This window comes from Alcaligenes nematophilus (assembly GCF_026344155.1).
Taxonomy (GTDB): Bacteria; Pseudomonadota; Gammaproteobacteria; order Burkholderiales; family Burkholderiaceae_B; genus Alcaligenes; species Alcaligenes phenolicus.
Genome location: NZ_JAPKMZ010000006.1, coordinates 1 through 56180, shown reverse-complemented (window position 1 = coordinate 56180; position 56180 = coordinate 1). Strand labels below are relative to the sequence as shown.

The 56180-nt window shown below is 56.7% G+C and carries 54 protein-coding genes (1 of these 54 running past the window's edge); 26 read left to right on the top strand and 28 right to left on the bottom strand.

Annotated elements, in window-relative coordinates:
• Positions 1 to 1094, top strand: the 3' portion of a protein-coding gene (gene rmuC, locus OSH04_RS15830) for a DNA recombination protein RmuC (RefSeq protein WP_266108820.1). The gene continues 274 nt to the left of window position 1, outside the view; 1094 of the gene's 1368 nt are visible here — the last part of the coding sequence; its start codon lies off the left edge, out of view; it ends in the stop codon at positions 1092 to 1094.
• A gap of 6 nt (positions 1095 to 1100) precedes the next feature.
• Here the strand turns inward: rmuC and OSH04_RS15825 are convergent, their stop codons facing one another.
• From OSH04_RS15825 to OSH04_RS15815, 3 genes are all read right to left on the bottom strand, one after another.
• A complete protein-coding gene (locus OSH04_RS15825; RefSeq protein WP_021447101.1) occupies positions 1101 to 1472 on the bottom strand; it encodes a helix-turn-helix domain-containing protein in 372 nt (123 codons plus the stop codon).
• 2 nt (positions 1473 to 1474) lie between these two features.
• Positions 1475 to 1777: a type II toxin-antitoxin system HigB family toxin gene (locus OSH04_RS15820; RefSeq protein ID WP_009460162.1), complete on the bottom strand. Its 303-nt coding sequence runs from the start codon at positions 1775 to 1777 to the stop codon at positions 1475 to 1477.
• A gap of 61 nt (positions 1778 to 1838) precedes the next feature.
• On the bottom strand, positions 1839 to 4409 hold the full coding sequence (locus OSH04_RS15815) for an EAL domain-containing protein (RefSeq protein WP_266108817.1): 2571 nt from the start codon (positions 4407 to 4409) through the stop codon (positions 1839 to 1841).
• 177 nt (positions 4410 to 4586) lie between these two features.
• On the opposite strand from OSH04_RS15815, the gene OSH04_RS15810 reads away from it, so the two are divergent.
• The 5 genes from OSH04_RS15810 to OSH04_RS15790 all read left to right on the top strand — a co-directional run bounded on the left by OSH04_RS15810 (position 4587) and on the right by OSH04_RS15790 (position 10847).
• Entirely contained in the window at positions 4587 to 4865 is a 279-nt protein-coding gene (locus OSH04_RS15810) for an acylphosphatase (RefSeq protein ID WP_009460160.1), read from the top strand.
• 164 nt (positions 4866 to 5029) lie between these two features.
• Positions 5030 to 5923 (top strand): MurR/RpiR family transcriptional regulator, encoded by an 894-nt coding sequence (locus OSH04_RS15805; protein ID WP_035268571.1) that lies wholly within the window; start codon positions 5030 to 5032, stop codon positions 5921 to 5923.
• Positions 5924 to 5992: 69 nt separating this feature from the next.
• A complete protein-coding gene (locus OSH04_RS15800) occupies positions 5993 to 6991 on the top strand; it encodes a TAXI family TRAP transporter solute-binding subunit (protein ID WP_009460158.1) in 999 nt (332 codons plus the stop codon).
• A gap of 202 nt (positions 6992 to 7193) precedes the next feature.
• Positions 7194 to 9824, top strand: a complete 2631-nt coding sequence (locus OSH04_RS15795) for a TRAP transporter permease (RefSeq protein ID WP_407066164.1) — start codon at positions 7194 to 7196, stop codon at positions 9822 to 9824.
• Between the two features lie 96 nt (positions 9825 to 9920).
• Entirely contained in the window at positions 9921 to 10847 is a 927-nt protein-coding gene (locus OSH04_RS15790) for a pseudouridine synthase (RefSeq protein WP_251196987.1), read from the top strand.
• 185 nt (positions 10848 to 11032) lie between these two features.
• Here OSH04_RS15790 and OSH04_RS15785 read toward each other — a convergent pair whose 3' ends face one another.
• The 6 genes from OSH04_RS15785 to OSH04_RS15760 all read right to left on the bottom strand — a co-directional run bounded on the left by OSH04_RS15785 (position 11033) and on the right by OSH04_RS15760 (position 16625).
• Entirely contained in the window at positions 11033 to 12022 is a 990-nt protein-coding gene (locus OSH04_RS15785; RefSeq protein ID WP_009460155.1) for an asparaginase, read from the bottom strand.
• 63 nt (positions 12023 to 12085) lie between these two features.
• Entirely contained in the window at positions 12086 to 12769 is a 684-nt protein-coding gene (locus tag OSH04_RS15780) for an ABC transporter permease (protein ID WP_021447100.1), read from the bottom strand.
• Entirely contained in the window at positions 12766 to 13479 is a 714-nt protein-coding gene (locus OSH04_RS15775; protein ID WP_009460152.1) for an ABC transporter permease, read from the bottom strand. Before OSH04_RS15775 ends, OSH04_RS15780 begins: the two co-directional genes overlap by 4 nt.
• Positions 13480 to 13497: 18 nt before the next feature.
• On the bottom strand, positions 13498 to 14307 hold the full coding sequence (locus OSH04_RS15770) for a transporter substrate-binding domain-containing protein (protein ID WP_009460151.1): 810 nt from the start codon (positions 14305 to 14307) through the stop codon (positions 13498 to 13500).
• A gap of 89 nt (positions 14308 to 14396) precedes the next feature.
• Complete coding sequence (locus OSH04_RS15765; RefSeq protein ID WP_009460150.1) at positions 14397 to 15176, bottom strand: ABC transporter ATP-binding protein; 780 nt, start codon at positions 15174 to 15176, stop codon at positions 14397 to 14399.
• A 159-nt stretch (positions 15177 to 15335) separates the two neighbouring features.
• On the bottom strand, positions 15336 to 16625 hold the full coding sequence (locus OSH04_RS15760) for a Glu/Leu/Phe/Val family dehydrogenase (protein ID WP_035268560.1): 1290 nt from the start codon (positions 16623 to 16625) through the stop codon (positions 15336 to 15338).
• A 194-nt stretch (positions 16626 to 16819) separates the two neighbouring features.
• On the opposite strand from OSH04_RS15760, the gene OSH04_RS15755 reads away from it, so the two are divergent.
• Both OSH04_RS15755 and OSH04_RS15750 read left to right on the top strand, forming a co-directional pair.
• Positions 16820 to 17524 carry a YggS family pyridoxal phosphate-dependent enzyme gene (locus OSH04_RS15755; RefSeq protein WP_170978573.1) on the top strand — a complete coding sequence of 235 codons (705 nt, stop codon included), beginning with the start codon at positions 16820 to 16822 and terminating at the stop codon, positions 17522 to 17524.
• Between the two features lie 134 nt (positions 17525 to 17658).
• Positions 17659 to 18627 (top strand): Bug family tripartite tricarboxylate transporter substrate binding protein, encoded by a 969-nt coding sequence (locus OSH04_RS15750; RefSeq protein WP_009460137.1) that lies wholly within the window; start codon positions 17659 to 17661, stop codon positions 18625 to 18627.
• Positions 18628 to 18656: 29 nt separating this feature from the next.
• On the opposite strand, the gene OSH04_RS15745 is transcribed toward OSH04_RS15750, so the two are convergent.
• Complete coding sequence (locus OSH04_RS15745; protein ID WP_009460136.1) at positions 18657 to 19343, bottom strand: Crp/Fnr family transcriptional regulator; 687 nt, start codon at positions 19341 to 19343, stop codon at positions 18657 to 18659.
• Between the two features lie 187 nt (positions 19344 to 19530).
• Between OSH04_RS15745 and OSH04_RS15740 the strand changes: the two genes are divergently transcribed.
• The 8 genes from OSH04_RS15740 (at position 19531) to OSH04_RS15705 (ending at position 29233) form a co-directional block, all read left to right on the top strand.
• Positions 19531 to 21486, top strand: a complete 1956-nt coding sequence (locus OSH04_RS15740; protein ID WP_035268890.1) for an AMP-dependent synthetase/ligase — start codon at positions 19531 to 19533, stop codon at positions 21484 to 21486.
• Positions 21487 to 21500: 14 nt separating this feature from the next.
• A complete protein-coding gene (locus tag OSH04_RS15735; RefSeq protein ID WP_009460135.1) occupies positions 21501 to 22286 on the top strand; it encodes an ABC transporter ATP-binding protein in 786 nt (261 codons plus the stop codon).
• 11 nt (positions 22287 to 22297) lie between these two features.
• A complete protein-coding gene (locus OSH04_RS15730; protein ID WP_009460134.1) occupies positions 22298 to 23227 on the top strand; it encodes a branched-chain amino acid ABC transporter permease in 930 nt (309 codons plus the stop codon).
• A 12-nt stretch (positions 23228 to 23239) separates the two neighbouring features.
• Positions 23240 to 24304, top strand: a complete 1065-nt coding sequence (locus OSH04_RS15725) for a branched-chain amino acid ABC transporter permease (protein ID WP_009460133.1) — start codon at positions 23240 to 23242, stop codon at positions 24302 to 24304.
• Between the two features lie 136 nt (positions 24305 to 24440).
• Entirely contained in the window at positions 24441 to 25709 is a 1269-nt protein-coding gene (locus OSH04_RS15720; RefSeq protein WP_009460132.1) for an ABC transporter substrate-binding protein, read from the top strand.
• 50 nt (positions 25710 to 25759) lie between these two features.
• Positions 25760 to 26593: an ABC transporter ATP-binding protein gene (locus tag OSH04_RS15715; protein ID WP_035268554.1), complete on the top strand. Its 834-nt coding sequence runs from the start codon at positions 25760 to 25762 to the stop codon at positions 26591 to 26593.
• Positions 26594 to 26846: 253 nt separating this feature from the next.
• Entirely contained in the window at positions 26847 to 28127 is a 1281-nt protein-coding gene (locus tag OSH04_RS15710) for a phenylacetate--CoA ligase family protein (protein WP_060186532.1), read from the top strand.
• Between the two features lie 89 nt (positions 28128 to 28216).
• Positions 28217 to 29233 carry an amino acid ABC transporter substrate-binding protein gene (locus tag OSH04_RS15705; protein WP_021447094.1) on the top strand — a complete coding sequence of 339 codons (1017 nt, stop codon included), beginning with the start codon at positions 28217 to 28219 and terminating at the stop codon, positions 29231 to 29233.
• Between the two features lie 265 nt (positions 29234 to 29498).
• Here the strand turns inward: OSH04_RS15705 and OSH04_RS15700 are convergent, their stop codons facing one another.
• From OSH04_RS15700 to dprA, 3 genes are all read right to left on the bottom strand, one after another.
• On the bottom strand, positions 29499 to 29966 hold the full coding sequence (locus tag OSH04_RS15700) for a hypothetical protein (protein ID WP_035268888.1): 468 nt from the start codon (positions 29964 to 29966) through the stop codon (positions 29499 to 29501).
• Entirely contained in the window at positions 29966 to 30886 is a 921-nt protein-coding gene (locus OSH04_RS15695) for a hydroxymethylglutaryl-CoA lyase (protein WP_009460129.1), read from the bottom strand. Before OSH04_RS15695 ends, OSH04_RS15700 begins: the two co-directional genes overlap by 1 nt.
• Positions 30887 to 30992: 106 nt before the next feature.
• Entirely contained in the window at positions 30993 to 32147 is a 1155-nt protein-coding gene (gene dprA / locus OSH04_RS15690) for a DNA-processing protein DprA (RefSeq protein ID WP_266108815.1), read from the bottom strand.
• A gap of 168 nt (positions 32148 to 32315) precedes the next feature.
• On the opposite strand from dprA, the gene def reads away from it, so the two are divergent.
• A complete protein-coding gene (gene def, locus OSH04_RS15685; protein WP_009460127.1) occupies positions 32316 to 32834 on the top strand; it encodes a peptide deformylase in 519 nt (172 codons plus the stop codon).
• 5 nt (positions 32835 to 32839) lie between these two features.
• Positions 32840 to 33781 (top strand): methionyl-tRNA formyltransferase, encoded by a 942-nt coding sequence (gene fmt, locus OSH04_RS15680; protein ID WP_266108814.1) that lies wholly within the window; start codon positions 32840 to 32842, stop codon positions 33779 to 33781.
• Between the two features lie 16 nt (positions 33782 to 33797).
• Here fmt and OSH04_RS15675 read toward each other — a convergent pair whose 3' ends face one another.
• The 8 genes from OSH04_RS15675 to OSH04_RS15640 form a co-directional block, all read right to left on the bottom strand.
• Positions 33798 to 34733, bottom strand: coding sequence for a DMT family transporter (locus OSH04_RS15675; protein ID WP_060186528.1), 936 nt, complete (start codon positions 34731 to 34733; stop codon positions 33798 to 33800).
• A gap of 70 nt (positions 34734 to 34803) precedes the next feature.
• Positions 34804 to 36159: an amidase gene (locus OSH04_RS15670; RefSeq protein WP_042484585.1), complete on the bottom strand. Its 1356-nt coding sequence runs from the start codon at positions 36157 to 36159 to the stop codon at positions 34804 to 34806.
• A 42-nt stretch (positions 36160 to 36201) separates the two neighbouring features.
• Entirely contained in the window at positions 36202 to 36885 is a 684-nt protein-coding gene (locus OSH04_RS15665; RefSeq protein ID WP_009460123.1) for a DUF2848 domain-containing protein, read from the bottom strand.
• A 33-nt stretch (positions 36886 to 36918) separates the two neighbouring features.
• Positions 36919 to 38202, bottom strand: a complete 1284-nt coding sequence (locus OSH04_RS15660) for a TRAP transporter large permease (protein ID WP_035268536.1) — start codon at positions 38200 to 38202, stop codon at positions 36919 to 36921.
• Entirely contained in the window at positions 38199 to 38819 is a 621-nt protein-coding gene (locus OSH04_RS15655; RefSeq protein WP_009460121.1) for a TRAP transporter small permease subunit, read from the bottom strand. The genes OSH04_RS15660 and OSH04_RS15655 overlap by 4 nt, the downstream gene beginning before the upstream one ends.
• A 91-nt stretch (positions 38820 to 38910) precedes the next feature.
• The gene (locus OSH04_RS15650; protein WP_009460120.1) at positions 38911 to 39957 is read right to left on the bottom strand and encodes a TRAP transporter substrate-binding protein; all 1047 of its coding nucleotides are present in this window, start codon (positions 39955 to 39957) and stop codon (positions 38911 to 38913) included.
• 115 nt (positions 39958 to 40072) lie between these two features.
• A complete protein-coding gene (locus OSH04_RS15645) occupies positions 40073 to 40876 on the bottom strand; it encodes a putative hydro-lyase (protein ID WP_266108813.1) in 804 nt (267 codons plus the stop codon).
• Positions 40877 to 40974: 98 nt separating this feature from the next.
• The gene (locus OSH04_RS15640; protein WP_009460118.1) at positions 40975 to 41874 is read right to left on the bottom strand and encodes a LysR family transcriptional regulator; all 900 of its coding nucleotides are present in this window, start codon (positions 41872 to 41874) and stop codon (positions 40975 to 40977) included.
• A gap of 124 nt (positions 41875 to 41998) precedes the next feature.
• Here OSH04_RS15640 and waaC point away from each other — a divergent pair, with 124 nt between their 5' ends.
• Both waaC and OSH04_RS15630 read left to right on the top strand, forming a co-directional pair.
• A complete protein-coding gene (waaC, locus tag OSH04_RS15635; RefSeq protein WP_266108812.1) occupies positions 41999 to 43000 on the top strand; it encodes a lipopolysaccharide heptosyltransferase I in 1002 nt (333 codons plus the stop codon).
• 185 nt (positions 43001 to 43185) lie between these two features.
• Positions 43186 to 44511: a 3-deoxy-D-manno-octulosonic acid transferase gene (locus OSH04_RS15630; RefSeq protein ID WP_266108811.1), complete on the top strand. Its 1326-nt coding sequence runs from the start codon at positions 43186 to 43188 to the stop codon at positions 44509 to 44511.
• A gap of 155 nt (positions 44512 to 44666) precedes the next feature.
• Here the strand turns inward: OSH04_RS15630 and OSH04_RS15625 are convergent, their stop codons facing one another.
• The 4 genes from OSH04_RS15625 to OSH04_RS15610 form a co-directional block, all read right to left on the bottom strand.
• Positions 44667 to 44876 (bottom strand): cold-shock protein, encoded by a 210-nt coding sequence (locus tag OSH04_RS15625; RefSeq protein ID WP_026483779.1) that lies wholly within the window; start codon positions 44874 to 44876, stop codon positions 44667 to 44669.
• Positions 44877 to 45130: 254 nt separating this feature from the next.
• On the bottom strand, positions 45131 to 45961 hold the full coding sequence (gene galU, locus OSH04_RS15620; RefSeq protein WP_236780496.1) for a UTP--glucose-1-phosphate uridylyltransferase GalU: 831 nt from the start codon (positions 45959 to 45961) through the stop codon (positions 45131 to 45133).
• Positions 45962 to 46304: 343 nt separating this feature from the next.
• A complete protein-coding gene (locus tag OSH04_RS15615) occupies positions 46305 to 47141 on the bottom strand; it encodes a type III pantothenate kinase (RefSeq protein ID WP_266108810.1) in 837 nt (278 codons plus the stop codon).
• Between the two features lie 38 nt (positions 47142 to 47179).
• Positions 47180 to 48049, bottom strand: coding sequence for a biotin--[acetyl-CoA-carboxylase] ligase (locus tag OSH04_RS15610; protein ID WP_266108809.1), 870 nt, complete (start codon positions 48047 to 48049; stop codon positions 47180 to 47182).
• Between the two features lie 57 nt (positions 48050 to 48106).
• Between OSH04_RS15610 and OSH04_RS15605 the strand changes: the two genes are divergently transcribed.
• The 5 genes from OSH04_RS15605 to lipB all read left to right on the top strand — a co-directional run bounded on the left by OSH04_RS15605 (position 48107) and on the right by lipB (position 51959).
• Positions 48107 to 48757: an alpha/beta hydrolase gene (locus tag OSH04_RS15605; RefSeq protein ID WP_021447090.1), complete on the top strand. Its 651-nt coding sequence runs from the start codon at positions 48107 to 48109 to the stop codon at positions 48755 to 48757.
• A gap of 125 nt (positions 48758 to 48882) precedes the next feature.
• On the top strand, positions 48883 to 50112 hold the full coding sequence (locus OSH04_RS15600; RefSeq protein WP_035268521.1) for a D-alanyl-D-alanine carboxypeptidase family protein: 1230 nt from the start codon (positions 48883 to 48885) through the stop codon (positions 50110 to 50112).
• Between the two features lie 24 nt (positions 50113 to 50136).
• Entirely contained in the window at positions 50137 to 51009 is an 873-nt protein-coding gene (locus OSH04_RS15595) for a D-amino acid aminotransferase (RefSeq protein WP_035268519.1), read from the top strand.
• On the top strand, positions 51006 to 51278 hold the full coding sequence (locus tag OSH04_RS15590) for a DUF493 family protein (RefSeq protein WP_009460108.1): 273 nt from the start codon (positions 51006 to 51008) through the stop codon (positions 51276 to 51278). The genes OSH04_RS15595 and OSH04_RS15590 overlap by 4 nt, the downstream gene beginning before the upstream one ends.
• Positions 51279 to 51296: 18 nt before the next feature.
• Positions 51297 to 51959, top strand: coding sequence for a lipoyl(octanoyl) transferase LipB (lipB, locus tag OSH04_RS15585; protein ID WP_266108808.1), 663 nt, complete (start codon positions 51297 to 51299; stop codon positions 51957 to 51959).
• 72 nt (positions 51960 to 52031) lie between these two features.
• On the opposite strand, the gene OSH04_RS15580 is transcribed toward lipB, so the two are convergent.
• Complete coding sequence (locus tag OSH04_RS15580) at positions 52032 to 52823, bottom strand: enoyl-CoA hydratase (RefSeq protein WP_251196980.1); 792 nt, start codon at positions 52821 to 52823, stop codon at positions 52032 to 52034.
• Between the two features lie 199 nt (positions 52824 to 53022).
• On the opposite strand from OSH04_RS15580, the gene lipA reads away from it, so the two are divergent.
• Positions 53023 to 54027, top strand: coding sequence for a lipoyl synthase (gene lipA / locus OSH04_RS15575; RefSeq protein WP_021447088.1), 1005 nt, complete (start codon positions 53023 to 53025; stop codon positions 54025 to 54027).
• Between the two features lie 208 nt (positions 54028 to 54235).
• Here the strand turns inward: lipA and OSH04_RS15570 are convergent, their stop codons facing one another.
• The gene (locus OSH04_RS15570; protein ID WP_021447087.1) at positions 54236 to 54589 is read right to left on the bottom strand and encodes a hypothetical protein; all 354 of its coding nucleotides are present in this window, start codon (positions 54587 to 54589) and stop codon (positions 54236 to 54238) included.
• A 30-nt stretch (positions 54590 to 54619) separates the two neighbouring features.
• Positions 54620 to 55414, bottom strand: a complete 795-nt coding sequence (locus tag OSH04_RS15565) for a uracil-DNA glycosylase (RefSeq protein WP_226349789.1) — start codon at positions 55412 to 55414, stop codon at positions 54620 to 54622.
• Positions 55415 to 56180 lie beyond the last annotated feature (766 nt).

Below are 56180 nucleotides of genomic sequence, written 5' to 3'. Positions count from 1 at the left end.
TGGAGCATAGCCGCGAGCAGATGCGTTTGCAGTTCGAGTCTTTGGCCCAGCAGATTCTGGAGGCTAAAGGACAGACCCTGCGTCAGGATAGTCAGCGCACTTTGGATGAAATGCTGCGACCATTCCGGGAGCAATTGGCAGGCTTCCAGCTGCGTGTGAATCAAGTGCACGATGAATCCGTCAAAGGCCAGACTGCCTTGAGTCTGGAGCTGCAGCGCATGCAGGAAATGGGTCTGCGCATGAGTGCCGAGGCTCACTCCCTGGCGGTGGCGCTGAAGGGCGACAAAAAGACCACTGGCAACTGGGGTGAAACTCAGCTGGAAAAAACGCTGGAAGTGGCCGGTTTGGTACGAGGTGTCCACTTCGACACACAATGGCAGGCCCGCGACGAGCAAGGCCGCTTGCGATACCCCGACTTCGTGGTGCACCTGCCGCAGGACAAGCATCTGGTGCTCGATTGCAAAGTGTCCCTGGTGGATTACGACCGTGCTATCCGCGCTGAGACTGACGAGGAGCGTCAACAAAGCCTGCAAGCGCATGTGCAAGCGCTACGCAATCATATTGATGATCTGGCCTCCAAGGATTACAGCGCCTTGGCAGGCTTGAACAGCCCCGGCTTCGTGTTCATGTACGTGCCCATTGAAGCGGCCTATATGCAGGCTTTGCAGCATCATCATGGCCTGTTTGACTACGGCCTGGGCAAGAACGTCCTGATGGTCTCGCACACAACCTTGCTGCCTATTTTGCGTACCGTAGCCAATATCTGGATGATGGTGCGCAGCAACGAGCAAGCCCATGAATTAAGTCAGCGCGCAGGTGATATCTACAACCAGGTATCCATCCTGGCCGAGCGCCTGAAAAAGCTGGGCGAAACCCTGGGGCAGGCGGGCAAACACTACAACAGCACGGTGACTGCACTGGCCGGCCAGCAAGGCTTGTACGGCAAAGTCAGCCGCTTTGCCGAGCTATCGGCCAGGGCTAAACGCACTCAACCTGGCATTGAGCCCTTGCATACGGATATAGAGCACGAACGTCTGGATTGGGTCTTGCCGGAGGATGAGGTGCCTGGCCAAAACAAGGAAGCTGATGCCTGATGGTGTTTAGATCAGTGTTTGGGGGCGAATCAAGCTTTCGGCTGGGATACCAAGGGTGGTGTGCAAGCGCCAGATCATTGGCAGTGTCAGGCCACGTTTGCGATTCAGGACCTCGTAGACGCGATTGCGCTTACCGATCATCGGCTCCAAGTCTTTGGCCGTCAAACCACCTTGTTCCATACGGAATTTGATGGCCTCTACAGGGTCTGGCAAATCAATCGGATAGTGTTTGGCTTCATAGGCCAATACCAGTGTGGTTAGCACATCCAGACGATCGCCATCAGGCGTGCCCAGATCTGGGTCAGACTCCATAAGCCGAGAGATTTCTTTCAGAGCCGACTTGTAATCGGCCTCGGTGTGTACGGGGCGGATTTCCATGTTTACTCCATTTCAATAGTTTCGGCGTCGACCTTGTCGTACTCCTCGTGAGTGCCGACAAATTTTATGTAGACGATGCCTAGTTTGAATGCCACTGCAACAATCAGGCGGTAGTTGTTGCCTTTGATGTTGAAGACGACACGCCGATTCTTCAAGATACTGGCACTACGATAGTGAGCCTTGATATCGGTGGGTTGAGTCCATTGCGCCTTAGTCGCTTCATCGACCCATGCTTTGATGGGCTGCTCTGCATCGGGGTGTTTCTCCCAGAATTGGCGAAGGGTGCTGACGGCTATAACTCGCATGACCTGATATTAGTCCCATTTTGGGACTAATGCAAGATTGTTGGAAGGGTGATGCAGGAGCTTACTGCGGCTCCACCGGTCCGCAGTCTTGCTGAATCACTTCCAGCCACTGCTCCACCAATTGCGGTGCGCTGAACAGATAGCCTTGCAGTGCATGGCAGCCGCGACGCAGCAGAAATTCTTTTTGCTGCTCGTTTTCCACGCCCTCGGCCACGACATGCAGGCCTAGCTGTCTTGCCATCGCCAGAACGGTGCGCACAATGGCGTTGGCTTCCTGTTCCATGGGTACGCCCAGAATCAGGCTGCGGTCCATTTTCAGCTCGTACAGAGGCAGGCGGCGGATGGCGGCTAGGTTAGAGTAGCCTGTGCCAAAGTCGTCCATGGAAAAGCGGATGCCCAGGTCTTTCAGCTCTCGCATCATGCTGTTGGCAGAGGCAAAGTCCTCCATCAGCACGCCTTCGGTAATTTCAAAGATCAGGCGGTGGGCGGGAGCACCGCTGCTCTCCAGAATCTGGCGGGTGCGGCGAGCAAAGTCGGGTCGACGGAACTGAATCGGGCTGACGTTGATGGAAATGGGGAAGCTGCATTCCTGGGTCTGTAGCAGCAGATCACAGACGGATGCCATGATCCAGTCGCCCAAGGGGGTGATCAAGTCCGTGCTTTCGGCCAGCGGAATAAACAGGTTGGGTGTCAGCATGCCGCGTGTCGGGTGCAGCCAGCGCAGCAGCACTTCGGCCCCGCAGATGCGGTTTTGCTTGTCGTACTGAGATTGGACAAACAGGCGCAACTGATCCGAACCAATGGCAAATCGCAGGTCGTGCTGTAGGCTCAGGTGTTCTTCAAGCGCCTCTTGCATGCCAGGTTCGTACAAAGTGATCTGGTTGCGGCCATTCTCCTTGGAGCGATACATGGCGGTGTCGGCCTGACGCATCAGGTCCTCAGAGGTCAGGGTGCTGTCGGTAATCAGCGCCAGGCCAATACTGCTGCTGCTCAGATAGGAGTGGCCTTCGATGCTGTAGGGCTCCTCCAGGCGGGTGCGTACCAGTTCGGCAAACTCCAGGGCCTCCTTGTAGCAGTCACGCACAGTGCCGGGATGCAGGATTTTCAGGATGACGAATTCGTCTCCGCCCAGGCGGGCCACGATATCCTGGGGATCAATCATCAAGGACAGACGGCGCGCGACTTTGCGCAGCAAGGCATCGCCAATTGCGTGTCCTCGTGCATCGTTAATGTGCTTGAAGCGGTCCAGATCCAGGAAGTACAGCGCACCTGGCCGTTTGTACGGTTCTATGGTCTGCAGGTGACGTTCCAGACGCTGCAGCAGCAGGCGGCGGTTGGGCAGCTCGGTGAGCGGGTCATAGAAAGCCAGCCGGTAGTTCTCTGACTGCGTGGCTTTCAGGGCCGAGATATTCGTGGAGATACAGTACAGACTGGTCTGCCGGGTCTCGGGGTCTTTGACCGGCATTTTGATGGAAAAGAATGTCGCGCGGATATCGCCTTTCCGGTCGCGTACCACTTCTTCCACGGCCAGGCGTTCACCGCTGTACAGCACCTGCTCGTCGTTATGGCGAAACTCGTTAATAGTCTGCTTGTTAGCGTACAAATCCTGGTCGGTTTTGCCCACAATGCTGACGGTCGTGTAGTTCAGGTCTTCGCACAGCTTGCGGTTGGCGTACTGATAACGAAACTGATCGTCCTTGATGTAGACGTAAGCATCAATCGCATCCAGTACCGTATGCAGATGGTGTTCGGTACGGACCAGCTTCTTGCGTTGACGACGCAGGCCAATGCGCATCAGGGTGACAGTCAACAGGGCAATGGTCAGCAAGACACCCAGTGTCAGCAAGGCGGGGATAATCCAGGGCTTGGTCGGTTTCTCGATCAGGCGCAGGCCCCATTGGTTCAGTGTTTCTGTGTAAAACGGGTCGTTGTTGTCTTGCCATTGCTTGATGTGGGTATCAATGGCGGCCAGCAGGTCCAGGTGGCGGTCTTTGGCCGTGACAAAGTAGGTATTGGTTGGCTCCAGCCGGATGGGGGCGGTTTTCAGGCCGTGCTCGCCCGCATGGCGCACTCCAAATAAATGGCCGACTACGGCGGCGTCGGCCTGTTTGCTTTGGACCAGTTTCAGGGCGTTGTATTGGGAGTCAGTAATGACCAGCTTGGAACCCAGCTCCAGTTTTTGCAAAATATTGTAGAGCTGGGTTAGTTGCAGAGTTCCGCTCATGACAGCAATGCGCTTGCCATTCAAGTCGTTCAGTGCACCGATATGGGTGGTTTTACCTGTGAAGATCTGGGACCAGTCCTCCAGCACGGCGCGACTGTGAAAGCTGTACAGGGCGGCGCGCTCAGGGGAATAAGCCAAGCCGGGCACAATGTCCAGCAAGTCATTTTGCAGGGCATTCAAGCATTGCTGCCAGTCGCATTGCACGGCTTCCAGAGCCCAGCCTTCACGCTTGGCAATCTCCAGCAGGAGTTCGCCCATGATGCCGCCGGGCCTGGCTTGGCTGTCCAGCAGCAGTTTGGGTGGGTTTTCGTAAATACCCACGCGCACAATATGCTGCTGGGAATGCGGTGCAGCATGGGCGGCGGGGGCGACGAACCCCAGAGCGGCCAGCATGCCTAGCACGTACATTGCCCTGCGCAGCGATAGAGTAAAAAGGCGGGGCAAATTCATAGGGTAGAGGCTGCACAAAGCAGGTAAGCGGGGGCGGGTGCGGTCATGCAACAATGATGCGACTAATTTAACTGAATATTGAGATGCGGGGCGGATGCTGCCACATTTCGGGCACAAATAGCAGGGAGCAGGCTAATGGCGGATTGTGAAACGGTAGAAGTGTGTGTTAAAGGCCGGGTGCAGGGGGTGGGGTTTCGGGCAAGTGCGCTACGCCATGCTCATCTATACGGCGTCAAAGGTTGGGTCAGTAACGCGGCCAACGGCTCGGTCGAATTGGTGTTGCAGGGCAGTACGGATGCGATTGATCAGATGGTTAGCTGGCTGCATATCGGCCCTGAACAGGCCCAGGTCGAGCAGGTAGATATCCAGCGTTCTTACACAGACAAACGCTACGATTTTTTTGATATACGCTAGCTCGGCAGCGTTGACGGCAGAAGCTGGTGGGGCGCATTTCACCGACAAACAAGTGGTTACGTGCCAGATAGTTTGCGGGCAAACCCTAGGAAAACACTTGTTTTTTTTTAGTCGGTTCAGATTACCATTCGTTTTATTTCCAGCAGAACGTCGATGGAAGCCGAATGGAACCTTTGCTGCGACTGCAACGCATTTTGCCAGAATTGACGCCTGAGTTGCTTCGGGCTGCCCAGTGGGTGGAGCGCCATCCTGTTGAGGTCAGCCTTTGGTCCATGCGCAGGCAAGCTCAGGCCTTGTCAGTGGCTCCCGCCACGATGCTGCGTTTGGCACGGGCTGCCGGTTATGACAGCTATGACCGTTTCCGGGCGCCGTTTCAACAAGCCTTGCATCGCAATGACGACACCATGGCTTCGCGGGCTCAATCCTTGCAAGGTAGTCGCGCTGCCGAACAGCAGACCCAGGCCTTGGGCCAGCAGCAGGAGGCAGCGGTGGAGTCTGTCCTTCGGCTTAATCCGGCAGGCAGGCTGGATGCGTGTGCGAAAGCCATTCTGGCGGCACCCAAGGTTGGCTTTCTAGGAGCGGGCGCCAGCTTTGCCTGCGCCTTCCAGATGCATTATGCCTATCAACTGATGTGTGGCAACGGGGTGTTGCTTAACCGTGCCGCAGATGTATTGGTGGAGCTGGAGACTGGCCTGGAAAGTGGTGGCGTGCTGCTTGTGATCAGCCAGGCTCCGTATGTGAAGGCCGTCGTGAACAGCGTTCGCTCTGCGGTGGAGCGTGGCACGACCGTGGTGGCCCTGACCGATAGCGTCTTGTCACCCATTGCACAAGGTGCCAAGCATGTATTGCTGTTTGATCCTCATACGGGCAAGCAGCCCATGGCCAGCTTTTTTCATTCCTTGGTAGGGCCTGTGACCGTAGCCGAACATCTGCTGGCTCGTATCGCTGCACAGGGCGGCAAGACAGTAGTAGAGCGTCTTGCGCAGCTGGAGTCCTCATTTCGCCGTCAGGAGATTTATTGGCAGGATGGTGATGTTGCTGTCACCAATCCGCCTTGAGCACCACGATAGAAAGTAAACCGGACATTCCGGCAATTCAAATGGGGTCCACCCCAGGGGAGACAAAAGATGAAGCACACTGCAAAGAAAACAGGTAAGAAACTGGTGTTGGCATCAAGCACAGCCGCCGCTTTATGTGCCATGTTATTGAGCCCTTTGCCGGCCAGTGCCCAGCAAAAATTTGTCAGCATTGGAACGGGTGGGGTGACAGGGGTGTATTACGCGGCCGGCGGAGCTATTTGCCGGTTGGTGAATAAAGACCGTGGGACCGATGGCGTGCGATGCTCTGTCGAGTCTACCGGCGGTTCGGTGTTTAACGTCAATACCATCAAGGCGGGCGAACTGGATCTGGGGGTGGTGCAGTCCGACGTGGGCTACAACGCCTATAACGGCGAAGGGCAGTTCAAGGACGGTGGTGCCTACACCAAGCTGCGCTCGGTGTTTTCCATCCATCCCGAACCCTTTACGGTGTTGTCGCGCAAAGAAGCCAATATCAGTACCTTTGACGACTTCAAGGGCAAACGGTTTAACGTAGGCAATCCGGGTTCGGGCACACGAGCATCGATGGATCAGTTGTTGCAGGCAATGGGCCTGGATAACAGCTTTTTCTCGCTGGCCTCCGAACTGCGCCCGGACGAACATGGTCCAGCCCTGTGTGATGGCAAGATTGATGGGTTCATCTATGGAGTCGGGCACCCTTCGGCCAATATTCAGGACCCGACCACATCTTGTGGCGCCAAGCTGGTTCCTCTGACGGGGCCTGCTGTAGAAAAACTGGTCGAAACCTATCCTTACTATGCCAAGGCCGTCATTCCGGGTGGTCTGTACCCCAACAACCCAGACGATGTCCAAACTTACGGTGTTTTAGCGACTTTTGTGACGTCGGAGGATGTCCCTGAAGAGTCCGTTTATAACGTCGTCAAAGCCGTGTTCGACAACTTTGATGATTTCAAGCGTTTGCATCCTGCATTGGCAAACCTGAAAAAAGAAGACATGGTCAAGAACGGCCTGTCTGCTCCTTTGCACAAAGGGGCTGAAAAGTACTTCAAGGAAAAAGGGCTGCTGTAAGGCGGCCTGATATTGACCAGGCTGGCTACGCTGGCCTGGTCGCAAGTGCCACCGCACCGGCTGTGGTCTTGCTTCTGGTTTGGAGTTCCTGGGCTGCCTGGCCCAGGTGATCGGTGCTTGGTCGTTTTACCCGGCTGCATCGGCGCTTCAAACCAGGCTTTCCTGGAGACATATGCAAATGACACAACAAGAACAGAAGAAAATGGGGCCGGACGTCGCCCTGACACAGGATGAAACGGCAGAACTGGAAAAGCTGGTTGCAGACGTAGACAGGGGCGGGCGCACTGTTGCGGGCGCAGCGGGCATGGTTTTGTTTCTGGCGGCCATAGGCTGGTCCTTGTTTCAACTTTGGTACGCTTCCCCGCTGCCCTTTGCCCTGAATCTGGGCATTTTCAATGACACTGAGGCGCGTGCCCTGCATTTGGGCATTGCCATGTTTCTGGCCTATCTGGCTTTCCCTGCACGCAAAACGTCGGCTCGGGATCGTATTCCAATTCATGACTGGGTCCTGGCTCTGATCGCTGCTTTTTGCGGCTCATATTTGTTCTTTTTCTATAAAGAACTGGCCATGCGCCCCGGCATCCCGACCACAATGGATGTGGTCGTGGCCAGTGTTGGTCTGGTGTTGTTGCTGGAGGCTACACGTCGCTCTTTGGGCGCGCCAATGGCCGTGTTGGCTCTGATCTTTATCGCTTATATTTTTCTCGGCCCCTGGTTGCCGGATGCGCTGTCTCATCGTGGTGCTTCATTGCAGCGCCTGGTCTCGCATATGTGGCTGACTACCGAAGGGGTTTATGGGGTCGCACTGGGCGTTTCGGTTTCTTATATCTTTATTTTTGTATTGCTGGGCTCCTTGCTGGATCGTTGCGGGGCGGGCAATTACATGATGCAGGTCTCGTTTGCCTTGCTGGGGCATTTGCGTGGGGGGCCTGCCAAGGTTGCCGTGGTGTCCTCGGCGGTGAATGGCATTGTGTCTGCGTCCTCCGTTGCCAATGTGGTGACGGGCGGTATTTTCACGATTCCCCTGATGAAGAAAGCCGGTTACGGCGGTATTCGGGCCGGGGCCATTGAAACGGCGTCTTCCGTCAATGGCCAGATCATGCCGCCTGTCATGGGAGCGGCGGCCTTCCTGATGATTGAGTATGTTGGCATTCCCTATACCGACATCATTCGGCATGCGCTGCTGCCCGCGGTCATTTCGTATATCGCGTTGTTTTATATCGTGCATCTGGAAGCGCTCAAGCTGGGAATACAACCGATGATGGCATCGGGCAAACCCAGAACGTTCATGCAGAAGCTGGCCGGCTGGGGCATGGGTACGGCGGGCACCTTGATTGTGATGGGACTGGTGTACTGGATAGGCGTAGGGGTTCAGGCGGTAGCCGGTGCCGCCGCTATCTGGATTTTGTTGTTCCTGCTGCTGGTTCTGTATGTGTTTTTGCTGAAAGTGGCTGCAGACCACGAGGACCTGCCCACCGATATCAATGTCAACACACCGGTGCGCCCCGAACCGTGGCCAACGGTGCGAGCCGGTTTGTATTTTCTGATCCCTATCGGCATTCTGGTCTGGTGTCTGACGGTAGAAGTGATGTCTGCGGGCCTGTCGGCCTTCTGGGCCGTTGTGGCCATGTTGTTCCAGATGGCAACCCAGCGTCCCATCATTGCCTGGTTCCGCAAGCAGGCGACAGCTCAGCCATTGCGCCAAGGAGTCAGTGAAGTCTGGGTGGGGTTGCAGGAAGGTGCCCGCAATATGGTGGGCATCGGTATTGCTTGCGGGACGGCCGGCTTGATTGTGGGTGCTATCACCTTGACGGGTCTGGGCCTGCGCATGACAGCCTTTGTGGAGCTGGTCTCCATGGGCAATGTGCTGGTCATGCTGTTTTTTACCGCTGCGGTGTGTCTGGTTTTGGGCCTGGGTATGCCTACCACTGCCAACTACATTCTGATGGCTACCTTGATGGCGCCGGTGGTGGTGGAGCTGGGGGCGCAAAGCGGCATGATCATTCCGCTGATTGCCGTCCATATGTTCGTGTTTTATTACGGGATCATGGCGGACATCACCCCGCCTGTGGGCTTGGCCACTTTTGCAGCCGCTGCCATTTCAGGGGAGGACCCGATCAAGACAGGGGTGCAGGGCGTGACCTATGCCATGCGTACAGCCGTGCTGCCCTTCATGTTCATCTTCAATCCCATGCTCTTGTTGATTGGCATACATAGTGTCTGGGAGTTGATTATGGTCGTGGTGGGTGCGACCGTGGCTTCCCTGACATTTGCAGCGGCAACCATGGGATGGCTGCGCATCAAAACAAGCTGGCTGGAGACAGTCTTGCTCTTGTTGGTGACGTTCATGCTGTTCCGACCCGATTGGTTCATGGACCATATCAGCGAAAAGTATCAGAGTCGTCCCGCGTCAGAGTTGATGCAGATTGTTCAGAACACGCCAGACGGAGGCAATCTGGTGGTGCAACTAGCAGGGATGAATCTGGAGGGTAAAGACTTGCAGAAAACAGTGGCTGTATCATTGCCCGGCTTGCCGCAAGGAGATGAGGCGACCGGCTTGGCAGCGGCCAGCAAGCGCTTGTCTCAGGCAGGGCTGACGGTGATGGCTTTTGGAGATACGGCGCAAGTGGCATCGGTCGCTTTTGGCAGTTCAGCGCTTAGAGCCGGGTGGGAGCAGGGCTGGGATATTCTGGAGGTGAAAGTGCCTCATCCAGATCGACCGTCCGAGTTTTGGATCTATATTCCCGCGTTCCTGATTTTGCTCTGGCTGTGGCTAAGGCAAGGCCGGCGGATGCGTCTTGATGCCATCCCACAAGCTGCAGTCCAGAGCTGAGCGAGCCAGCCGCCCTGAGGGTGGCTGGTAGTACACTGATGGCTCTGGATGTCTGGCCCGCTGCAATAGCGGGCCATTTTCTATTTGGTTTTTGTAATGACACCAACAACAAGTGCGCCGCCTGTCCCTTCGCGCGGTGGGGTCAGCCCCAGCAAAGTATGGTGCCCGCGCGGGCACTGGAACTTGCTGGAGGAGTTCTTGCTGGAACGCTTCCCCCATGTCAGCCCCGAGATTCTGTTGGACAGGCTGGCACGAGGCGACATTCTGGATCAGGACGGGGTGCCGCAACATTTTGGTTCGCCTTATCAGCCCGATCGTTGGTTATGGTACTTCCGCATGGTGGAAAACGAAGCGGTCGTCCCTTTCGATATGCCCGTTCTATACGCGGATGAGCGTCTGATTGCTGTGGACAAGCCGCACTTTCTGGCTACAACGCCGGGCGGTCGCTACTTGTACGAAACCGCGCTGACTCGTCTGCGGCGGGACTTCGGAGAGGATGGCATCAGCCCCATTCACAGGCTGGACAGGGAAACGGCGGGTATCTTGCTGTTTTGTCGTGATCCTGCGGCTCGCGGGGCCTACCAGTCCCTGTTTCAGCAGGGCGGGATCGAGAAAGAATATGAAGCGGTCGCGCCGTTTCAGGAAAAGCTGGCAAATGGGCTGCTGTACAGCAGCTGCATGAAAGAAGTGCCCGGCAAGTTTGTCATGTGTGAGGTTGAGGGCGAGGCCAATAGCAGCACCGAAATTATTTGCGAACGCCACTGGCAGGATGAGCAGGGTCAGGAGCTGGCCTTGTACCGCCTGCGTCCCAAAAGTGGCCGCAAGCACCAGTTACGCGTGCATTTGAGCAGCCTGGGGGCACCTATTATCAATGATGTGTTCTACCCCGAACTGTTGCCGGAGCGTGACGCGGACGATTTCAGCCAGCCCTTGCAGTTGCTGGCTCGGCACATTGCCTTTGTGGACCCCATAACGGGTGAGCAAAGACGCCTCAGCAGTCAGCGGCAGCTGGAATTGGCTTGAGCCTATTGGCATTGCGCTTGAGTACGCTATTGCCGAACAGCCACAGCCACAGCCACAGCCACAGCCACAGCCACAGCCACAGCCACAGCCACAGCCACAGCCACAGCCACAGCCACAGCCAGTCTTGCTGCTGGTGCCCTTTATCTAGCCAGCTAGTCCAAGGGACGACGGCGAAAGCCCGAACCTTAATAGTCGCGGAAAGCCGCCTCTATCTCATCGTGCTCCAGTTGAGCAGCCAGACACAGCATTAATAAAATTCGGGCCTTTTGAGCAGGCAAGTAATGCGCGGCAATGGTGTTGTGATCCTGGTCATACGCACTGTCTGTCACAGGTCCTGCATGGATGCGAGAAGCCCGCACACACACCACGCCTAGTCGGTGTGCCCGGCTGACACCTTCCAAGGCTCCGGGGGTCAGGCTGCCGTTGCCAGTCGCCGCCACCACAATGCCTTGCACACCGCTTTGTGCGGCGTGGCGGTACAGTTCGGCCAAAGTATCGGGGTGATCGTAAAAAATCTGCACTTTAGGAAGGCTGTGCAAAGAGCGCACATCGAACAGGCTGCTGTGCGTATGGGGCAGCAGCGTACGCATCATGAAACGCGGCTGCCCGCCTGCAACCAGACCCAAGGGGCCGGCATCGGGTGAACCGAAGGCGCTGGTCTGAGTGGTGTGTTGCTTGCTCAGGAAACGGGCGCTGTGTATCTGGTCGTTCAGCAGTACCAGTACACCTTGATCCTGTGCCAGCGAAGAGCAGGCTACTTGCACGGCCTGATACAGATTCAGTGGACCGTCGGCACTCAAGGCCGAAGCCGGGCGCATCGCCGCCACCATAACCACGGGTTTGTCGGTTTTCAGGGTCAGGTGCAGGAAAAAAGCGCTTTCTTCCAGCGTATCGGTGCCGTGGGTAATGACCGCGCCGTTGATGTCCGGTCGTGCGAGCAGAGCATTGAGCTTGTGGGACAGCTCCAGCAGCATCAGCGAGCCCATGGCCCGGCTGTCCACGTTGAAAATCTGATGGCATTCCAGATCGGCCAGCTCGGTGATACCGGGCACGGCTTGCAATAGCGTTTCTACGCCCTGGGTGATGTCGTAGTCCGTCAGACCAAGATTGGATTGGGTTGTGGCGGCAATGGTGCCGCCGGTGCCTACCAGGGCCAGTTTGGGGCGAGTCGGCATGTGAGGGTGCTCCGCGTCCAGTTGTTGCGCTAGGGGGTGCGGAGAGCCTGGGGTGGCGCCGGTTTAACGGCGCACTTTCAACCAGCGCTCGACCAGGTGCACCACCGATAGCAGGGTAAAGTTGATCAGCAGGTACAGCAGACCCGCAATAACAAAGGTCTCGATGATGGCGTAGTTCTGGTTCATCAAGCGTTTGGCATGACCGGTCAGGTCCATTACGGCAATGGTCGAGGCCAGACTGGTGCCTTTGATGGCCAGCACAATTTCATTGCTGTATGCGGGCAAGGCCTGGCGAATCGCCAAAGGAAACGCCACGCGACGAAAGCGCATCCAGGCGGACATGCCGATGGACTTGGCTGCCTCGATCTGGCCCACTGGCACAGCCTGAAAACCGCCCCGGAAGACTTCACTGACGTAGGCGCCACTGTTCAGACCAATGGCCAGAATCGCGCAGCGCATGCCGTCGCTGAACAGCCACCACAACGTGGGTGAGTCCTTTACAAAACTCAGGGTGCCCACACCGTAGTACAGCAGGAACAACTGCACCAGCAATGGGGTGCCACGAAATACCGTGCTGTAGCTAAAGGCAAAGCTGCGCAAAATGCGGCTATGGGACTGGCGCATCAGGGCCAGTGACAGGCCGATGAACAGCGACAGCACAATGCCCCACAGACCGATATAGACGCTCATGCCGAACCCCTTGAACAGGGTTTCAACGGTGGTATTGAATAATTCCAGATCAATCATGCCTGGGCTCTCATGCCTTTGCCGGTATAGCGTTCGGCCAGCAAAAACAGGGCCTGACTACAGGCACCAATCAGAAAATAAAGCACGCCTGCAATCAGGTACATGGCCATGGGTTCGCGCGTGTTGGCGGCTCCCAGGGTCGCGGCCCGCATGATCTCGACCAGACCCACCAGGGAGATCAGAGCCGTGTCTTTCAGTGCGGTTTGCCAGACGTTATTGGCGCCGGGCAGGGCGTACCAGAACATTTGCGGCAGGATAATGCGGCGCAGGCGCTGCCAGGGGGACATGCCAATGGCTTTGGCGGCCTCGATCTGGCCTTCGGGAATGGCTTGCAAGGCACCGCGAAACACCTCCACGCTGTACGAGCCTGCAATCAGGCCAATGGCCAAAATGCCGACCAGTGCGGGGAACCAGCGCGTCATTACATCTTCCATGCGCATGAAATCGGCCAGATCGGAGACGACTTGGACCGAGCCAAAAAACAGCAGGTAGATGATGAGCAGCTCGGGGATACTGCGAACAACCGTGGTGTACAGGCTAACGGGGCCACGCAGCCAGCGTGGCCCGTTGGTCTTGATGCTGGCTCCTGTAATCCCAATGACTACGCCCAGGGCCATGCCCAAAACGGAGATCAGCAAGGTCATTGCTGCTCCGCGAAGGAACATCCAGCCCCAGCCTTCGCGCAGCACATTAAAAATGGTCTCTAGCATCAAGTGGTACTTCTCGACTTATTTCTTGCAGATCTCGTAGTTGGCGATGTCGATGTCAAACCACTTTTCGCTGGCGGTCTTGACGGTGCCATCGTCGATCAGCTTGCACAGGGCAGCGTCAACCTTGGCTTTCAGTTCTGCATTGTCTTTGTGAATACCGACGGCAATGCCATAACCCAGAGTTTCAGGGTCGGAAGAGCCTTTGATGACCAGCTTGGACAGGGCAAAGTTGTCCTCGCCGACTTTATGCAGGAATTTGGACTGGGAGGTCAGGTCGGCAAAGGTGCCGTTCAGACGACCGGCGTCCAAATCGATTTGCATCTGGTCCAGGGTCTCGTAGTTCTTGACGGTGGTCTTGGGGGCTTTCTTGGACAGGAAAGCGCCGTGAGTGGTGCCACCTTGAACGCCAATGGTTTTGCCAGCCAGACCATCAAAAATAGCTTGTTCGTTGTCGGCACCGACCAGTTCACTGTTCTTGGGCAGAACGAAAATGGCGTCTTCAACGGCGTAAGGAATACTGAAATTCACGCGCTTGGCACGCTCGGGGGTGTAGGACATACCCGAGATGATCAGGTCAAAGCGTTTGGCATCCAGCGAAGGAATCAGGCTGTCAAAGGCTTGCACGATGAATTTGCAATCGCTGTTCAGCTCCTTGCACAGGGCAGCGCCCACGTCGGCGTCAAAGCCGGTGACTTTACCGGCTGCGTCCACCATGCTCCATGGTGGGTAACCGCCTTCGGTACCGATTTTCAGGGTGTCTGCCATTGCAGCCTGGGAGCCCAACAGGGCCAGGCTGGCACAGATCAGGGTCTTGCTGAGGAAACTCATGGTCTGGCTCTCCTTTGTGGATAGGCTGGTCAGAGCCGTATTGGCCCTGCTGGTTTTCCAGCCGGTGTCGTATTCACGAAGCGATGATCTTACTGCATTGGTTGTAGAAACTGCTGTAGACGCTCGGATTGTGGCCTATCGAACAGATCTTTGGGATGGCCACGTTCTTCAATCAGGCCGTTGTGCATGAAAATGGTCTCGGAAGAGACGTCACGCGCAAAATTCATTTCGTGGGTGACCAGGATCATGGTGCGGCCTTCCTGGGCCAGTTGGCGAATCACGCGCAGTACTTCGCCCACCATTTCCGGGTCCAGCGCCGAAGTCGGTTCGTCAAACAGCAAGACATCCGGGTCCATGGCCAGCGCACGTGCAATGGCCACGCGCTGCTGCTGACCACCGGACAGTTCGGCTGGGTAGGCATCGCATTTGTTGCTCAGGCCCACCTTGCCCAGCAGTTCGCGGGCGTATTCAGCCGCTTCACGGGCCGGGCGGCCTTTGACATGGATGGGGCCTTCGGTGACGTTTTGCAGCACCGTGCGGTGCGACCACAGATTGAAGTTCTGAAACACCATCCCCAAGCGGGCGCGGACTTGTTCCAGCAGGCGCGGATTGTCTGTCTGGCAAATGCCCTTGCGATTGCGATGGCTGCGCAAAATGTCATTGCCGATCTGGATTTCGCCCTGATCGGGGACGACCAGATGGTTAATGCAGCGCAGCAGGGTACTCTTGCCCGAGCCGGAAGCTCCAATAATGGAGAGCACATCGCCCTTGTGAGCTTGCAGGGAAATACCCTTGAGCACCTCGTTGGTGCCAAAGCGTTTGTGGATGTCGCGTACCTGGACCGCCGCGTTCAGGTCATTGTTATTCACAGCAACGTCCTTGCGGTCAAAGAGAAAGGGGGTAAGGGTTTCATACGGGTGTCATATCCTGGATGCCCCGATTCTACCGCTTTCCCCCTGTTTTTTTTGCACAAGCGCTGTATTTTGCTCATAAAAAGCGGCATAAACCGGGTACGCCGCCTTATGACCTTATGGATACAGGCCGCGTACCTGACGAGATTCCAGAATGCGGGCGCAACCCACGATAAAGGCAGCCGTACGCAAGGTGACGTTGTGCTCTTTGGCAACTGCCGCCACCGTGGTGTAGGCCGAGCGCATCATCATTTCCAGACGGTTGTTGATCTCGTCCTCGGTCCAGAAGAAGCTGGAGAAGTCCTGGACCCACTCGAAGTAGGACACGGTCACGCCACCGGCGTTGGCCACTACGTCCGGAACAATGATCACGCCCTTGTCGTTCAGGATGTCGTCGGCTTCCGGGGTGGTGGGGCCGTTGGCGCCTTCGATCACAATGCGGGCGCGGATGCGGTCGGCATTGTTCTTGTTGATCTGGCCTTCCAGCGCGGCCGGGATCAGCAGATCGGTTTCGATATGCCAGAAGTCTTCGTTGGAAATGGCCTCGGCATTGGGCGCTCCGGCCAGACCTTTGTGCTGTTCCATGTGGTTCAGCAGGGCCAGTACGTCCAGACCGTTGGGGTTGTATACCGTGCCGGTGTGATCCTGTACGGCCAGCACCTTGGCACCGGCTTCCTGGAATAGGCGGGCAGCGGTGCCACCCACGTTACCGAAGCCTTGCACAATGACGCGGGCGCCATTCAGGTCGATACCGGCGTCGCGGGCCGCTTCACAACCCACGGTATACACGCCGCGGCCAGTGGCTTCCACACGGCCCAGGCTACCGCCCAGGGAGACAGGCTTGCCGGTGACCACGCCGGTGCTGGTGCCACCGACATTCATGGAGTAGGTGTCCATCATCCAGGCCATGGTCTGGGCGTTGGTGTTCACGTCCGGGGCTGGAATGTCCTTGTTGGGGCCAATAATCACACCGATTTCGCTGGTGTAGCGGCGGGTGATGCGCTCCAGTTCAGCCTGGGAGTGGTTGCGCGGGTCAATACGAATACCGCCCTTGGCACCGCCAAATGGCAGGTTCACGGCAGCCGATTTGATCGACATCCAGGCAGCCAGAGCCATCACTTCGGACAGGGTGACATCCTGGTGGTAGCGCACGCCGCCCTTGCCTGGGCCACGGGAAGTATTGTGCTGAACGCGGTAGCCCTCGAAGTGGGCCACGGTGCCGTTATCCAGTTCAATGGGTACGTCGACAATCAGCGTGCGCTTGGGGCGCTTGAGTGTTTCAACCCATCGGGACAGTTTGCCCAGATACGGAGTGACTCGCTCCACTTGTTCGAGATAAATACCCCACGGGCCGACGTCGTCGGCGTTCAGGTATGACGGCAAAGCATGGGTGGGACGATCTGTCATGAGCTCCTCGATAAGGTTGGGGAAACGGGATACGAGTACACAGTGAAGACGTGTGATTGCGCACAGACGCAGAACCTGGCAAACACGCTGTGGATGGGCTTAGCGGTGGCCGTGTGCAACAGTTATGCTATCGGAAATGGCCGCTGTTGTGTTTGCAGCGTTTGCGATGGTTTTATCTGGGTGCGTGTGCATTGATGGCTTCTTCTGACTCTTCCCTTTCTGGTCGCTTGGCGCAATTGCGCCAACGTATCGAACAGGCTTGCTTGCAGGCCGGCCGCCCTGCTGATGCGGTGGCTCTTTTACCGGTAAGCAAAACCTTTCCTGTGCCCGTGCTGGCTCAAGCCCTGGATTTGGGCCTGTCGCGAATGGGCGAGAACAAGGTTCAGGAGATTCGAGACAAGCAGGCAGAGCTGGCCGATCGCGCGGTGCAGTGGGTGATGATAGGCCATCTGCAGAGCAATAAGGCCAAAGATATTGCACGCTTAGCCAGCGAAGTACAGTCTTTGGACCGTTTGTCCCTGGCTCAGGCCCTGGATCGACACCTGCAACACGAGCAGCGTAGCCTGGACGTGCTGATCCAGGTCAAGACCTCGCCCGAGCCCAGCAAATTTGGTTTGGCACCTGAAGAACTGCCCGCTTTCATGCAGTCCCTGCGTTCGCTCGATACCTTGAAGGTCCGTGGTCTGATGACTATGGCCGTCAATAGCGATGACCCCCAGGCAGTTCGCGCCTGCTTTGCCAGCCTGCGCCAGTGGCGCGATCGTCTGGTGGAGTTGGGCCATGAACAGGTGCAAGGCCTGTCCATGGGCATGAGCGGTGACTTCGAGCTGGCGATTCAGGAAGGTTCCACTGAAGTGCGAGTGGGTTCGGCCCTGTTTGGCGCACGCGATTACAGCTAATCGATATCCGCATCGTTACTAATGCCCTGTGCAGGGCTGTCCGCGCATAATGTCTCTGCGCATCCCGGACGGGATGCTTAAAACTTAAAAAAAATAGCGCCAAAAGCGCTGTCTACACGCATGGAGGAGACATCATGCATTGGAAGAACTTTGGAGCCGGTGTGCTGTTGCTAAGCGCCAGCCTGACAGGAACGGCCTTGGCAGCAGACTGGCCCCAGTCTGCCGTCACCTGGGTAGTCCCTTATCCTGCAGGCGGCGGTTCAGATGTGATTGCCCGGCTGGTCGCCAAGCAGCTGGAAAGCAGCCTGGGCCAGACCTTGATTGTGGAAAACAAACCGGGGGCCGCCACCATTATTGGCGCAACCTACGTCAGCAATGCCAAGCCCGATGGCTATACCGTAGGCACGGCTGATTCAGGCACGCTGGCCTTTAACTCCTCTTTGTACAGCAAGCTGCAATACGACCCGGCTGCCTTCACCTATGTGGGCGGTCTGGCCCGCTTCCCCCTGATGCTGGCAGTGCCACAGGAGTCGCCCTATAAAACCGTGGCCGATCTGCTGGAAGCAGCGCGTAAACAACCTGAAAAGCTGACGTCCTCGTCCGCTGGCAGTGGCTCTCCACACCATTTGGCTCTGGAGATGTTCAAGCAGCGCACGGACACCAAGATCGTGCACGTTCCTTACAAGGGAGCTGCACCCGCCATTCAGGATTTGCTGGGCGGCCAGGTGGATATGTCCTTTGTGGATTCTGCCGCAGCGCTATCCAATATCAAGGCTGGCAAGTTGCGGGTGCTGGCGGTTGCCACGCCTGAGCGCAGTAGTCTGTTGCCTGATGTGCCAACCATGGCCGAAGCGGGTATTGCCGACTTCTACGCCTATGCCTGGCAAGGTTTGGTGGGCCCACCCAAGATGGACGAAGGCGCCCGTCAACGCTTGAGCCAGGACTTGATGCAGGCCCTGAAAACGCCCGAGCTGGATCAGCGTATTCGCGAGATGGGGGTGGAACCCATGCCCATGACGCCCGATGAATTCCAGGCTTACGCCCAGCGTGAACGCGCTGAATGGGCCACGGTTATCGAGCGTGCGGGCATCCGTATGGATTGACGTCCATGCGGCCCACAGTGGCCGCATAATCAGGCGGCATATTCATCGCCGTAACGTTTCAGGCCGTCCAGGTCCAGCACCTGGACGCCACCATACTTGATCAACAACAGCCCTTCGTTTTCCAGTTGGCGCAGGGCCTGGTTGGCTCGTTGGCGCGACACACGCGCCAGGTAGCCGATCTCTTCCTGGGTAATGTCCAGGCGCAGACCTTTTCCGGGGTAGAGCAGCGGGTTGAATAGCTCTGCCAGACAGCGTGCCACGCGGGCATCGGGGGTAGACAGGCTGTTGTATTCCGCCTTGCCGATAAATTGCGCCACACGTTCATTGAGCTGATGCAGGAGGTAGCGGTTGAAAGCAATGCTCTGGTCCAGCAAATCGTTAAAACTGTGTACGGGCAAGCGGGCCACCTGGCTGTCGCGCAAGGCGACCACATCGTATTTGCGCTCTTCGTTTTTCAGCAAGGAGCCTTCGCCTATCCAGCCACCGGCAGGTACCCCGGTCATGGAAGCGATCTTGCCTTCGGAATTTCCCACCGACACTTTGAGCAAACCCGAGAGCACGCCAATCCACGCGGTGGCGCGTTCTCCCTTGCGTTCGACGATGGCCCCGGCCTCGTATGCGGTGATCAGTGTGTCGCGGCGGACACGCTCTTGCAGCTCGGGTGTCAACAAGCGAAACCAGGCGGCTCGCTCCGATAAAGCATCTACAACATGCATGAGGATTAACCCTCGATAAAGGTCGAATGTCATGTCCGTGACAATCTTCGGGACGGGCAGCCGATAACTTGATTATTAACAGGCTGCAAATAGCTTGAGGGCATAACATCTGCCTTCTGCCGCAATCATAAGCAGCCTCCTGGACCATAACAAGCCGGGAAAATTCGGAGGAGACATGGTTGTGCGGATGGATAAAGAGCAGGTAGCGGGTTTACCCGGCACCTTCCCAGCCTGGATAGAACACCATGCCCAGGTGCGCGGCAACAAAGTTGCCATGCGCGAAAAAGACCTGGGAATCTGGCAGACCTGGACGTGGCAGGAGCTGGCCGAACAGGCCGAGCAACTGGCTGCGGGCCTGGCCGGGCTGGGTGTCAAAGACGGTCAGCACGTCGCGGTGATCGGTGAAAACCGCCCGCGCCTGTACCTGGCCATGATGGCGGCGCAAATGCTGGGCGCTGTGCCCGTGCCTTTGTATCAGGATGCGGTAGCCCAGGAAATGCTGCACGTATTGCTGGATGCCAGCATACGCGTGGCCGTGGTCGAGGACCAGGAGCAGGTCGACAAGCTACTGGAAGTCTGGGATCAGTGCCCCGATCTGGATGCGCTGATCTATGACGACCCACGCGGTCTGCGCAATTATCAGCAAGAGCAGCTGCAATACATCGAGCAGGTCATGGAGCAGGGCCGCCTGCAATTGGCGCGGGATCCGGACTGTGTGCGACGTATCTGGAAGGCCATTACGCCTGACCATGCTGCCGCCATGTTCTACACCTCCGGCACCACCGGCAAGCCCAAGGGGGTGGTGCTGACTCACGGCGCTCTGGTGGATCGTGGCCTGGCCATTCAGGAACTGGAATCGCTGACCGATGCCGAGGAAGTGCTGGCTTATCTGCCTCCCGCCTGGATCGGGCAGAACATGTTTTCCTACACGCAGTTCCTGGTCACGGGCTTTACGGTGAATCACCCTGAGTCACCCGAAACCGTGTCCATCGACCTGCATGATATTGGCCCGACCTATTACTTTGCGCCTCCCCGCGTGCTGGAAGGCTTGCTCACGCAAGTGACTATCCGCATGGAAGATGCCGGTGCCCTGAAGCGCGCCTTGTACAAGCGTTTCATGTCTCTGGCGCACCGTGTGGGTGTGAAGATTCTGGACAAGCGCCCCGGCGTGGGGATGTGGGATCGCCTGTGCTATGGCCTGGGCAATATCCTGATCTACGGCCCCTTGCGTAATGCCTTGGGCATGAGCCGCGTGCGTGTGGCCTATACCGCTGGTGAAGCCATCGGACCCGATCTGTTCGACTTTTACCGTTCCATTGGCATCAACCTGAAGCAGCTCTATGGCGCTACCGAGACCTCGGTATTCGTCTGCGTCCAGGAAGACGGCCATGTGCGTGCCGACACCGTAGGCCCACCTGTGAAAGGCGTGGAAATCCGCGTGGCCGATAACGGTGAAATTCAGGTGCGCAGCCCCGGTTTGTTCAAGGAGTACTACCGCAACCCCGAGTCCACCGCCGAGTCCTTTACCGAGGACGGCTGGTACCACACGGGTGATGCCGGTTATCTGGACACCGATGGTCAGTTAAAGATCATCGACCGTGCCAAGGACGTGGGCAAACTGGCCGATGGCTCCTTGTTTGCACCCAAGTACATCGAGAACAAGCTCAAGTTTTTCCCCTTCATCAAGGAAGCCGTGGCTTTTGGCGATGGTCAGGAGGAAGTGTGTGCCTTTATCAATATTGATCTGGAAGCCGTGGGTAACTGGGCCGAACGTCGCAACCTGCCCTATGCCGGTTACACCGATCTGGCCGGCAAACCCGAGGTCTATGCCCTGATTCGGGATTGTGTGGCTCAGGTCAATGCTGATCTGGCTAACGACCCCAAGCTGGCCGGATCGCGCATCAGCGCCTTCCTGATTCTGCACAAAGAGCTGGACCCCGATGACGATGAACTGACCCGTACCCGCAAAGTACGTCGCGGCTTTATCGCGCAAAAGTACAAGGTTCTGGTCGATGCCCTGTTCAATGGCCTGGACAGGCAGTTTGTGGAGACAGAAGTGAAGTTTGAGGATGGGCGCAGCGGTCGCATTTCGGCAGACCTGCACATTGAGCGCATGACAGACGCAGCAGCAAGGAGCGCATGATGAGTGAGGCGCAAATGCCGGGCCGTCGCATTGGCCCAGTGGTACTGGATTTGAAGAATATTTCGCTGTCCTTTGGTGGTGTGAAAGCGCTGACCGACATCTCGTTCAACATCCGTGAGCACGAGATCCGCTCCATCATCGGCCCGAACGGCGCAGGCAAAAGCTCCATGCTGAACGTCATCAATGGCGTGTATGCACCACAACAAGGCGAGATTGTCTTGCGTGACCAGAGTTATGCCCGCATGAACTCGCGTCACACCGCCGAGCAGGGCATTGCCCGCACCTTTCAGAACCTGGCTCTGTTCAAGGGCATGAGTGTGCTGGACAACATCATGACCGGCCGCAATCTGCACATGAAAAGCGGGGTGTTTGCCCAGGCTTTCCGACTGGGCGGTGCCGAGCGTGAAGAGATTCGCAACCGTGAATACGTGGAAGGCATCATCGACTTTCTGGAAATCCAGGCCTACCGAAAAACGCCGGTAGGACGCTTGCCTTACGGCCTGCAAAAGCGGGTTGACCTGGGTCGGGCACTGGCGATGCAACCGAGCATTCTGCTACTGGATGAGCCCATGGCGGGCATGAACATCGAAGAAAAGCAGGATATGTGCCGTTTCATTCTGGATGTGAACGAAGAGTACGGCACCACGATTGTTTTGATTGAACACGATATGGGTGTGGTCATGGATATTTCGGACCGTGTGGTGGTCCTGGACTATGGCAAGAAAATTGGTGACGGAGTACCGGACGAAGTACGACAAAATCCGGACGTCATCCGCGCCTATCTTGGCGCTGGCCATTGAGGGGAACGGACATGGCATTTTTTCTTGAAACTTTGCTGGGCGGCCTGATGAGCGGGATGTTGTACGCCCTGGTCGCGCTGGGCTTTGTGCTGATCTTCAAAGCATCGGGTGTCTTTAACTTTGCACAGGGCGCCATGGTGCTGGTGGCCGCGCTGGCCATGGCCCGTCTGTCCCAGTGGATTCCGCAGTTGCTGGGCATGGAGCCGGGCATCCTGGGCAATGTGCTGGCTTTCATTGTCTCGGCCATCTTGATGTTTGTGCTGGCCGTCGTCATTGAGCGCTGGGTGCTGCGCTATCTGGTGAATCAGGAAGGCACAACCTTGCTGATGGCCACGATCGGTATCAGCTATCTGCTCGACGGTCTGGGTCAGATCGTGTTTGGCAGCTCCGTGTATTCCATTGATGTGGGCATGCCCAAAGACCCGGCTTTCATTCTGGAGTCCATGTTTGAAGGCGGTGTTCTGGTCAGCCTGGAAGACCTGAGCTCGGCCGTGGTTGCAGCCTTGCTGGTTGTGGCCCTGGCCATCTTCTTCCAATACACCAGCGTGGGCCGTGCCCTGCGTGCGGTGGCGGACGATCATCAGGCAGCGCAATCCATTGGTATTCCCTTGAACCGTATCTGGGTGGTGGTCTGGACCGTAGCCGGTTTGGTGGCTCTGGTTGCCGGCATTATCTGGGGCTCCAAATACGGGGTGCAGTTCACCTTGTCGACCGCAGCGCTGCGCGCCTTGCCGGTGGTGATTCTGGGTGGTCTGACCTCGGTGCCCGGCGCTATTGTGGGTGGCCTGATTATCGGTGTGGGCGAGAAGGTGTCCGAGGTGTACCTGGGCCCTTATGTAGGTGGCGGCATCGAGATCTGGTTTGCTTATGTGCTGGCCCTGGTGTTCTTGCTGTTCCGACCACAAGGTCTGTTCGGCGAGAAGATTATTGATCGCGTCTGAGGTGGAGTCGATATGATTTACCGCGAAAATGGTCAGTTCAAAAGCAGCTATCGGGCTGACCAGCAGATTTTTCCCATCCGCCAGGATCGCTATGTGGTGTTGGGCTTGTTGCTGGTGGCATTTCTGCTGGTGCCAGCCATGGCATCCAACTACTTCCTGCAAGCTATTCTGATCCCCTTTCTGATCCTGTCTTTGGCAGCGATTGGCCTGAACATTCTGGTGGGCTATTGCGGCCAGATTTCCATCGGTTCGGGTGCTTTCATGGCTGTGGGTGCGTATGCCGCCTGGAACTTTGGTGTCCGTATTCCGGAGCTGCCACTGGTCCTGCAGATCCTGCTGGGCGGCGTGTTCGCCACCTTGGTAGGCGTGGCCTTTGGTATCCCCAGCTTGCGTATCCGTGGCTTGTACCTGGCCGTCACAACCCTGGCCGCACAGTTCTTTGTGGATTGGGCTTTCCTGCGTATTGCCTTCTTCACGAACTACTCGCCCTCGGGCAACGTGTCGGTGCCTGCCTTGAGCGCCTTTGGCTTGCCGGTTCAAACCCCCATGCAGAAGTACTTGTTCGTGCTGATCTTCGTGGTGGTGTTTGCTCTGCTGGCCAAGAACCTGGTGCGTGGCGCGATTGGCCGCCAATGGATGGCCATTCGTGACATGGACGTGGCCGCAGAAGTGATTGGTATTCGTCCGGTCTACGCCAAGCTCACCGCCTTTGCCGTCAGCTCTTTCATCATCGGTGTGGCCGGTGCCTTGTGGGCCTTTGTGCACCTGGGTTCCTGGGAGCCGCTGGCCTTTGACCTGAACCGCTCCTTGCAGTTGCTGTTCATCGTCATCATCGGGGGTCTGGGCTCGATCGTAGGCAGCTTTTTCGGTGCCGCGTTCATGGTCTTGCTGCCCGTGTTCCTGACCAACGTGCCGCACTGGTTTGGTGTGTCCATTGGCGTGGATACAGCCTCGCATATTGAACACATGGTGTTCGGTGCCCTGATCGTATTTTTCTTGATTGTGGAGCCACACGGTTTGGCTCGACTCTGGAGTATTGGTAAGGAAAAGCTGCGCTTGTGGCCCTTCCCCCATTAACAGCAGGTAGGCAGTTCATTACAACAACAGCCCCGCCATCGGGACGGGGTACTTAGACAAATGGTACTTATCGGAGGACCAGGAGATGACAACACGACTGAAACGCGCTGTGCTCGGTTTGAGTGCTTGCGCTGCAATGCTGACCATGAGTACAGCCGCTGTAGCAGCCGAGGAACAGTACATTCCCTTGCTGACCTACCGCACCGGCTCCTTTGCCCCACTGGGTATTCCATGGGCGGACGGCAAGCTGGACTATCTGGCTTTGGTTAATGAACGTGACGGCGGTGTGAATGGCGTCAAGCTGGTATACGAAGAGTGTGAAACAGCGTACGCCACCGACCGTGGCGTGGAGTGCTACGAGCGCATGAAAGGCAAGAACGGGGGCGCTTCGGGTTTTGATACCCAGTCCACGGGCATTACCTTCGCGCTGACCGACAAGGCCTTTGTCGATGGCGTGACCATTGAAACCATGGGCTACGGCCTGTCGCACTCGGCTAACGGTGCGGTATTCGAGTGGAACTTCCCGCTGCTGGGTACCTACTGGACTGCGGCTGACGTCATGATCCAGGACATCGCCAAGCAAGTGGGCGAGGACAAGCTGAAGGACCAGCGCATTGCTCTGGTTTATCACGACTCGCCGTACGGCAAGGAGCCTATCGCCCTGTTGCAAGCACGCGCCAAGGAACAAGGCTTCAAGCTGGATCTGTACCCTGTGACCGCCCCTGGCGTGGAACAGAAATCCACCTGGCTGCAAGTGCGCAAGAACCGTCCTGACTTCGTCCTGCTGTGGAGCGCCGGGATCATGACGCCTACCGCCATCCGTGAAGCTCAGGCTGTGGGTTACCCACGCGACAAGATCTACGGCATCTGGTGGGCAGCTTCCGAGAGCGATGTGGTCGATCTGGGCCAGACCGCCAAGGGCTACAAGGGCATCACCATTCACAACAGTGCTGGGGACGGTCCGGTGCATGACGCTGTGCGCGAGATGCACGCCAAAGGCAAAGGCGCTGAAAACGGTGACAAGTACGTCGGCACGCTGGCTCACACCCGCGGCATGATGATCTCCATGATGCAGGTTGAGGCTATCCGCACCGCACAAGAGAAGTTCGGCAAAGGTCAGCACATGACCCCCGAGCAAGTGCGCTGGGGCTTCGAGAACCTGAATCTGGACGAAGCACGCCTGAAAGAGCTGGGCTTTGAAGGCATCATGCGTCCCGTCAAAACCTCGTGCAACAACCACATGGGTGATGACTGGGCCCGTATCGTGCAGTGGGACGGCAGCAAGTTCGACGTCGTGTCCGACTGGTATCAGTCCGACAAGAAGTTTGTCGATCCTTTAGTCAAGGAAATGTCGGCTAAATACGCCGCCGAGAAGAAAATTACGCCTCGCACCTGCGAAGGCTAAACCCAGGCGCCCAGGGTTCGCCCTGGGCACTGCATTGCGTGGGGAAGATTATGAGTGAGACCGTAGGCCAAGTGGATGAGACGCCCATCTTGTTGGACGTCAATGGCATCGAAGTGATTTACAACCACGTCATTCTGGTGCTCAAGGGCGTGTCCTTGCGTGTGCCAGAGGGGCGGATTGTTGCCTTGCTGGGCGCCAACGGTGCCGGTAAAACCACGACCTTGCGGGCCGTATCGAATTTGCTGCGCGCCGAGCGTGGCGATGTGACCAAAGGCCAGATCCATCTGCGTGGCGAACGTATTGACCAACTGACTCCGGCTGATCTGGTCAAGCGCGGCGTGGTGCAGGTGATGGAAGGGCGCCACTGTTTTGCGCACTTGAGCATTGAAGAGAATCTGCTGACCGGGGCTTATACCCGTACCTTGTCACGCGGCGATTTAAGCGCCGAGCTGGACAAGGTGTACCAGTATTTTCCGCGTCTGAAGCAGCGCCGTACCAGTCAGGCCGGCTATACCTCGGGCGGGGAGCAGCAAATGTGTGCCATTGGCCGTGCCTTGATGGCCGACCCGGGCATGATCTTGCTGGATGAACCCTCCATGGGCCTGGCACCACAGGTGGTGGAAGAAATTTTCGAGATCGTGCGTGACCTGAATCAGCGCGAGCGCGTCAGCTTCTTGCTGGCCGAGCAAAACACCAACGTGGCCCTGAAGTATGCCGACTACGGCTACATCCTGGAAAACGGCCGCGTCATGATGGATGGACCCTCCCAGGCCTTGGCCGAGAACGAAGACGTCAAGGAGTTCTATCTGGGTGTGTCCGGGGGCGAGCGCAAGAGCTTTCGCGACAATAAATTTTATCGACGACGCAAGCGCTGGCTGGCTTAACTCCCAAGGATTTCCAATGTATCAGCAGGGCCTGGCCTGTATTGAAAGCAGCAGGATCAACACAGGAGCAGGCTACCGATCGGGATGCACACAAGGTGCCGCCCTGACCCCTTTTGACGTTTTTAGTTTTGGGCAGCTTCTGGCTACACGGGGTGTGGTAGCAGAGCTTGGTATCGACACCTGTCTGTCTGCGGACAGAACGTCGGCTGGGCGCGGGAGTGTTTGAATGCCAATTCATCCCACTGGAGGAGAGATGAGCGAATATTACGACGAGCGCGAAACCCTGGAGCCGGACGAGCGCGAAGCCGATTTACTGTCCCGTTTGCCGCAGGTCTTGCAAGCGGCCGCAAAAGGGGCCCCTGCGATTGCCAAGCAACTGGGTTCGGTTGATCTGGCCGCCGTGCGCAGCCGCGAGGATCTGCTGGCCATTCCGGTGTTTCGTAAAAGCGAGCTGCTGAAAGCCCAGCTGGAAGCGCGCGAGCAGGCTCGCTCGGGCGGGCCATCGGCTGATTACGCGCAGTCCGTATTCGGGGGCTTTTCCTCCATTGCCTGGGGTGCGGCCCGCAAGGTGTTTGCCTCGCCCGGTCCCATGTACGAGCCAGAAAGCCGTCGCCCGGATTATTGGGGCTTTGCGCGCGCACTGTACGCGGCTGGCTTTCGTCGCGAGGAACTGATTTTCAACTGCTTCTCCTACCATTTCACTCCGGCTGGCTCCATGATGGAGACCGCCGCACATGCCCTGGATTGCACGGTGTTTCCAGGCGGCGTGGGTCAAACCGAACAGCAAGTACAGGCCATGGCCGATTTGCGCCCGCATGGTTATACCGGCACACCCAGTTTTCTGAAGATCATCATGGAAAAAGCCCAGTCCATGCAGATTGCTCTGCCAGGGCTGAGCAAGGCCTTGTTCTCCGGCGAAGCCTATCCGCCTTCCTTGCAAAAGTGGTTCAGCGAGCACGGCGTGGCAGGCTACCAGGCCTACGGCAGTGCTGATCTGGGCATGATTGCCTATGAGACACAGGCCCGCGAAGGCTTGGTGCTCAATGAAAACCTGATTCTGGAAATTGTGCGTCCTGGTACAGGCCAGCCGGTTGCGCCGGGCGAAGTGGGCGAGGTGGTCGTGACCTCCTTTAACCCCGACTATCCGCTGGTGCGTTTCGGGACAGGAGACTTGTCTGCTGTCATGCCCGGCCAGTCTCCCTGCGGTCGTACCAACCAGCGTATTCGCGGCTGGATGGGGCGTGCTGACCAGACCACCAAGGTGCGCGGCATGTTTGTGCATCCAGGGCAGGTGGAGCAGATTCGTCTGCGTCACAAGGAGCTGGGCCAGGCGCGCTTGGTGGTGCGTGGTGCCAGCGGCCAGGATCAGATGGTGTTCCAAGTTGAAGTCTCCGCCAAGCCTGAGGGCTTGGAAAGCGCTTTGGCCGACTCGATTCGTGAAATTACCAAATTGCGTGCTCAGGTGGAGTTCATGGAGCCAGGAGCCTTGCCTCGGGATGGTAAAGTCATCGAGGACCAACGCAGCTACGATTAATTAGCCATGTAGATATGCACACAAGTAGCAGTCGGGCTGCGGTACTATGCTGGAAAATAGTCAATACCTATATCTTTGAGGAGAGCCCGATGCGCTTTGTGCCAGTTTCTGCTGTAGTCCTGGCCTTGATGGCCAGCATGCCTGCTGCCCAGGCCGACACCCTGGACAACGTCAAACAGCGCGGTCACGTGCTGTGTGGTGTGACCACCGGATTTGCCGGTTTTTCTGCCCCTGATGACAAGGGCACGTGGACGGGGCTGGATATCGACGTGTGTCGCTCGGTAGCCGCCGCCACCCTGGGCGACGCCAGCAAATTCAAGGCTGTGCCCTTGAACTCGCAGCAGCGCTTTACGGCTCTGCAGTCCGGTGAGATTGATCTGTTGGCTCGTAACACCACCGTGACCCAGCAGCGTGACACCGCTGTCGGTGCGATCCACGCCGGTATCAACTTCTACGACGGTCAGGGCTTTTTGGTGTCCAAGAAACTGGGCGTATCCAGCGCCAAGGAATTGAACGGTGCCACGGTTTGTATGCAGACTGGCACGTCTAACGAAAACACCATGGCTGACTGGGCACGTGCCAACAAGGTTGAGTACAAGCCTGTAGTAATCGAGCAGTTCAACGAAGTGGTTAACGCTTTCGTGGCTGGCCGCTGTGATGTGTTCTCTACCGACGCTTCCGGTCTGGCGTCGATCCGTATCTCCAAAATGGAGAACCCGGACGACTACCTGGTGCTGCCTGAAATCATTTCCAAAGAGCCGCTGGGCCCATTCGTCCGTCAGGGTGATGATGCCTGGCTGAACATTGTGAAATGGTCCATTCAGGCCAGCTTCAACGCCGAAGAGCTGGGTGTGACCGCTGCCAACGTGGACGAGAAGCTCAAGAGCAACAACCCCAACATCCAGCGTTTGCTGGGCGTGACTCCCGGTGCCGGTAAAAACCTGGGCCTGGACGAAAAATGGGCTTACAACATCATCAAGCAAGTTGGTAACTACGGTGAGTCCTTCGAGCGCAACGTGGGTAAAGGTAGCCCGTTGCAAATCGAACGTGGCCTGAACGCCTTGTGGATCGACGGTGGCCTGATCTACGGTCTGCCTATTCGTTAATTCTTTCGGGATTTGCGATATGCAACAAGCAGCTCTCTTTGAGAGCTGCTTTTTTATTGACTGTTCGATCTGGGGGCGATGACGTTGATATGCTTTTTGCCTCGCCCGGCGATATGGGCTGCCCTGAACCCTTGGTGTATGTATCGCCGTGTGTTGGAACACGGCGATAGATAGGCTACGTAACTGTAGTACGCGGTTTTCGGATGGGAGACGTCCAGCATTGTTTCCCCCGATATGGCAAGCCGTATGGGGCAAACAGGGAGACTTAGCTCTTGCGCCGCAATACCAGCGAAATCTTGGCAAAGGCCACTTGCAGATCCTGTGTGGCACCTTGGAAAATCACAGGGCGGCCACGCCGGGTAAAGCAGATCAGGCGCTTGGAGTTGAACAACGGCACAAACTTGGCAAAGTGAATGTCTTGCCAGTGCACTTCCCGCTTCATGATCCAGTTCTGGCGTATACCGTTCTGGTCAATCGTGGTGATGCCGTGCCACATATGCCAGGCAATCAGAATCAGGCCGGTAAACAGCAGGACCAGGCAGCCCGCCAGGACGGGGCTGATGGCGGCCCCTTGTGGGGAGCTGGCCACCAGCGCGAAACGCACGCCGATTAGGGCCAGCACAATCCAGGCGCTGGCTGCTACCCATTTGGGCCAGGAACGGCCTTGAATGGGAAGCGAGCCCAGATCCTTCAACATGGCATCAATTTCCTCTTTCGAGGGAGCTTGGCTCATCAGCACGCGGCGGCCCCTTGCTTGCGGGCGGCCAGAGCGTTACCGGCGTTGCTGGCCGATTTGCGCTTCAAATGAGCCGAAATCCATTGCCCCGTGTCTACCACGGCGTTCAGATCAATGCCGGTTTCAATATCCAGGCCTTGCATCAGGAACAGAACGTCTTCAGTGGCGACGTTGCCGGTTGCCCCCTTGGCGTAGGGGCAGCCGCCCAGACCGGCTACGGAGCTATGAAAAATATGGATGCCAGCTTGCATGGAAGCAACGATATTGGCGATGGCCTGGCCGTAGGTATCGTGGAAGTGGCCGGACACATGAGCCGGGTCAATGTGCTCGGTTACCATGCGCATGACGTCATACACCTGGCGGGCCGTGCCTACGCCGATGGTGTCGGCCACGTCGATCTCGTCACAGCCCAGTTCGATCAGGCGTTTGCCCACTTTCAGCACATTGGAGGGAGCCACAGCGCCTTCATAGGGACAGCCGAAAGAACAGCTGATGGAGCCGCGCAGACGCAAACCGGCTTCTTTGGCAGCCTGGGCAACCGGGGCAAAGCGCTCCAGCGATTCTTCGATGCTGCAATTGATATTGCGCTGGGAAAATGCCTCACTGGCGGCGGCAAAGATCACCACTTCGTCAGCCTTGGCGGCCAGGGCACCTTCAAAACCACGCATATTGGGTGTCAGAACCGAATAAATCGTACCGGGACGTCGGTCGATAGCAGCCATTACATCTGCGCCGTCCGCCATTTGCGGCACCCATTTGGGCGAGACAAAGGACGCGGCTTCCACGTTCACAAAACCGGCGTGGGACAAGCGGTTGACCAGTTCGACCTTGATGTCGGTGGGGATGAATTCTTTTTCGTTCTGCAGGCCGTCCCGAGGACCGACCTCCACAATCTTGACGCGCGATGGGTATGACATGAAGTTTCCTGAAGGGGTAGATGGCTGGGGCTGGAAGGCCCTTACGTAATCGTCATGATACCTCTTGAAGGCCAGGGCTGGCGTCCTAGGAACTGCCCTATGGTCTTTAAGGTTTCAAGCGTTGAAAGCGTCCGTCTGCCAGGGGCTCGATGCAGCCTGCCAGCTCCAGTTCAGCCAGAACGGCGGGCAGTTCGGTCGCCAGCAGGCCTGTGCGCCGCATCAGCTGTTCGGGGCTGAGGGGCGCAAAGTCAATGCGCTCAAGAATAGGGCGTAATTCCTCGGGCAAGGCTTCATAAGGATTGGGTTTTGAACCAGTTTGTGGAGCCGTATCCAGATTGAAGTCGCCTTGCACATTGCCCAGTTCGTCCAGAATATCCTGGGCGCTTTCCACCAGTTTGGCACCTTGGCGTATCAAGGCATGGCAGCCGCGAGCCAAAGGGGAGTGAATGGAGCCGGGAATGGCAAAAACTTCTCGACCTAATTCTCCGGCCAGACGGGCCGTGATCAGGGAGCCACTTTGTTTGGCCGCTTCAACCACCAGTACGCCTTTGGCCAAGGCAGCCACAATGCGATTACGGCGTGGGAAGTGATGGGGCATGGCCCGGGTGCCCAAAGGAAACTCGCTCAGCAATAGACCGTCAGCGCTGATCTGATGAGCCAGATCGCGGTGTGCTGCCGGGTAGACCAAGTCCAGCCCCGTCCCCATCACGGCAATAGTGCCTGCGGAAGAAGGGCCGGTTTTTAACGCTCCTTTGTGTGCCGCCTGGTCGATACCGCTGGCCAGGCCGCTGATGATGCACCAGCCTCTGGAAGCCAGAGTAGCTGCAAAATCTGTCGCGATTTCCTGACCGGATTGGGTGGCATTGCGGGCTCCCACAATAGCCAGTCCTTTGCGTTGCAAGGCTCCCAGATCGCCGTTGGCATACAACAGCAAAGGTGCGTCGTGCAGGTCCAGCAAGGAGGCGGGATAGGTGGGGTCCGCCAGCGTCACGATATGGTGATTGGCTTGCTTGAGCCATGCCACCGCTTGTTCAATCTGCGCCTGCAGCTCGTCCAGTGGTTCCTGGCTTAATTGCACAGCCAGTTCGGCCGGAAGATGGCGCGACAGGGTTTGAACCGAGCTTTGATAGATTTGCGGTGGCAGCCCACAGGCAGCCAGCAATTGCCGGGCCTGGGCGGGCGCAAGCTCTGGCTCCAGCGACAGGCGCAACCAGGCACGCAATTCTTCCGAGATTTCATCCGAGCTAAAATGATCAGGCATAAGGTAGTGTGGCACGAAACCGATCTTTGTTCTGTGTGGCCCGGACGTTTGTATCCAGTGTGACTGCCGCTTTGTGGGCTAGGGCTTCATATGCTGCCGGGGCAATCGGGTGCCGCCCTGAAACTTGTTTTATTATATCGACTTATCGCTTTTTCTTCGGACATGACAATGGCTTTGCTTCCTATCCTTAAATTTCCTGACCCACGTCTGCACACGGTTGCCAAACCCGTGCAGGAGGTCGACGACCGTATTCGCAAACTGGTCAAGGATATGGCCGAGACCATGTATGACGCACCCGGCGTAGGGCTGGCCGCGACGCAGGTTGACGTGCACGAGCGCGTGGTGGTCATTGACGTATCGGAAAGCGGCAATGAATTGCTGGTGCTGATCAACCCTGAGATCACCTGGAAAAGTGAAGAGCTGAAGGTCTACGAAGAAGGCTGCCTGTCTGTACCTGATACCTACGACAAGGTTGAGCGCGCCGCCAATATTCGCTTCAAGGCCCAGAATGAAAAAGGCGAGTGGTACGAGAAAGAAGCCGATGGCCTGCTGGCCGTGTGTGTTCAGCATGAACTGGACCACCTGGATGGCAAGGTGTTTGTGGAGTACCTGTCCGTGCTCAAGCGTGAGCGTATCCGCAGCCGTCTGCGCAAGCAGCAACGTGAAGCACTGAAGGCAGGGCAATAGTCGCCATGCGTATTGTTTTTGCCGGCACTCCGGATTTTGCCCGTATCGCCCTGGAAGCCCTGTTAGCACAGGGCTTTGATGTTCCTTTGGTCATGACGCAGCCAGACCGTCCAGCTGGCCGTGGCATGAAGCTCAGTCCCAGCCCGGTCAAGCAAGCCGCTGTGAACGCTAATATCCCGGTGCTGCAGCCGCACAGCTTGCGTCTGGATGGCAAGTATCCCGAGGAAGCAGCCCAGGCCCGCCAGACCTTGCTGGATTTACAGCCGGATCTGATGGTGGTGGCAGCCTACGGTCTGATTTTGCCCAAGTGGACTTTGGAGCTGCCGCGCTATGGTTGCTTCAATATTCATGCCAGCCTCCTGCCTCGTTGGCGCGGTGCGGCACCGATCCAGCGTGCGATTCAGGCGGGTGATGCGGCCACGGGCATTACCATCATGCAGATGGATGAAGGCCTGGATACCGGCGATATGCTGGTGCGCAGCGAGCTGGCGATTCGTGATGATCACAGTGCCGCAACCCTGCATGACGATTTGGCGCAGCTAGGTGCACAGGCCTTGCTGGAAGCCTTGCAGCAAGTGCATGATGGCACCTTGCAGGCGACTCCCCAGCCAGAAGAAGGCGTGACCTACGCCGAGAAACTGTCCAAGGCCGAATCAGTGCTGGAGTTAGGCCAACCGGCCAAGGAGCTGGAGCGCCGTATTCGCGCGTTTGACCCAGTGCCTGGCTCCACCCTGTCCCTGCCCGGTTTGGAGCAGCCCGTGAAGGTTTGGCGCGCTCAGGCGCTAGAGCAGAAGCATTCAGCAGAGCCTGGTCAGGTTCTGAACGTCAGTGCCCAAGGCATTGACGTGGCTTGCGGGGAAGGTGTGTTGCGTTTGCTGGAGCTGCAAAAAGCCGGTTCCAAGCGTCAGCCCGTCGCCGTCTTTGTGCAGGGCTGGCAGTCTCGCTAAGCCTTGCCACCTGGACTCAGGCGCCAGACCTGTTCTGGCGCCGCCACTCCAGAGTCCCAATCACAATGCCGCTGGTACACACCACGGCAATCCCGATCCAGGTAAAGACATCCGGGAACTGACCCCAGATCAGCCATCCCAGCGCGGCTGCGGCCACAATTTGCAGATACACAAACGGGGCCAGCAAAGACGCCGAGGCGCGTTGATAGGCCTGTATTTGCAGCAGATGGCCCAGACAACCCCACAGCCCGGTCGAAATCAGAATCAACCATTGGAAAAAGCTCAGCTCTTTTAAGGCAGGCAGGGCGGCGGGCAGTAAAAAGGGTAAGGCAATGGTCAGGCAGATGCTGCCGACTGCACCGCTCCAGATCAGGGTGGTCAGCGAATTGTCCACGGCCACGCGACGTGTTGCGATAAATTGCGTGGCGAACAGACAGGCGGTCATCAAGCCAAACAGCACCCCTATTGGGTGCAGGCCAGCGGTAGGCCGGATGATGATCAGCACGCCCAGAAAGCCGACTCCGGCAGCTACCCAGCGACTGATGCGCGGTGGCTCTTTCAGAATCCAGGGGGCAACAGACAGCACCAGCAAAGGGGCCAGAAAGTTGATGGAGGTGGCTTCGGCTTGAGGCAGATAGCTCAAGGCGTTGAAAAACGAGAAGGTGGACAGCATCATCACTGTGCCACGCAAAATTTGTGCTTTGGGGCGGGAGCTGCGCAGGATCTTGCGGCCCTTGACCGGCAAGACCAGCGCCAGCACTAATCCCAGATGGATGACGTAGCGAAACCAGCACATCACCAGCAGGGGCACGCCAAAGCCCATGATCCATTTGCCGCTGGCATCCAGACCCGACAGGGCCCAGGAAGACAGAATCAGAATGAGCACCCCCGCCAAGGGAAAGACCGTGGGTGTCAGGGTCTGGGGCAAGGAGGAGGACTGGGGTGTGCTCATGACAGGCTCCTGACGAAAAGCACAAGGACGGCCGGATGGCCGTCCTGGAAGGAACGTAAATCTTACTGGATTAGCGTTTGCGCAGGGGTAATACCCGTTCGATTGCTGAACCTACTGCCAGCAGATGTTCGTCGTGGTAGGCAGGGGCTGCCACCATCAGGCCCACAGGGGCTTCATCAGCGGCATGACAAGGCAGCGACAGGGCGCAGCCGTCCAGGAAGTTGATCAGGGTGGGGTTGCGCAGGACCAGGCCGTTAGTGGCGAAGTAGACGTCGTCCGACTCTTTCAGATCGGCAATGCGGGGAGCGACAACGGGCACGGTAGGCATCAGGACGGCGTCGTAGCGCTCCAGACGGCTTTCCACCGCGCTGATCCAGGCCTGGCGGGTGTCTTGCAGTTCGATGTAGTCGGCGCAATCGATGTCCTTGCCGCGCAGGATGCGGGAGGCCACGCGTGGGTCATATTGCTCGCCCTTGCTTTGCAGGGTGTCGCGGTGCACGGACCAGGCTTCGGCGCAGACAAAGCCGCCTTTGCGGTTGATTTGCGGCAGTTGGTCAAACTCGGGCAAGTTGATTTCCTCAACCACAGCACCTTGCTCACGCAGCAGGGCGATGGCGCGGTCAAAAGCAGCACGCACGGTTTCATCAATGCCGTCAAACACAAAGGTCTTGGGTACGGCCAGACGCAAGGTGTCCAGGGCAGGCGTTGCCACGGGCACGTAAGGCTGGTCGGTCAGGATGGAGTCCACAATGGCGCAACACTCTACCGAGGCAGCCAGAGGGCCATTGGAGTCCAGGCTGCGCGACAAAGGCATGGTGCCTTCGCTGGGAACGCGCTCGGCGGTGGGTTTGAAACCGGTCAGGCCGTTAAAGGCCGAAGGGATACGGATGGAGCCGCCCGTGTCGGTACCAATGGAGAATACCGACATGCCTTGAGCGACGGCCACACCGGCGCCGGAGGACGAACCACCCGGGATGCGGGCATTGTCACGGTCCCAAACGGAACGAGGCGTACCGTAGTGGGGGTTGATGCCCAGACCGGAGAAGGCAAACTCGGTCATATTGGTGGAGCCGATCAGAATGGCACCGGCGCGCAGCAGGCGCTCCACAATGGTGGCGTTCTGTTCGGCCGGTTCGGCGTCTTTCAGTACAGCCGACCCACCCAGAGTGATGTAGCCTGCGATGTCATGCAGGTTCTTGACCGACATGGGCAGACCTTCAACCAGCGAGCGGCTCAAACCGGCAGCGCGCAAAATGTCGGAGGCTTTGGCGGCGGCCAGAGCCTGTTCAGCAAACACTTCGATGAACGTGGCAGCGCCGTCACGGCTTTCGTCCTGGATACGGTCCAGGGCTTGCTGGGTCAGTTCGACCGAGGTGGTTTCGCCACGATCAAGAGCACGTTGCAGTTCGGTAATAGTCGCTAGCATGGGTCACTCGCAAAATAAATGGGTGGGGCGGGCTGGGCCAGTTTAGGCTACTTCAGGCAGGATTTCGGTTACGTAGGTATGACGGATGCTGCGTTCGCGGCGGGGGTCATACAGTTCCATGGTGAACTGGGTAGCAGGGCGAATGCCACCAATGGCACCCACGGTACCGCAGGTCATGCCAAAGCCTTCAGGCATGGTGGTGGACTGGAAGTAGCCTTCGATCAGCTCCAGCGGGTTCTTCAGGGTGGACAAGGGACCATCCTGGTACAGGACTTCCTTGCCGTCTTCCTGAATGTAGGCGCGGATGATCAGCTCGTCCCAGTAGTCGGCCACATCGCTGAACAACCAGGCTTCGCGGGCAACGGGCTTGGCGCAGATCTGCTTGGACAGGGCCACGCTGTGGGCTTCCAGCACGCGGTCCGTGTGGTCCGAGGCCAGGCTGACCAGCAGGCGGCCCTGGTGGTTGAACACAAACACTTCGGTCTCGCCGGACGAACCGGAGCCCACGACCTGGATGTCGGCATCCTGGATCATCTGGTTGGCGGCGATGCGGTAGTACAAAGGCACCGAGCTAGGGCGTGGTACGCCCAGTTCGGCCAGCTCTTCAATGTGGTGCTCGATGGCAGCCAGATCGCGGCCAGCCCAGCCGGCCACGATGCAGTGCTGCAAATCAGCTTCGATGATTTCAGTGTGGGTGGCCTGGGCCAGTTCAAAGGTCAAACGCATAGCAGTACTCGTTTACTCAAAGACAGATTGGGATTAACCGAACAGGCGTGGCAGCCACAAAGCCAGATCCGGGAAGATAGCCAGCAGGCCCACCATGGCCAGCAGCATGATCACAAAGGGCAGGCTGCCAATCATGACGTCATTCATGCTGCCGCTCTTGCGCAGGCTCTGGACCACAAACAGGTTCAGACCAACAGGCGGGGTGATCAGCGCCACTTCCACCAGAATGATGATGGCAATACCCAGCCACACCGGATCAAAGCCCAGGGCGATCATAATGGGAGCCACGATAGGGATGGTGGTGATCATCATGGACAGGGTTTCCATGAAGCAGCCCAGCACCAGGTAGAACACCACAATGATCAGCAGCATGACCATGGGCGAGACACCCAGGCCCGTGATGGCATCGGTCAGTGCGTTGGTCAGGCCGGTGGCGGCCATGACAAAGTTCAGGAAGGCCGAACCGATCACGATCAGCATGATCATGGCGGTGGCTTTCATGGTGCCTTCCAGCACTTCCTTGATCATGTTCCAGCTCATGCGGCCCGAGAAGGCAGCCAGAATCAAGGCGCCGACCACACCCAGGGCAGCAGCCTCGGTTGGAGTGGCAATCCCGGCGTAAATCGAGCCCACGACCAGCAGGAAAATACCCAGTGGTGGAACCAGATGCACCAGGCTGGCAAAACGCTGTCCCCAGGAGGCCTTGATCTTCGCACCGCCCCACTTGGGTTTGACCATACATGCAGCAGCAATTGCCAACATGAACAGCAAGGCCATACCCAAACCGGGGATGATGCCGGCCAGGTACAGCTTGGGCACAGAAGTATTGGTCAGTACGCCGTAGATCACCAGGTTGATCGAAGGCGGAATCAGAATGCCCAAGGTACCGCCAGCCGCCAGACTACCCAGGAACAGAGGCTCGTTATAGCCTTGTTTCTTGATTTGCGGCAGGGCCACGGTGCCCACGGTGGCGGCAGTGGCCACGCTGGAACCGGAGGTGGCGGCAAACAGGGCGCTGGCACCAATGTTGGCGTGCATCAGGCCGCCGGGCAGCCAGGACAGCCACAGGCTCATGGCGTTGTACATACGTTCAGCCATGCCCGAGCGCAGCAGGATCTCGCCCAGCATGATGAACAGGGGAATGGCCACCAGCAGGAACTCGTTGCTGGTGCCCCAGGAAATTTCACCCAATGCGCCGGTCAGGGGCAGCATGGAGTACAGCGGGTCCAGAATCAGGCCCAAAACACCCAGGGCAGCGCCCACGGGAATGCTCAGTCCGATCAGAACGAGCAAGAGAGTCAGTGCGGTTGTAATCATTTGGCGTCTCCTTGCACCATGCGTTTGCCAGCCTCGGCTTCTTCAGAGGCTTCTTCCTGGGTGCTGCGGATACCGCACAGGGATTGGATACCGGCCAGGTCACCTGTAATCAGGGCCAGGCTGGAGCGCAGCAGCATCAAGGCCAGAACGACGCACAGCCAGATCAGGCCGCCCACCCACAGGAACTGGGGAATCCACAAGGGAGTGCCCATGGCGGTGTTGGCGGTGGACTGGTTGGTCCAGGACAGGCCGGCCACGTCGGTGGCGTACAAGGTCAGGTAGACAATGAAAACAGACAGGGCCACCAGAGCAATCCAGTCCAGCAGGGCAGCCAGACGAACAGGTAAGTGCTGATAGATGGCGTCGATACGGATATTGGCCCGTTGCAGGGTGGCAAAGGACAGTGCCCAGGAAATGCTGATGGCAAAGGCATAGCCGGACAGTTCATCCGAGCCGCCCAGAGAGCTGCCACTGAATTTGCGGAACAGGACGTCCGCGGTGATGTAGAGGGCGCTGATCAATGTCAGGCTGCCTGCGAACCAGATGGCGACGCGCGACAGGGATGTGGCGGCGGACAGCAAACGGTTCAGCATGGCGAATTTTTCGGTATTTTCCATGATGTCTACCCCGTACAGGGTCTAGGAGGGAGGGGCCTGGGGTACAGGCAGCCTGCCACCGTGAGTCTGGTGGCAGGCAGGACGTACAGATTTACTTCTTGGCTTCGAAGCCCAGGATCGGGCTCAGGCTGGTGTTGAATGCAGCCACGGTGTCGGCGGCGCTACGCTCGGCCCACTTGGGAACCACGGTCTCGCTCATGACTTTCTTGAGCAGTTCACGGTCAGCGTCGGTAGGCTTGACCAACGTCATCTTGCCTTTGACGGGCTGCGTGCAAGCGTCGGCGCCCGTGTTGCAGTCATAGCCTTCCTGTGTTTCCTTGGCAGCGGCAACCCAGATTTCTTCGGTCATGGCCTTGATGTTGCTGGCCAGGAACTCTTGAACTTTGGGGTCCAGCTTGTTCCAGGTGCCCAGGTTGGCAGCGTGAATCTGCTGGTTCCAGTTGATGGGCATTTCGTACAGCTTGGAGCTGACTTCGTACCATTTGGCCGAGTAACCGGACATGGAGCCGGTAATGGCGCAATCGACCACGCCGTTTTGCAGTGCGGGAACCACTTCACCGAATGGGATGGTTACGCTGTTGCCGCCCAGAGCCTGAACGAATTCAGCCTGAGTACGGCTGCTGGTACGCACCTTCTTGCCTTTCAGGTCGCTCAGGCCATTGAAGTTGCCATTGCAAAACAGAACTTGGGCAGGGTAGGTGGAAAAACCCAGAACCTTGACGTTGCTCTTGGCGTAGAACTGTTCGTAGGCGGGAGTGAACGCGTCGGTCAGCTTCTTGGCCACTTCAATATCGGGAGCCAGACCCGCCAGGTCGATCGCTTCGTTAATGGAGTTGTCGCTGGCAAAGTAAGCCAGGGTGGCGGTACCGAAAGGAATCACACCTTGGCTGATCAAGCGCATGATTTCAGGACCTTTCAGGCCCATGTCGTTAAAGCCCTTGATATCGGCCGTGATCTGGCCGCCGGACAGCTCAGGTACTTTCTTGGTCCAGAAGGGCTGCTCGGTGTTCTGGTAGGCGGTCAGGTTGCTCAAGCCACCGACAACTTTCAAAGAAGTCTTGGGCAGTTCCTGGGCCATGGCAGCAGAGCCCAGGGCCAGCGAGCCCAAAGCCAGGGAGGTCAGTACGATTTTTTTCATAAGGTGCTCCTAATAGCGGTCCAGCTGTATGGTTGATAGAGTGCGCGCCCTTGTTGTCAGGGAGCTGCATATTGAAACCAAAGGGGCGACCGGTTTTGTGTCGGTCAAAACTTGCTTAAAGCGCGGCCAGCCGTGTGTTGGGCAGATCGGTAATCAACATATGGCCAGGGGCATGCGTGATACAAAACTGCGGCTTGGCCTGGGCAGCAACGGCTTGAGGGGTGACGCCGCAAGCCCAGAAAACGGGTAATTCGTCGGGGCCGACTGGCACTGCATCGCCATAGTCGGGTTGTTGCAGGTTGCTGATTCCAATCAGGGACGGGTCGCCGATATGGACCGGGGCACCGTGCACGGACGGAAAGCGCGAGGTGATCTGAATGGCACGAATGGCATCGGCCGCACGCATGGGGCGCATCGATACCACCAGCGGGCCAGACAGGCGCTGTGTGCCCTGGGTCTGGATAGAGCTGCGATACATGGGCACATTCACACCCGCGCTGATATGGCGCACATCAATCCCGTCGGCCAGCAGCGCTTCTTCAAAGGAGAAGGAGCAGCCAATCAGAAAGGACACCAGATCATCGCGCCAGACATCTTCGATGTTCAGTGGCTCGGCGCTGAGCTCGCCGTTCTGCCAGACACGGTAACGAGGGAAATCCGTGCGCAGATCAATCGAGCCACCCAAGGTTGGCACCTGAAACTGACCGGGTTCCGTCACGGCCAATAAAGGGCAGGGTTTGGGGTTGCGCTGACAAAACAGCAGGAACTCATCGGCCCAGTCTTTGGGCAGAATCATCAGGTTGGCCTGCACATAGCCTGCGGCCAGTCCTGCGGTAGGACCAGTATGAGTTTCTTGACGGATCAGCTCGCGGCATTTTTCAGCCTCGGGCGCCAGCACAGGCAGGGTTTGCAGGTTCATGATGACCACTCGCACAAAGGGGGTTGATCACAGCCTCGGATTGCAACCGATCAGATAATTTGTGTCCAATCGTATGTTTGAATCCTAGGCCATAACGATTACTTATCGGACTGCACGTATTGTTGGGCGATTTCTTGGGCGTGATTGGCCACGACGCGGGCAATATGACTGTCCGGAGAATCCATCCAGCAGGCAAAAAATTCGATGGCCGGCAGGGGCTGATCCACCTTCAAAAGGCGCAGTTTTCCCTCGGAAAGCTCGTCTTTTATGACCTCGGGAGCCAGCACGCTGGGGCCCATGGCATGACGCGTCATTTGCACGATTGTGCTTAGCGATGCACTGCCAAAAATACGTGGGGATTTGACGCCGGCACGCAGCAAAGCTTCGCGTGTGGCGAGGTAGGGAACGCTACCGGATGGATAGGTGATTACAGGGTAAACCCCTAGCTCGGAAACGCTGACTTTGCGGCCATGCAACTTCAATTCGGGACTGGCGACCCAGCCTAACTGATAAGCGCACAGTCGAATGCATTGTTCTTTGGGATCCTGGCCTACGCCCACAATCATGGCCATATCAATCTGGAAGCTGGCCAGTTGCTGGCGCAGCACGCTGGTGGTGTCGACATGAATCTCGATGACCAAAGCCGGGTATTCCTGATGCAGCTTGTCGATCAGCTCATGTAGCCAGGTCTGCACAATGGTTTCAGCCACCCCCAGACGCAGCAGGCCGCGGATGGCGTTCTGCTCTTTGGCGGCGCGCAGCATCTCGGTACGCAGATCCAGCATGCGCTGTGCGTGCGACAACAACTCCTGGCCTTTATCGGTCAGCTTGATGCCCCGGGCACCCCGATCAAACAAGCGCAGCTCCAGACTGGATTCCAGTCCGGCGATACGCTGAGAAATAGACGGTTGGGTCGTGTTGAGTTTTTCGGCAGCTGCCCGGAAACCGCCAAGCTCGGCAACCCATACAAAGGCTTCGATCTGTTTGAGATCAATCATGTTTCCGGTCCAGAAAATAGGCAGTCTTATTATGCCTGATGGCAATTGGCGGGCATAAGTAGAGCAGGCGGATATTTTTCTGCATCTTTGTTTGATTGGACGCGGCCACCACTATAATTCGCCCATGACTTGCAAGATACTGATTGTGCGTACGTCCTCTTTGGGAGATCTGGTGCATATGCTGCCAGCAATCTCGGACATTGCACGCCATGTGCCCGGTGCACAAATTGATTGGCTCGTAGAAGAGAGCTTTGCTCAGATTCCGGGCTGGCATCCGGCAGTAAATGAAGTGATCCCGGTGGCGCATCGGCGCTGGCGCAAACAGTGGTGGTCTGCCCAGACACGCCAGGAACGCGCCGCCTTGCGCGAACAACTGCAATCACGCCAATACGATGTTGTGCTGGATATGCAGGCGCTGATGAAATCCATCTGGCTGGTACGGCAGACTAAAGGCCGTCGTCATGGGCTGGATTGGAAGTCGGCGCGTGAACCGCTGGCCTCGCTGTTCTACGATGTGCGTCATCGCGTCGGTTTCTGGCAGCCTGCTGTGTTCCGTCAGCGCAGCTTGGCCGCGTCTGCCTTTGGCTATCAGTTTGAAGGCGCTCCTGATTTTGGTTTGCAGGGTTTGGCCGCGCAAGCCCCCAAGGACGAGGATCCTTACGCCATCATCATGCCGTCGGCCAGCCGCGACGATAAGCTCTGGGAGCCGGAGAACTGGCAACAGGTCTTTGATCGCCTGCAAGGGGAAGGGATGGCATTGCGCTTGTTGGCGGGCAGCCCTGCCGAGTCCGCCCGTGCCGAGGCGCTGATTATTGGTCGCAGCCAGGCTCAGGTGATGCCACGAATGGATTTGACGCCTATCGCTCTGCAATTGGCTGGAGCGCAAGTCATGGTGGGTCTGGACAGTGGTCTGACGCATTTGTCAGCCGGTTTGGGCCGTCCTACTATTGGTATCTATAAAGCCTCGACCCCAGTGCGTACCCCCCTGGAAGGTTCCGCTTACACCGCCAGCCTGGGCGAGCGTGGGCATCCTCCTTCAGCGGAAACGGTGCTCTGTGCCATCGATCAGGCGCTGGGGCGGACAGTAGTGCCGGAGGCGGCCTTGTTGGACGCGCTAAAAGGCTAGTTCGGGTCTGATCGCCAATTCGTTTTTTTGTCAGCCGGCTTTGTGCTTACAATACGCGATGCTAAGGGGCCTGCAGCCCCGCCTGGGTGCAGGCCCTTTGTCTGCCTGACATTATTTTCTATTCGTCTTCCTGGTAGCGCCGAGCGTGGCTTGGCTGCTGCTGATTTCGTACTGAGGCTAAGCGGGTGAACCGATTCTTCTATACCGCCTCTATTCGCATATTGGCTCCAGCCTTGATGGCCTGGATGGGCTTGCGTGCCCGTCGAGCTGGTGGCGAATGGCAGGTGTTATCGGGTCCCCGCTTTGGTTTTTATGGTTCGCTGCCTGCGCCCAGGAAAGCCCCGGTGTGGGTGCATGCGGTCAGCCTGGGTGAAACGCGTGCGGCGCAGCCTTTGATTCGTGCTTTGCTGGATCAGGGTGAGACGGTCCTGTTAACCCATATGACAGTTACGGGCCGTAAAGAAGGTGCGACTGCGTTTGCAGCTGAGATTGCCAGCGGGCAATTGTTGCAACAATGGCTACCCTACGACTTTCCGGGCTCGGTACGACGTTTTTTCGCCCATTACCGGCCATGTGCCGGGGTGCTGATTGAACGCGAGGTGTGGCCCAATCTATTGGCTGCGGCACGCCGGCAAGGTGTTCCCATGATGTTGGCCAGTGCCCGGTTCTCGGAAAGTGCATTGCGTACCAGCCTGAAAGCAGGTTCGGTCATGCGAGAGGCCTACCGCTCCTTCAAGTTGATCTATGCACAAAGCCTGGCTGATGCACAGCGGCTGGAGTTGGCGGGCGCACAAGGCGTGCGCGTGTCAGGGAATCTGAAGTTTGATGTAGTTTTGCCACAGGACAAGATTGCACGTGGCCGTGGCTTTGCCAGTGACCTGGGACGGCGTGTGGTGGTGATCGCCAGTACGCGCGAGACTGAGCATGTCGATTTCATTGATGCCATTGCCCATTACCTGCGCCGTGAACGAGAGCATGGTAGCGAGCTGCATAGCCCAGTCCTGTTTGTTGTGATTCCACGTCACCCGGAGCGGTTTGAAGAAGCGGCAGATTATCTGAATCAGCTAGGTTTGCGTTCCGTGCGGCGTAGCGAGTTGCTGGAGCAGGGCGATACCAGCACCAGTGCGATCAAGGCTTGTCGTGAAGTGGATGTGCTGCTGGGCGACACCCTAGGTGAAATGCACTGGTATTACGGCCTGGCACGAGTCGCCATTGTGGCGGGCAGCTTCCAGCCTTTGGGCGGGCAGAACTTTATCGAGGCCTGCGCAGTGGGTGTCCCTGTGATTGTGGGCCCGCATACTCATAATTTTGCCCAAGCCATGCAAGATGCCATGCAGGCCGGCGCTGCGATACGTGCGGGTACGCCAGCCTTGGCGTTGCAGCAGGCGCTGGAGCTAGTAGATGATCCAGCACGCCATCACAAAATGGCTGATGCGGGTTTGCATTGGGTTCAAATGCACGAAGGCGCAGTGCAGCGCGTACTTTCTGGATTGGCACAAATCCGCGATTAAATACGTAGCTGTTTATTAGCTAATAAGTATTTAGTTTTACGTGTTTTGGAATTTGTGGCGATTTGAGGACAGCTCGTCTTGATTTGAATCAAGTTAAATAAAAAAGCCCGCATTTAGCGGGCTTTTTTGAGATCTAAAAACTAATCGAGATCGATTTACAGTTTTTGGATGCTCTTAGCTTGTGGACCCTTTTGGCCTTCAGCCGACACGTACGAAACGCGCTGGTTTTCTTCCAAGGATTTAAAGCCCGTGCCCAAGATGTCGGAATGGTGAACGAAAAGATCTTTGCCACCGTTGTCGGGGGAGATAAAGCCGTAGCCTTTTTCGTTATTGAACCATTTCACGATACCGGTTTCTGTTTGCATTTCCTGCATTCCCTAAAAATGACGAGCAATCTGCTCAAAAAAGATTGTCAAGATGTAAAAATCAGGGCAATGAGTATTAGAAACAATACCGTATTGAACAAACTTCGACGAACTTGAAATCCTGCACCGCCAATCGTAGGGGGTATTTAACCTGTAAGTCAAGCTAAATCGACCCTCTGCGTGGTTTTAAGGCAGTGTTTGATCAACAATTGCAACCAAGCTTGTTATCGTAACGGACCCCTCTGCGCCCCTCGTTAAAGTCCGTGGTATTTACGACCAAATTCAAGCGTAGCATGAAAGAAACCGGACTTGCTACCACAGTCGTAACGTGTGCCTTCATATTCATATGCATATACCGCACGACTTTCCAAAAGACTGGCAATTCCATCCGTTAATTGAATCTCTCCACCTACCCCTGCTTGAGTGCGTCGCAGGTGGTCAAATATTTCCGGTTCCAATACATAACGGCCTACAACGGCTTGTGTAGAAGGGGCTACTTCGGGTGCGGGCTTTTCAACAATTCCATTAAGTCGAGTTGCTTTTGAGTCGACTAAATTACCCGAAACAATTCCATATTTATTTGTTTCATTTCTATTTACATTTTGAGTTGCCACAATACTTCCGTTGTATTGATGCGCAGCCTCAACCAGTTGCCGCGATACAGGTGTGGTGGCGTCGATCAGGTCGTCCGCCAGCAGGACCAGGAAGGGCTCGTTGCCCACAATGGGGGCAGCGCACAGCACGGCATGGCCCAGACCCAGCGCACGTGGCTGGCGGGTGTAAATACAGCTGACATGGCTGGGAATGATGTTTTGAACGGCATCCAGCAATTCCAGCTTGTTCTTGCCTTCCAGTTCGTGTTCCAGTTCCGGGATGCTGTCAAAGTGATCTTCAATGGCTCGCTTGTTGCGGCCAGTGATAAAGATCAGTTCTGTGACTCCAGCGGCAATGGCTTCTTCAACGGCATACTGAATCAGCGGCTTGTCGACAATAGGCAACATTTCCTTGGGCATGGCCTTGGTGGCAGGCAAAAAACGCGTGCCTAGACCAGCGACGGGGAAAACAGCTTTGCGTATGGGTTTCATAGTGTCGTCAATCGGGGATCAAGGGGAAGCTGGCATTGGATGGGCCGGGGTTCCAAGTTGAATGGCATCTTGGTTACGCTGCGAAAACTGTCTAGGCTCACGGCCTTGTTCGCTGGGGGGCGTGCCAAAAAAGCCTTGTCCAAAAGCCAGCAAGGCCAGGTTTGCCACCAGGATCAGTATGAAAAGCAGTCGCATCGCAAATGCCTTGAAAAATACGGTTCAACCCAAGATTGTACGGGTAGGGGAGTTTAAGTTCATCCGTTTTAATGCCAATCGTATCTATGGGTCACCGGCAGTTCACAGGCAAGAGGGGGCAGAGGGACCGTTATAAGCTCGAATCGACTTACGGGTGCGCCGCAAACAGCGATAGACCTCGCAAGGCAGGAGTTTCCAGCTCGTGTAGATGGGGGGGCTCTATATTGAGCAAACGGCAATGATGACTTAATTGTTCTAACAGTTCTTGCTGGGCCAGTGCGCGGCCACCGCCCGCCAAAAAGACCAATGGGCTGTGTCCCAGATACTGACGGCCTTTCTCCCATTGTCGCAACACGGCTCCGGCCTGTGCGGCAGCCACCCCGGTACTGATAGCTTCTTGAGTATTGCGTGGGAACGCCGCAGTTTGCCCATGCGCCTCAGGGAGCTGCGCCGTATTTTGCTTGAGTGAAGCCAGCATCAAGCTGGGACCGGGCAGAATGGAGCCACCTAAAAAGTGACGCACTCCATTTTGTGCAGGTCCCAGCAAGTCAATCGTGGTAGCAGTACCAAAGCTGATCAGCAAGGCGCCTTGGTCGACCGGGTATTCCTGGGTTAGCAAATCGCTTAACCCTAATAAGGAAGCCCAGCGGTCGGCACCCAATTGGCCCGCCTGTTCATAATCGTTGTGCAGCCCAAAAGCCTGCTCTTGGGCCTGCAACCAGCGTACCGGGCCCAAGCCCAGACGGCTGACGGCCGCATCAATTTGCGCTTGGACCTGTGGCCCGGCCACATTCACTCCTAGTGCTTGTACACCTTTTTGTTGGGCGAATTCCTGCAGCGGGGCCTGGCCTGCCTCCAGCCAAACCGCCAATTGATCCAATTGGTCGGCATGCAAGCTAACCGGCTGGCTTTCGCGCGCGCCGCTTAAAGGATGACACCACCCTAGTTTGATACGGGTGTTGCCAGAGTCGATGAGCAGGGTCATGCCGGATCGTCAGAGCTAAAAAGAGTGCAGTATAGCGATCAGCGGTGAGCGCGAACGGAAACTTCGCCCACTGTGACCGCACGTTCGGAACCATCGGGGTGGCGCAATAATAATTGCCCCGAGGTATTGATGCCCGTCACGATGCCTGTATGCAGGACTTGGCCATTGTCAATGATATGGACTTGCTGGCCAATTAGTGCGTCAACTTGCGCGTAGCGTGTAGGCAGATCACCAAAACCGTGGGCTGTAACATGGTTCAGGCTCAGGTACAGGCTTTGCGCGACTTTGGCCACAAGGTCCGAACAGCGTGCCAGAGACGCTTGTTGGGAGTGTTCAGCAATGCTGGTCCAGTCTGCAATGGCGCGTTGCGTGTTCTGGCTGATGGTCTCTGCTTCACGCAGGTTCAGGCCTATGCCGATAATCACCACATGATGGTCACTGGAGCTGGGCGCTGCACTGGCGCGGGTCGCCTCAACCAGAATGCCGGACAGCTTGGCCTGATCCCACAGCACGTCATTTGGCCATTTCATGGCCAGACGATTACGCACTGCCGGTTCCAGAAACTGGCGCAGCGCCTCCGTCGTTGCCAGACCGGAAAGCGGCGAAAGAGTAGGCAGTTGCCGCGCAGGCAGAAAAATATCAAAGGCACAGGAAAACATCAGGTTTGCACCGACGCTGTTTTCCCACGTGCGTCCGGCACGCCCACGACCACGACTTTGCAGATGTGCGCCCAGCAACCAGGGACGCACACGCGGCCCGGATTCCTGACGAGCCAGGGCAAGCAAATCGGCGTTGGTCGATTCGGTCGAGTCTACCCAGCGTATCTGGGGAAAATGTGGCAAGCGCGTACGCAGCTCTGCCACCATATCGCGCGGGCTGGGTAGGGTGAATGCAGAAGAGGTATTCATGACAATCCGGTACACTGGATGAGTTAAACGTAATCTTATGTGATATTTGATCTGAGCATGTCTGAACGCGTAGATACAATCCAATTTTCCGGCCAGGCCGGTGTTATTGACTGTGCTCTGGACTGGCCAGCGGGCGAGCCCAAGGGTTGGGCCTTGTTGCTGCATCCTCACCCTTTGCATGGTGGGGCACGTAACAACAAAGTGGTGACAACCTTGTCGCGCAGTGCCACTCAACATGGTTTGCTGGCAGTACGCCCGGATTTCCGTGGTGTCGGAAAGTCTGCCGGGGAGTTCGATAGCAGCCGCGGCGAAACTGCCGATATGCTGGCTTTGATTGAGCAATTCCCATCACATTTCCCGCAGTGGAGTTCCGGCCCATCCATGTTGGCCGGGTTTTCATTTGGCACTGCAGTCGCTGCTCAAGTGTATGCCAGCCTGCAGGAAGCCCAGGCACCTTTGCCCGGCGCCTTCATCCTGACTGGTACTGCGGTCAATCGTTTCCGCTTCCGGGATGTCAGCCCTCCTGCCGATACCTTGCTAGTGCACGGTGAAACCGACGATGTCGTTCCCTTGTCGGAAGGCATGGACTTTGCGCGTGAGCATCAGTTGCCCATGGTTGTGCTGCCCGAGGCTGGCCACTTTTTTCATGGCAAGCTGATTCAGCTGCGTGAGTTGGTCAGCCGTCATTTGGCCGGGCTTGGAACCTAAGCCGGGTTTTGCTTTCAAATCGTTGCGTTTTCCTGTTCAGACTCAGGGGCCTTGCCCCTCACAGGCCCAGATGGCTCTGCCATAATGGGTTCTTTCCGCCACTGTCAAAGCAATCGATTTTTTCCATGACTTCTATTCAAAAATTTGCATCTCCAGTCCTCTCTCGTTGTGTGGTGGCACTTGCCCTGGCGCTGCCTATGGTGGCTCAGGCACAGACTCAAACCCCTACCCCGACAGAGTCGGCTCAAGTGCTTGGCGCTCAGACGCCTGCCTTGCCAGGTGATTTGTCCGTTGTACCCGCACCTAGCCTGACGGCACGTGCCTGGTTGTCCATGGACGTTAATAGTGGCCAGATCATCGCGGCAGAAGGGCTGAACGAACAGGTCGAGCCTGCCTCCCTGACCAAGCTGATGACGGCCTATCTGGTCTTTGATGCTTTGGAATCCGGTCGCCTGAAGCTGGATCAGACCGTTGTGATTTCGGACAAGGCATGGCGCACCGAAGGTTCGCGCATGTTCGTGAAAGTTAATTCGCAAGTGGCCGTGAATGATCTGCTGCAAGGTGTGATCGTGCAATCGGGCAATGATGCCTCTGTTGCCTTGGCCGAAGCCGTTGCGGGTAGCGAAGGTGCTTTTGCCGCCTTGATGAACGAAGAAGCCGCCAAGCTGGGTTTGACGGCTACGCATTTCAAGAACTCCACCGGCTTGCCTGATCCCGAGCATCTGACCTCGGTACGTGATCTGGGCGTGTTGTCCGCGGCACTGGTTGCCCGCTTCCCCCAGTATCTGCACTACTACAGCCAAAAAGAGTACACCTACAACAATATCAAGCAGCCCAACCGTAACCGCCTGCTGTGGCTGGACAATACAGTTGATGGTCTGAAAACCGGCCATACCCAATCGGCCGGATACTGCCTGGTGTCGACGGCCTTGCGCGATGGTCGTCGTGTGGTGTCGGTTGTCGTGGGTACAGCGAACGATGCCGCCCGTACAGAAAACAGCCTGAAGCTTCTGAACTGGAGCTTCCAGAACTTTGAAACGGTCAAACTGTACGACGCCAGCAATCCTGCTGTCACCGCCCGTGTTTGGGAAGGTGAGGTCGAGAATGTAGGCCTGGGTACAGAAGGAGCCTTGTGGTTGACAGTTCCTCGTGGCAAGTCCTCGGAAATCAAGCCGGTTGCCAACTATACCCAGCCTTTGCTGGCTCCGTTGAGCAAGGGTGACAAGGTCGGTACACTGACTTTGTCCCTGGATGGCAAAGTTTTGGCAGAGCAGCCTTTGCTGGTGCTGCAAGATGTGCCCGAGGCAGGTTTTTTTGGTCGTATGGCCGACAAAGTGCGCTTGATGTTTGAATAATTCCTTGGTGCGAGGCTAAATCCTATGATTGCAGGCATTGACCCCGACAGCATTGTTTATTTGAACGGCGACTTTGTGCGCTTGGGTGAAGCGAAGATCTCGGTACTGGATCGTGGCTTTATCTTTGGCGACGGCATTTACGATGTCGTGCCTGCTTATCACGGGAAACCTTTTCGTATTGATGGGCACCTGGGGCGCTTGGAGCGCAGTCTGGCAAAAGTGGGCATCACCAACCCGTTCACTCGCCGTGAATGGGAAAAGCTGGTGCTGGATATGCTGGCACGTTCGGGCCGGGGTGCTGACTGCATGGTCTACATTCAGGTGACGCGCGGTGTTGCCAAGCGCGACCATGCCTTCCCCAGCAATGTGCCGCCCAGCATCTTCATCATGGTCTCGCCCTTCAAGCGTGTGCAGCAAGAACGCGAAACGGGTTTGAAGGCAGTGGCTATTGAAGATGAACGCTGGCTGCGTTGCGATATAAAATCCGTTTCCTTGCTGGGCAATGTGTTGGCCAAGCAGCAGGCTCTGGAAGCCGGTGTGGACGAGGTTATTCAGTTCAGAGAAGGTTTTCTGACCGAAGGGGCCTCCTGCAATATCTGGATTGTGCGCGACGGTACTTTGCTGGCACCCATGCGCAACAATTTGATCCTGGAAGGGATTCGCTACAGTTTGATGGAAGAGCTGGCCGCCCAGGCGGGTATAGCTTTTCAGGCGCGTCAGATCTCTCGTGAAGAGGTCGACACTGCCGACGAGATCATGATGACGTCAGCTACCAAAGAGGTGCTGCCCATCGTTGTATTTAACGGTCAGCCCGTCGGCGACGGACGACCCGGCCCTGTCTTTGCCAAATTACGTGAAGGCTATGACAAGGCCATCAAGGCTGCGGAGCAAGCATGACAATTTCCCCCGAAGAATCGTTGATCGAATACCCCAGTGACTTTCCCATCAAAGTCATGGGCCAGACTCACGAAACCCTGCAAGACGAATTGCTGGCTATCGTGCTGGAACATGATCCAGGCTTTGACGCTGCCACTATCGAGGTGCGTCCCAGCAAGGCAGGCAACTACACGGGCCTGACTTTCACGGTGCGCGCTGTTTCGCGTGAGCAACTGGATAATCTTTACCGTGCCCTGCATGCGCATCATCTGGTGCGTGTGGTGATGTAAAGCAGGGATCAGGCGTTCATGTTCGACTCAGTTCGTATCAAGTGGTTTGAGCGGCCTAGCGCCTATGAACCTATCTGGCAGGCAATGCGCGACTTTACCGAGCAGCGCGAGCCGGAGACTCCTGATGAAATCTGGCTTGTCGAGCACACGCCTGTCTACACTCAAGGGCAAGCCGGCAAGCCGGAACATCTACTGAATCCCGGTGGCGTCCCCGTGGTGCAAACCGACCGGGGCGGGCAGATTACCTATCACGGCCCAGGGCAGTTAATGGTGTACTGCCTGTTTGATCTGCGCCGGGTAGGCTTATACGTCAAAGAATACGTACGCCTTTTGGAAGAGGCTGTTATTGCCTGTCTGACGCATTTTGGTGTCGAAGGTGCTTGCTGCAAGCCAGGGGCACCGGGTGTCTATGTACCGCAAGGGGTGGCAAGGCAGGAGTTGGCCAAGATTTCCGCATTGGGGATCAAGATTCGCAATGGCCGCTCTTACCATGGACTGGCCTTGAATATAGGCATGGATCTAAGCCCATTTAGCGGCATCAATCCCTGTGGCTATGAAGGGCTGCAAACAACAGATATGCGTTCGCAAGGCGTCGTGGTCCCCATGGACGAGGTTGCACAGTATTTGTCTAATTATCTATCGCAAGCGATGGCTCTGCGCCTACAGGCAGCGGCAGCTTAAATAGTGCAGCGATAAAGCGCCGCATGTGGCGGCGCTCATCTTTATATTGTTATTTATTCGTCAAGTGCCGCCTCAGGTTCCGCTCCAGTGTGGCGCGCGTTTTTCGATAAATGCATCAATACCTTCGCAGGCATCATTGCTCATCATATTGTCAGCCATGACTTGGCCGGCGTAGTCGTAGGCTTGTTCAATAGCCAGGCTGCGCTGGCGGTAGAACATGGCCTTGCCTGCACGGACGGCAACCGGACTCTTGGCCATGATGCTGTCGACCAGTTTCTGTACGGTTTGATCCAGCTGGTCTTCGGCTACGGCGTAATTGATTAACCCCAACTCTTGAGCACGTTGGGCGCTGATAAATTCGCCCGTCATCAACATTTCCATGGCGGCCTTGGGCGGCACGCAGCGCGACAGGGCAACAGCGGGGGTGGAGCAGAACAGGCCAACGTTAATGCCGGAAACCGCAAAGCGAGTGGACTCGGTGGCTACAGCCATATCGCAGGTAGCAACCAGCTGACAGCCCGCTGCAGTGGCCAGCCCTTGCACACGAGCAATCACCGGCACGGGCAAGGCCAGCACACCTTGCATGACGCGGCTGCAGCGGCTGAACAGATCCCGGTAGTAGTCGTGTTCGGGCTTGGAGCGCATCTGTTTCAGATCGTGCCCGGCACAAAAGGCCTTGCCTTCCGCCTGGATAATGACGCACTGCAAGCTGGGGTCCTGGGCCAGCTTGTCCAGAATGTGTTGTAAAGAGTCCAACACCTCTTCAGACAGGGCGTTGTACTTGGCGGGCTGGTTTAAGGTGATGCGGGCCAGTCCCTGATGCTGTTCCAGCAGGACGGGATCGGCGGGGTGCTCTTGTGACATGCAAGTCTCCGTACTTATAGTATGTGCAGGTTTTATTTTCGGGTGTTGCTGCATCGTTAGGTCGACCTCTATATTAGAGGGGTCTGGTACAAACTATCGCCCTTGTTCTAGGCGCTTGTAAAGCGAAGGGGCTACAATTGACCACTGCGCCCATCGTTTAGTGATGCTGCCCGCACGCTGTTTTTCTATTTAGACGCCTATGACCACCCCTACAGATACGTCCGTCGATTCCAAACCTACTGTACGCCCTCGCGTTGTCGAATACGACGCAACGCAAAAGCAGAAGGCCGAGGCCAAGACCTCGCGCATTCCCATTAAGGTCGTGCAGGCAGAGCGTTTGAAAAAGCCTGATTGGATTCGGGTGAAGGCGGCTGCACCGAACTCCCGTTTCTACGAGATCAAGGAAACGCTGCGCGAGCACAAGCTGTTCTCGGTGTGTGAAGAAGCCTCCTGTCCCAATATTGGGGAGTGCTTTGGCAAGGGCACGGCAACCTTCATGATCATGGGCGACAAGTGCACACGTCGTTGCCCATTCTGTGATGTGGGCCACGGTCGTCCTGACCCGCTGGACGAGAATGAACCTGCCAACCTGGCCAAGGCCATTGGTGCCATGAAGTTGTCCTACGTGGTTATTACCTCCGTAGACCGTGACGATTTGCGTGATGGTGGCGCTGCCCACTTTGTGGAATGTATCCGTCAGGTGCGCGAGCATTCGCCAACTACGACTATTGAAGTGCTGGTGCCGGACTTCCGTGCTCGTCTGGACCGTGCGTTGGGGATCCTGAATGCCTGCCCTCCAGATGTGATGAACCACAACCTGGAAACGGTACCTCGCTTGTACAAGCAGGCGCGTCCTGGTTCGGATTACCACCACTCCTTGAAACTGCTGCAAGAGTTCAAGAAGTTGCATCCAAACATTCCAACCAAATCCGGTTTGATGGTTGGCTTGGGTGAGACCAACGAAGAGATTCTGGAAGTGATGCGCGATATGCGAGCTCACGATATTGATATGCTGACCATTGGCCAGTATTTGCAGCCATCCGGCCACCACTTGCCCGTGATGCGCTACGTGACGCCTGATGAATTCTTGATGTTTGAGCGCGAGGCCTATGCAATGGGCTTTACCCATGCGGCGGTTGGTGCCATGGTGCGTTCGTCCTATCATGCAGACCAGCAGGCGCACGCAGCAGGTGTGCAACCTTAAAGATAAGAGAACAGAAGACTTGGCTTTTATTTGAAGAACCCGGCCTTGGCGCCGGGTTTTTTTATGACTTCCGGGTTTTCCGGTGTTGTTGATCCGCGTCTGCCTGTTTTTTTTACAGGTTCCAGGGCAGCCAGCAAGCCGGAGAGTCGTTAGCGGTTTTTGGGGCATGTATCCCTGACTGCCTGTATCAATGCTTGCCGGTGTCTTTTTATTCGGACGGTGGACTTTCTACTGCATCACTCTGGGCCAGGGCCTTGGTAGACAGGCTCTCTATATAAGGCTCCAGCACTTCGTCGTAATCTTCGACGCCCAGATACCAGGCCGTCAGACCTTTGCTGTCTTGTTTAAGATCAGTCCAGCAGAATAAAGAGCGATCAAAAGAGTCCTTGATGGTCTCGTTCACAAACTTGAACAATTCATCCAGCAAGGGCAGGCTGCTTAAGGGGACGGCAAATGGCGTTTCTCCCTGAAATTGCCAGCCATATTGTTCGAGCAGTTCGTTCGACCAAAGAGCATGTTGTTCTTGAGAGCTTAATTCTGGATTGGCAGGGCTTAAAGGCATGGTTCTGGATCAGGTAAGGGGAACGGATGGTCAAGCGCCGGTGGCAAACCATTGTATGGGAGTGACGCCTTGCTCTTTGAGCCACTCATTGGCTTGCTGGAAATGACCACAGCCAATAAAAGGAACAGGGGGGCGGCGAGCAGCCAAGGGGGAAGGGTGATTGGCCTTCAAAATCAGGTAAGGATGCTGGGAGTGCTGCTGAATCAGTGCTTCTTTGGCTTGGGCGTGAGCACCCCACAACATATAAACAATAGGGCGTGTAGTCTGCTGGGCCAGGTTCATCAGCAGGGAGTCAGTAATCTGCTCCCAACCTTTCTTGGCGTGAGAGGCAGGCAAACCATCTTCTACAGTCAGCGATGTATTCAATAGCAAGACTCCTTGTCGACCCCAGTTGCTCAGATCATGACTGCTTGGCAAGGTGGTGTCGGGATATTCCAGCTCCAGCTCTTTAAAGATATTGCGCAGACTGGGTGGGGCCGGGCAAGTGTCAGGTACGGAAAATGACAATCCCTGCGCCTGATTGGGCCCGTGATAAGGATCCTGGCCCAGAATCACTACGCTGACTTTTTGCAATGGCAGCAGTTCCAGTGCGCGGAAAGGGGCGGCCGGGTAAATAGAGGCACCATCCTGGCACTCCTTGTCCAACCACTTGGCCAGAGTTGCCAGTATGTCTTGCAGTTCCGGGCGATCCAATGTGGCACGCCAGTCGCTGGGAAGGCGGGCAGCTTGCGTCAGGATGTTCTCGGTCAGGAGATTGCCGGAGAGTATTTCTTCGCCAATCAGGCTGAGCTGTGCCGCAGGGGCTTGAGAAGATGAGCGAGCCATAGTCTGCATACAGAGTTATTTGTCCGCCTATTGTAATAGGGGAGATGTGGCTTACCTATCTGCCTGGATGGGGTGTCTCTATATAGAGAGGGGTTTGTGGGTCAAAAGTAGGGCGATTGGTATGCCTCTATATATAGAGGGATGACCGGCGCTCTATATATAGAGTGTTGTAGACCAGGTTCTAGATTAGCGGCCCATGGTGATAGCCGGGTCTTTGTGCAGTCTTCCCCAGGATCGCAACTGCATTCTTATCTTTTCTGTCTGTCTGTCTGTCTGTCTGTCTGTCTGTCTGTCTGTCTGTCTGTCTGTCTGTCTGTCTGTCTGTCTGTCTGTCTGCGAAAACACGTTTGGGGCGGGAATTCAGCGCGAAACAAGAGAATCGTTGCTGAGCTGGAGAGGAAAAGCCCGGAATCGACCTGTTCTGCGATGGGGCATCCTGGCGTTTCACCTGCCAGTTCTGGTGTCTCTCCAGCTATGAACGAGATACAGTCATTTCAGTATTATTTAGTTTCATTTAAGATTTGTTATATATAACAATGATCTAAGTGGAAAGCTACTGTAAACCGCCTCTTTTACATGAAATATTCAGGTAAAAAACTTGCCAAGTCGAAAATCGTCGTGCTATAGTTCTTTTCTCGCTGCAGCACACACAGGGTTTACCCGAAGCGCCGCAGAGAGCAGTTAGACAAGTTTCACCGCCTTGGCCAAGAGGCCCGCACCGAAGCTTGAATGACTGGTCAGGAAACTGACAGGGTGTAAAACCCGG

What these genes read in the sequence shown, in the direction of transcription:
- OSH04_RS15825 (WP_021447101.1), bottom strand. Translation starts at nt 1,472, where the DNA reads ATGGAAATCCGCCCCGTACACACCGAGGCCGATTACAAGTCGGCTCTG.
- OSH04_RS15820 (WP_009460162.1), bottom strand. Translation starts at nt 1,777, where the DNA reads ATGCGAGTTATAGCCGTCAGCACCCTTCGCCAATTCTGGGAGAAACAC.
- OSH04_RS15815 (WP_266108817.1), bottom strand. Translation starts at nt 4,409, where the DNA reads ATGTACGTGCTAGGCATGCTGGCCGCTCTGGGGTTCGTCGCCCCCGCC.
- OSH04_RS15810 (WP_009460160.1), top strand. Translation starts at nt 4,587, where the DNA reads ATGGCGGATTGTGAAACGGTAGAAGTGTGTGTTAAAGGCCGGGTGCAG.
- OSH04_RS15805 (WP_035268571.1), top strand. Translation starts at nt 5,030, where the DNA reads ATGGAACCTTTGCTGCGACTGCAACGCATTTTGCCAGAATTGACGCCT.
- OSH04_RS15800 (WP_009460158.1), top strand. Translation starts at nt 5,993, where the DNA reads ATGAAGCACACTGCAAAGAAAACAGGTAAGAAACTGGTGTTGGCATCA.
- OSH04_RS15795 (WP_407066164.1), top strand. Translation starts at nt 7,194, where the DNA reads ATGGGGCCGGACGTCGCCCTGACACAGGATGAAACGGCAGAACTGGAA.
- OSH04_RS15790 (WP_251196987.1), top strand. Translation starts at nt 9,921, where the DNA reads ATGACACCAACAACAAGTGCGCCGCCTGTCCCTTCGCGCGGTGGGGTC.
- OSH04_RS15785 (WP_009460155.1), bottom strand. Translation starts at nt 12,022, where the DNA reads ATGCCGACTCGCCCCAAACTGGCCCTGGTAGGCACCGGCGGCACCATT.
- OSH04_RS15780 (WP_021447100.1), bottom strand. Translation starts at nt 12,769, where the DNA reads ATGATTGATCTGGAATTATTCAATACCACCGTTGAAACCCTGTTCAAG.
- OSH04_RS15775 (WP_009460152.1), bottom strand. Translation starts at nt 13,479, where the DNA reads ATGCTAGAGACCATTTTTAATGTGCTGCGCGAAGGCTGGGGCTGGATG.
- OSH04_RS15770 (WP_009460151.1), bottom strand. Translation starts at nt 14,307, where the DNA reads ATGAGTTTCCTCAGCAAGACCCTGATCTGTGCCAGCCTGGCCCTGTTG.
- OSH04_RS15760 (WP_035268560.1), bottom strand. Translation starts at nt 16,625, where the DNA reads ATGACAGATCGTCCCACCCATGCTTTGCCGTCATACCTGAACGCCGAC.
- OSH04_RS15755 (WP_170978573.1), top strand. Translation starts at nt 16,820, where the DNA reads ATGGCTTCTTCTGACTCTTCCCTTTCTGGTCGCTTGGCGCAATTGCGC.
- OSH04_RS15750 (WP_009460137.1), top strand. Translation starts at nt 17,659, where the DNA reads ATGCATTGGAAGAACTTTGGAGCCGGTGTGCTGTTGCTAAGCGCCAGC.
- OSH04_RS15745 (WP_009460136.1), bottom strand. Translation starts at nt 19,343, where the DNA reads ATGCATGTTGTAGATGCTTTATCGGAGCGAGCCGCCTGGTTTCGCTTG.
- OSH04_RS15740 (WP_035268890.1), top strand. Translation starts at nt 19,531, where the DNA reads ATGGATAAAGAGCAGGTAGCGGGTTTACCCGGCACCTTCCCAGCCTGG.
- OSH04_RS15735 (WP_009460135.1), top strand. Translation starts at nt 21,501, where the DNA reads ATGCCGGGCCGTCGCATTGGCCCAGTGGTACTGGATTTGAAGAATATT.
- OSH04_RS15730 (WP_009460134.1), top strand. Translation starts at nt 22,298, where the DNA reads ATGGCATTTTTTCTTGAAACTTTGCTGGGCGGCCTGATGAGCGGGATG.
- OSH04_RS15725 (WP_009460133.1), top strand. Translation starts at nt 23,240, where the DNA reads ATGATTTACCGCGAAAATGGTCAGTTCAAAAGCAGCTATCGGGCTGAC.
- OSH04_RS15720 (WP_009460132.1), top strand. Translation starts at nt 24,441, where the DNA reads ATGCTGACCATGAGTACAGCCGCTGTAGCAGCCGAGGAACAGTACATT.
- OSH04_RS15715 (WP_035268554.1), top strand. Translation starts at nt 25,760, where the DNA reads ATGAGTGAGACCGTAGGCCAAGTGGATGAGACGCCCATCTTGTTGGAC.
- OSH04_RS15710 (WP_060186532.1), top strand. Translation starts at nt 26,847, where the DNA reads ATGAGCGAATATTACGACGAGCGCGAAACCCTGGAGCCGGACGAGCGC.
- OSH04_RS15705 (WP_021447094.1), top strand. Translation starts at nt 28,217, where the DNA reads ATGCGCTTTGTGCCAGTTTCTGCTGTAGTCCTGGCCTTGATGGCCAGC.
- OSH04_RS15700 (WP_035268888.1), bottom strand. Translation starts at nt 29,966, where the DNA reads ATGAGCCAAGCTCCCTCGAAAGAGGAAATTGATGCCATGTTGAAGGAT.
- OSH04_RS15695 (WP_009460129.1), bottom strand. Translation starts at nt 30,886, where the DNA reads ATGTCATACCCATCGCGCGTCAAGATTGTGGAGGTCGGTCCTCGGGAC.
- dprA (WP_266108815.1), bottom strand. Translation starts at nt 32,147, where the DNA reads ATGCCTGATCATTTTAGCTCGGATGAAATCTCGGAAGAATTGCGTGCC.
- def (WP_009460127.1), top strand. Translation starts at nt 32,316, where the DNA reads ATGGCTTTGCTTCCTATCCTTAAATTTCCTGACCCACGTCTGCACACG.
- fmt (WP_266108814.1), top strand. Translation starts at nt 32,840, where the DNA reads ATGCGTATTGTTTTTGCCGGCACTCCGGATTTTGCCCGTATCGCCCTG.
- OSH04_RS15675 (WP_060186528.1), bottom strand. Translation starts at nt 34,733, where the DNA reads ATGAGCACACCCCAGTCCTCCTCCTTGCCCCAGACCCTGACACCCACG.
- OSH04_RS15670 (WP_042484585.1), bottom strand. Translation starts at nt 36,159, where the DNA reads ATGCTAGCGACTATTACCGAACTGCAACGTGCTCTTGATCGTGGCGAA.
- OSH04_RS15665 (WP_009460123.1), bottom strand. Translation starts at nt 36,885, where the DNA reads ATGCGTTTGACCTTTGAACTGGCCCAGGCCACCCACACTGAAATCATC.
- OSH04_RS15660 (WP_035268536.1), bottom strand. Translation starts at nt 38,202, where the DNA reads ATGATTACAACCGCACTGACTCTCTTGCTCGTTCTGATCGGACTGAGC.
- OSH04_RS15655 (WP_009460121.1), bottom strand. Translation starts at nt 38,819, where the DNA reads ATGGAAAATACCGAAAAATTCGCCATGCTGAACCGTTTGCTGTCCGCC.
- OSH04_RS15650 (WP_009460120.1), bottom strand. Translation starts at nt 39,957, where the DNA reads ATGAAAAAAATCGTACTGACCTCCCTGGCTTTGGGCTCGCTGGCCCTG.
- OSH04_RS15645 (WP_266108813.1), bottom strand. Translation starts at nt 40,876, where the DNA reads ATGAACCTGCAAACCCTGCCTGTGCTGGCGCCCGAGGCTGAAAAATGC.
- OSH04_RS15640 (WP_009460118.1), bottom strand. Translation starts at nt 41,874, where the DNA reads ATGATTGATCTCAAACAGATCGAAGCCTTTGTATGGGTTGCCGAGCTT.
- waaC (WP_266108812.1), top strand. Translation starts at nt 41,999, where the DNA reads ATGACTTGCAAGATACTGATTGTGCGTACGTCCTCTTTGGGAGATCTG.
- OSH04_RS15625 (WP_026483779.1), bottom strand. Translation starts at nt 44,876, where the DNA reads ATGCAAACAGAAACCGGTATCGTGAAATGGTTCAATAACGAAAAAGGC.
- galU (WP_236780496.1), bottom strand. Translation starts at nt 45,961, where the DNA reads ATGAAACCCATACGCAAAGCTGTTTTCCCCGTCGCTGGTCTAGGCACG.
- OSH04_RS15615 (WP_266108810.1), bottom strand. Translation starts at nt 47,141, where the DNA reads ATGACCCTGCTCATCGACTCTGGCAACACCCGTATCAAACTAGGGTGG.
- OSH04_RS15610 (WP_266108809.1), bottom strand. Translation starts at nt 48,049, where the DNA reads ATGAATACCTCTTCTGCATTCACCCTACCCAGCCCGCGCGATATGGTG.
- OSH04_RS15605 (WP_021447090.1), top strand. Translation starts at nt 48,107, where the DNA reads ATGTCTGAACGCGTAGATACAATCCAATTTTCCGGCCAGGCCGGTGTT.
- OSH04_RS15600 (WP_035268521.1), top strand. Translation starts at nt 48,883, where the DNA reads ATGACTTCTATTCAAAAATTTGCATCTCCAGTCCTCTCTCGTTGTGTG.
- OSH04_RS15595 (WP_035268519.1), top strand. Translation starts at nt 50,137, where the DNA reads ATGATTGCAGGCATTGACCCCGACAGCATTGTTTATTTGAACGGCGAC.
- OSH04_RS15590 (WP_009460108.1), top strand. Translation starts at nt 51,006, where the DNA reads ATGACAATTTCCCCCGAAGAATCGTTGATCGAATACCCCAGTGACTTT.
- lipB (WP_266108808.1), top strand. Translation starts at nt 51,297, where the DNA reads ATGTTCGACTCAGTTCGTATCAAGTGGTTTGAGCGGCCTAGCGCCTAT.
- OSH04_RS15580 (WP_251196980.1), bottom strand. Translation starts at nt 52,823, where the DNA reads ATGTCACAAGAGCACCCCGCCGATCCCGTCCTGCTGGAACAGCATCAG.
- lipA (WP_021447088.1), top strand. Translation starts at nt 53,023, where the DNA reads ATGACCACCCCTACAGATACGTCCGTCGATTCCAAACCTACTGTACGC.
- OSH04_RS15570 (WP_021447087.1), bottom strand. Translation starts at nt 54,589, where the DNA reads ATGCCTTTAAGCCCTGCCAATCCAGAATTAAGCTCTCAAGAACAACAT.
- OSH04_RS15565 (WP_226349789.1), bottom strand. Translation starts at nt 55,414, where the DNA reads ATGGCTCGCTCATCTTCTCAAGCCCCTGCGGCACAGCTCAGCCTGATT.